This is a genomic window from Brenneria uluponensis (assembly GCF_032395385.1).
GTDB lineage: Bacteria > Pseudomonadota > Gammaproteobacteria > Enterobacterales > Enterobacteriaceae > Prodigiosinella > Prodigiosinella aquatilis.
Window position 1 is genome coordinate 170,504 of record NZ_CP135917.1, and the last position, 57,671, is coordinate 228,174.

40 protein-coding genes, 4 tRNA genes, 3 rRNA genes, 1 pseudogene and 1 riboswitch (2 of these 49 running past the window's edge) are annotated in these 57,671 nt (G+C 49.9%); of the genes and pseudogenes, 35 read left to right on the plus strand and 13 right to left on the minus strand.

Going from position 1 to position 57,671, the window contains the following annotated elements:
* Nucleotides 1–40, minus strand: the start of a protein-coding gene (gene priA, locus RS889_RS00860; protein ID WP_315711186.1) for a primosomal protein N'. Its footprint begins 2,156 nt before the window's first position; only the first 40 of its 2,196 coding nucleotides appear in the window; the start codon lies at nt 38–40; the stop codon falls past the left edge of the window.
* 263 nt (nt 41–303) lie between these two features.
* On the opposite strand from priA, the gene rpmE reads away from it, so the two are divergent.
* Nucleotides 304–519: a 50S ribosomal protein L31 gene (gene rpmE, locus RS889_RS00865; protein WP_021013561.1), complete on the plus strand. Its 216-nt coding sequence runs from the start codon at nt 304–306 to the stop codon at nt 517–519.
* 89 nt (nt 520–608) lie between these two features.
* Here rpmE and metJ read toward each other — a convergent pair whose 3' ends face one another.
* A complete protein-coding gene (metJ, locus tag RS889_RS00870; protein ID WP_021013560.1) occupies nt 609–926 on the minus strand; it encodes a met regulon transcriptional regulator MetJ in 318 nt (105 codons plus the stop codon).
* Nucleotides 927–1,112: 186 nt separating this feature from the next.
* Here metJ and metB point away from each other — a divergent pair, with 186 nt between their 5' ends.
* From metB to metF, 3 genes are all read left to right on the plus strand, one after another.
* Nucleotides 1,113–2,273, plus strand: coding sequence for a cystathionine gamma-synthase (gene metB, locus RS889_RS00875; RefSeq protein WP_315709025.1), 1,161 nt, complete (start codon nt 1,113–1,115; stop codon nt 2,271–2,273).
* 2 nt (nt 2,274–2,275) lie between these two features.
* A complete protein-coding gene (locus RS889_RS00880; RefSeq protein ID WP_315709026.1) occupies nt 2,276–4,711 on the plus strand; it encodes a bifunctional aspartate kinase/homoserine dehydrogenase II in 2,436 nt (811 codons plus the stop codon).
* Nucleotides 4,712–4,984: 273 nt separating this feature from the next.
* A complete protein-coding gene (metF, locus tag RS889_RS00885) occupies nt 4,985–5,878 on the plus strand; it encodes a methylenetetrahydrofolate reductase (protein ID WP_315709027.1) in 894 nt (297 codons plus the stop codon).
* Nucleotides 5,879–5,988: 110 nt separating this feature from the next.
* Here the strand turns inward: metF and RS889_RS00890 are convergent.
* Nucleotides 5,989–6,688: pseudogene (locus tag RS889_RS00890) on the minus strand (redoxin family protein).
* 160 nt (nt 6,689–6,848) lie between these two features.
* Between RS889_RS00890 and oxyR the strand changes: the two are divergent.
* Complete coding sequence (oxyR, locus tag RS889_RS00895; RefSeq protein ID WP_290180926.1) at nt 6,849–7,766, plus strand: DNA-binding transcriptional regulator OxyR; 918 nt, start codon at nt 6,849–6,851, stop codon at nt 7,764–7,766.
* Here the strand turns inward: oxyR and sthA are convergent.
* Complete coding sequence (gene sthA, locus RS889_RS00900) at nt 7,749–9,158, minus strand: Si-specific NAD(P)(+) transhydrogenase (RefSeq protein WP_021013555.1); 1,410 nt, start codon at nt 9,156–9,158, stop codon at nt 7,749–7,751. The genes oxyR and sthA overlap by 18 nt on opposite strands.
* Before the next feature lie 196 nt (nt 9,159–9,354).
* Between sthA and fabR the strand changes: the two genes are divergently transcribed.
* Together fabR and RS889_RS00910 are read left to right on the plus strand one after the other, a co-directional pair.
* Nucleotides 9,355–9,984, plus strand: coding sequence for an HTH-type transcriptional repressor FabR (gene fabR, locus RS889_RS00905; protein ID WP_037380411.1), 630 nt, complete (start codon nt 9,355–9,357; stop codon nt 9,982–9,984).
* A gap of 24 nt (nt 9,985–10,008) precedes the next feature.
* Nucleotides 10,009–10,380 (plus strand): YijD family membrane protein, encoded by a 372-nt coding sequence (locus tag RS889_RS00910; RefSeq protein WP_315709028.1) that lies wholly within the window; start codon nt 10,009–10,011, stop codon nt 10,378–10,380.
* Nucleotides 10,381–10,441: 61 nt separating this feature from the next.
* Here RS889_RS00910 and trmA read toward each other — a convergent pair whose 3' ends face one another.
* Nucleotides 10,442–11,545, minus strand: a complete 1,104-nt coding sequence (gene trmA, locus RS889_RS00915) for a tRNA (uridine(54)-C5)-methyltransferase TrmA (protein ID WP_315709029.1) — start codon at nt 11,543–11,545, stop codon at nt 10,442–10,444.
* 137 nt (nt 11,546–11,682) lie between these two features.
* Nucleotides 11,683–11,879, plus strand: a riboswitch (cobalamin riboswitch).
* 69 nt (nt 11,880–11,948) lie between these two features.
* On the opposite strand from trmA, the gene btuB reads away from it, so the two are divergent.
* The 13 genes from btuB (at nt 11,949) to yjfF (ending at nt 25,607) form a co-directional block, all read left to right on the plus strand.
* The gene (btuB, locus tag RS889_RS00920) at nt 11,949–13,820 is read left to right on the plus strand and encodes a TonB-dependent vitamin B12 receptor BtuB (protein WP_315709030.1); all 1,872 of its coding nucleotides are present in this window, start codon (nt 11,949–11,951) and stop codon (nt 13,818–13,820) included.
* A complete protein-coding gene (gene murI, locus RS889_RS00925; protein ID WP_021013550.1) occupies nt 13,765–14,625 on the plus strand; it encodes a glutamate racemase in 861 nt (286 codons plus the stop codon). Before btuB ends, murI begins: the two co-directional genes overlap by 56 nt.
* Nucleotides 14,626–14,994: 369 nt before the next feature.
* A 16S ribosomal RNA gene (locus RS889_RS00930) occupies nt 14,995–16,537 on the plus strand.
* 69 nt (nt 16,538–16,606) lie between these two features.
* Nucleotides 16,607–16,683 (plus strand) — tRNA-Ile (locus RS889_RS00935).
* A 100-nt stretch (nt 16,684–16,783) separates the two neighbouring features.
* Nucleotides 16,784–16,859, plus strand: a tRNA-Ala gene (locus RS889_RS00940).
* Nucleotides 16,860–17,059: 200 nt separating this feature from the next.
* Nucleotides 17,060–20,150, plus strand: a 23S ribosomal RNA gene (locus tag RS889_RS00945).
* A 108-nt stretch (nt 20,151–20,258) separates the two neighbouring features.
* A 5S ribosomal RNA gene (gene rrf / locus RS889_RS00950) occupies nt 20,259–20,374 on the plus strand.
* Together the 16S, 23S and 5S rRNA genes with 4 tRNA genes alongside form the textbook arrangement of a ribosomal RNA operon.
* 121 nt (nt 20,375–20,495) lie before the next feature.
* Nucleotides 20,496–20,572 (plus strand) — tRNA-Asp (locus RS889_RS00955).
* A gap of 8 nt (nt 20,573–20,580) precedes the next feature.
* Nucleotides 20,581–20,656: transfer RNA gene (locus tag RS889_RS00960), tRNA-Trp, on the plus strand.
* A 430-nt stretch (nt 20,657–21,086) separates the two neighbouring features.
* Nucleotides 21,087–22,043: a galactofuranose ABC transporter, galactofuranose-binding protein YtfQ gene (gene ytfQ, locus RS889_RS00965; protein WP_021013549.1), complete on the plus strand. Its 957-nt coding sequence runs from the start codon at nt 21,087–21,089 to the stop codon at nt 22,041–22,043.
* An 84-nt stretch (nt 22,044–22,127) separates the two neighbouring features.
* A complete protein-coding gene (locus RS889_RS00970; RefSeq protein ID WP_315709031.1) occupies nt 22,128–23,642 on the plus strand; it encodes a sugar ABC transporter ATP-binding protein in 1,515 nt (504 codons plus the stop codon).
* The gene (ytfT, locus tag RS889_RS00975; RefSeq protein WP_021013547.1) at nt 23,635–24,645 is read left to right on the plus strand and encodes a galactofuranose ABC transporter, ATP-binding protein YtfT; all 1,011 of its coding nucleotides are present in this window, start codon (nt 23,635–23,637) and stop codon (nt 24,643–24,645) included. The genes RS889_RS00970 and ytfT overlap by 8 nt, the downstream gene beginning before the upstream one ends.
* Nucleotides 24,645–25,607 carry a galactofuranose ABC transporter, permease protein YjfF gene (yjfF, locus tag RS889_RS00980; RefSeq protein WP_315709032.1) on the plus strand — a complete coding sequence of 321 codons (963 nt, stop codon included), beginning with the start codon at nt 24,645–24,647 and terminating at the stop codon, nt 25,605–25,607. The genes ytfT and yjfF overlap by 1 nt, the downstream gene beginning before the upstream one ends.
* Nucleotides 25,608–25,626: 19 nt before the next feature.
* On the opposite strand, the gene hdfR is transcribed toward yjfF, so the two are convergent.
* Complete coding sequence (gene hdfR / locus RS889_RS00985; protein WP_021013545.1) at nt 25,627–26,454, minus strand: HTH-type transcriptional regulator HdfR; 828 nt, start codon at nt 26,452–26,454, stop codon at nt 25,627–25,629.
* Between the two features lie 120 nt (nt 26,455–26,574).
* Here hdfR and RS889_RS00990 point away from each other — a divergent pair, with 120 nt between their 5' ends.
* Nucleotides 26,575–26,913 carry a MaoP family protein gene (locus tag RS889_RS00990; protein WP_021013544.1) on the plus strand — a complete coding sequence of 113 codons (339 nt, stop codon included), beginning with the start codon at nt 26,575–26,577 and terminating at the stop codon, nt 26,911–26,913.
* Between the two features lie 61 nt (nt 26,914–26,974).
* On the opposite strand, the gene RS889_RS00995 is transcribed toward RS889_RS00990, so the two are convergent.
* Nucleotides 26,975–28,501 (minus strand): YifB family Mg chelatase-like AAA ATPase, encoded by a 1,527-nt coding sequence (locus RS889_RS00995; protein WP_021013543.1) that lies wholly within the window; start codon nt 28,499–28,501, stop codon nt 26,975–26,977.
* A 352-nt stretch (nt 28,502–28,853) separates the two neighbouring features.
* Here RS889_RS00995 and RS889_RS01000 point away from each other — a divergent pair, with 352 nt between their 5' ends.
* From RS889_RS01000 to RS889_RS01035, 8 genes are all read left to right on the plus strand, one after another.
* Nucleotides 28,854–30,077, plus strand: a complete 1,224-nt coding sequence (locus RS889_RS01000) for an MFS transporter (RefSeq protein ID WP_021013542.1) — start codon at nt 28,854–28,856, stop codon at nt 30,075–30,077.
* A gap of 132 nt (nt 30,078–30,209) precedes the next feature.
* Nucleotides 30,210–30,308: an ilv operon leader peptide gene (ilvL, locus tag RS889_RS01005; RefSeq protein ID WP_071790830.1), complete on the plus strand. Its 99-nt coding sequence runs from the start codon at nt 30,210–30,212 to the stop codon at nt 30,306–30,308.
* A gap of 139 nt (nt 30,309–30,447) precedes the next feature.
* On the plus strand, nt 30,448–32,115 hold the full coding sequence (gene ilvG / locus RS889_RS01010) for an acetolactate synthase 2 catalytic subunit (protein ID WP_315709033.1): 1,668 nt from the start codon (nt 30,448–30,450) through the stop codon (nt 32,113–32,115).
* The gene (ilvM, locus tag RS889_RS01015; protein WP_021013540.1) at nt 32,112–32,369 is read left to right on the plus strand and encodes an acetolactate synthase 2 small subunit; all 258 of its coding nucleotides are present in this window, start codon (nt 32,112–32,114) and stop codon (nt 32,367–32,369) included. Before ilvG ends, ilvM begins: the two co-directional genes overlap by 4 nt.
* Nucleotides 32,370–32,393: 24 nt before the next feature.
* Nucleotides 32,394–33,320 (plus strand): branched-chain amino acid transaminase, encoded by a 927-nt coding sequence (locus RS889_RS01020; protein WP_021013539.1) that lies wholly within the window; start codon nt 32,394–32,396, stop codon nt 33,318–33,320.
* Nucleotides 33,321–33,394: 74 nt separating this feature from the next.
* Entirely contained in the window at nt 33,395–35,245 is a 1,851-nt protein-coding gene (ilvD, locus tag RS889_RS01025) for a dihydroxy-acid dehydratase (protein WP_315709034.1), read from the plus strand.
* A gap of 3 nt (nt 35,246–35,248) precedes the next feature.
* Entirely contained in the window at nt 35,249–36,793 is a 1,545-nt protein-coding gene (gene ilvA, locus RS889_RS01030) for a threonine ammonia-lyase, biosynthetic (RefSeq protein ID WP_021013537.1), read from the plus strand.
* Nucleotides 36,794–36,895: 102 nt separating this feature from the next.
* Nucleotides 36,896–37,636, plus strand: a complete 741-nt coding sequence (locus RS889_RS01035) for a DUF2461 domain-containing protein (protein WP_315710865.1) — start codon at nt 36,896–36,898, stop codon at nt 37,634–37,636.
* Nucleotides 37,637–37,741: 105 nt separating this feature from the next.
* Here RS889_RS01035 and ilvY read toward each other — a convergent pair whose 3' ends face one another.
* Entirely contained in the window at nt 37,742–38,629 is an 888-nt protein-coding gene (gene ilvY / locus RS889_RS01040) for an HTH-type transcriptional activator IlvY (RefSeq protein WP_021013535.1), read from the minus strand.
* 166 nt (nt 38,630–38,795) lie between these two features.
* On the opposite strand from ilvY, the gene ilvC reads away from it, so the two are divergent.
* Complete coding sequence (gene ilvC, locus RS889_RS01045; RefSeq protein WP_021013534.1) at nt 38,796–40,274, plus strand: ketol-acid reductoisomerase; 1,479 nt, start codon at nt 38,796–38,798, stop codon at nt 40,272–40,274.
* Nucleotides 40,275–40,872: 598 nt separating this feature from the next.
* Nucleotides 40,873–42,183 carry a group II intron reverse transcriptase/maturase gene (gene ltrA, locus RS889_RS01050; protein ID WP_315709035.1) on the plus strand — a complete coding sequence of 437 codons (1,311 nt, stop codon included), beginning with the start codon at nt 40,873–40,875 and terminating at the stop codon, nt 42,181–42,183.
* A gap of 92 nt (nt 42,184–42,275) precedes the next feature.
* Here the strand turns inward: ltrA and putP are convergent, their stop codons facing one another.
* The gene (gene putP, locus RS889_RS01055) at nt 42,276–43,760 is read right to left on the minus strand and encodes a sodium/proline symporter PutP (RefSeq protein ID WP_315709036.1); all 1,485 of its coding nucleotides are present in this window, start codon (nt 43,758–43,760) and stop codon (nt 42,276–42,278) included.
* A gap of 463 nt (nt 43,761–44,223) precedes the next feature.
* On the opposite strand from putP, the gene putA reads away from it, so the two are divergent.
* Complete coding sequence (gene putA / locus RS889_RS01060; protein ID WP_315710866.1) at nt 44,224–48,198, plus strand: trifunctional transcriptional regulator/proline dehydrogenase/L-glutamate gamma-semialdehyde dehydrogenase; 3,975 nt, start codon at nt 44,224–44,226, stop codon at nt 48,196–48,198.
* A gap of 55 nt (nt 48,199–48,253) precedes the next feature.
* Here the strand turns inward: putA and ppiC are convergent, their stop codons facing one another.
* Nucleotides 48,254–48,535 carry a peptidylprolyl isomerase PpiC gene (gene ppiC / locus RS889_RS01065; RefSeq protein ID WP_037380398.1) on the minus strand — a complete coding sequence of 94 codons (282 nt, stop codon included), beginning with the start codon at nt 48,533–48,535 and terminating at the stop codon, nt 48,254–48,256.
* Between the two features lie 158 nt (nt 48,536–48,693).
* Here ppiC and rep point away from each other — a divergent pair, with 158 nt between their 5' ends.
* Entirely contained in the window at nt 48,694–50,724 is a 2,031-nt protein-coding gene (rep, locus tag RS889_RS01070) for a DNA helicase Rep (RefSeq protein WP_315709037.1), read from the plus strand.
* Nucleotides 50,725–50,813: 89 nt separating this feature from the next.
* Here rep and RS889_RS01075 read toward each other — a convergent pair whose 3' ends face one another.
* From RS889_RS01075 to rhlB, 3 genes are all read right to left on the minus strand, one after another.
* A complete protein-coding gene (locus RS889_RS01075; RefSeq protein ID WP_315709038.1) occupies nt 50,814–52,601 on the minus strand; it encodes a glycosyl hydrolase family 28 protein in 1,788 nt (595 codons plus the stop codon).
* Between the two features lie 517 nt (nt 52,602–53,118).
* A complete protein-coding gene (gene gppA / locus RS889_RS01080; RefSeq protein ID WP_315709039.1) occupies nt 53,119–54,615 on the minus strand; it encodes a guanosine-5'-triphosphate,3'-diphosphate diphosphatase in 1,497 nt (498 codons plus the stop codon).
* A 7-nt stretch (nt 54,616–54,622) separates the two neighbouring features.
* On the minus strand, nt 54,623–55,915 hold the full coding sequence (gene rhlB, locus RS889_RS01085; protein WP_021013526.1) for an ATP-dependent RNA helicase RhlB: 1,293 nt from the start codon (nt 55,913–55,915) through the stop codon (nt 54,623–54,625).
* Nucleotides 55,916–56,034: 119 nt separating this feature from the next.
* On the opposite strand from rhlB, the gene trxA reads away from it, so the two are divergent.
* Both trxA and rho read left to right on the plus strand, forming a co-directional pair.
* Nucleotides 56,035–56,361 (plus strand): thioredoxin TrxA, encoded by a 327-nt coding sequence (gene trxA, locus RS889_RS01090; RefSeq protein ID WP_021013525.1) that lies wholly within the window; start codon nt 56,035–56,037, stop codon nt 56,359–56,361.
* 422 nt (nt 56,362–56,783) lie between these two features.
* A protein-coding gene (gene rho / locus RS889_RS01095) for a transcription termination factor Rho (RefSeq protein WP_037380347.1) crosses the window boundary here: on the plus strand, nt 56,784–57,671 show its 5' portion. Its footprint extends 372 nt past the window's final position; the window shows 888 of its 1,260 coding nt (coding positions 1–888); it begins with the start codon at nt 56,784–56,786; its stop codon lies beyond the right edge, outside the window.

Below are 57,671 nucleotides of genomic sequence, written 5' to 3' on the forward strand. Positions count from 1 at the left end.
GTGCCAGCGGCACGGGCAGGGCGACCTGAACGACAGGCATGACAACTCCGTCTGGGTAATAAGCGTTGTTATTCTTCATGCTGTGCGGTTCCTGTTTCAGGATAGGCGCAGCACGCAAGAAATGTTCTGGCAGTAGTGTACATGGTGTGAATGATTCTGTGTCGATGTGATTGCATCAGCTGACTAATTTCTGTATGATTCGCCGCCTTTATACCTCGTGGTATAATGATATTTTACTCAACTTCGTGTGGTGTCTGGCGGAATAGGGCTGGATAGCGACACGGCCTTAAACAGAGGTTTCCCATGAAACAAGGTATTCACCCGAATTATGCTGAAGTTACCGCTACCTGCTCTTGCGGTAATGTTATCAAAGTCCGTTCTACAGCGGGTCATGATCTGAATCTGGACGTATGTGGCGAATGCCATCCGTTCTATACCGGCAAACAACGCGTGGTTGATACCGGTGGTCGTGTTGAGCGTTTCAACAAACGTTTCAGCGTACCGGGCGCCAAAAAATAAGCTTCACCGGTTAGACAACGTTCAGCTGGACGAAAATAAAGGCATCCTTGGATGCCTTTATTGTTGTTGAATCCCACATCAATAGATGATCAGTACTCCCAGGTATCGGGGTTGATCCCCATTTCGCGCATGATTATTTTGGCTGCTTCCGGAATTTCATCACTGCGCTCTTTACGCAGATCTTCATCATTCGGTAAGGGTTGGCCGGTAAAAGCATGCAGAAACGCTTCACAGAGTAACTCGCTGTTAGTCGCGTGACGCAGGTTGTTTACCTGACGACGCGTTCGCTCGTCAGTTAGTATTTTCAATACTTTCAATGGGATAGAAACTGTGATTTTTTTTACTTGCTCACTTTTCTTACCGTGTTCAGCGTATGGGCTTACGTATTCGCCATTCCACTCAGCCATGGGATACCTTAAAAATTGATCGTGGTGAAGACAGATACTGTCGCGTAATACCATAATTCTAGCGATTATTATAGGGATGCTCAATCTATACGCAAAGAAGTTTAGAAGTCTAGATGTATTGACGTCTATAATGTCTGCGTTTACTCTTGATATTCTTCACTCAGTCTTCAGTCAGGAAAAGCACCAATGACGCGTAAACAGGCTACTATCACAGTTCGTAGTGGGTTAAATAATGACGAGCAGTTTGGTTGTGTCGTTCCTCCCATTCACCTTTCCAGCACTTACAATTTTACCGGTTTTAATCAGCCTCGAGCGCATGACTACTCTCGTCGGGGGAACCCAACGCGTGATGTTGTGCAGCGGGCGTTGGCAGAACTGGAAGGGGGGGCCGGTTCTGTGATGACGAACACCGGTATGTCGGCGATTTTTCTGGTCTGTACGGTATTTTTACGCCCCGGCGACCTGCTGGTGGCTCCTCATGATTGTTATGGCGGTAGTTACCGGCTGTTTGAAAGTCTAAGCAAGCGGGGTGTATTCCGCGTGAAATTTGTCGATCAGGGTGATGATTCGGCGCTGAAGTCTGCTTTGGCCGAAAAACCGAAGCTGGTGCTGGTGGAGAGCCCCAGTAATCCACTGCTGCGTGTGGTGGATATTGCGGCCATTTGTCAGTCGGCGCGCAAAGCGGGCGCTGTCAGTGTAGTGGATAACACCTTCCTCAGTCCGGTGTTGCAAAATCCACTGCAATTGGGTGCCGATCTGGTGATTCATTCTTGTACCAAGTATTTGAACGGGCACTCTGACGTTGTTGCTGGAGCGGTGATTGCCAAGGACCCTGAAGTGGCTACCGAACTGGCGTGGTGGGCGAATAATATCGGTGTTACCGGTGCGGCGTTTGATAGTTACCTGCTATTGCGCGGTTTGCGCACGTTGTCGCCGCGTATGGCCGCAGCCCAGAAAAATGCGCAACAAATTGTGGCGTATTTGCAGGATCAACCGCTAGTGAAAAAGCTGTATTATCCCTCTCTGCCGCAACACCCTGGACACGACATCGCCTGCCGTCAACAGTCCGGCTTTGGCGCGATGTTAAGTTTTGAACTGGATGGTGATGAAGACGCTTTGCGTCGTTTCCTCTCATCGTTGGAGTTGTTTACGTTGGCGGAATCGTTGGGGGGTGTTGAAAGCCTGATTTCTCATGCAGCTACCATGACTCACGCGGGCATGTCTCCAGAGGCGCGTGCCGCTGCCGGGATATCAGACACACTGCTGCGCATTTCGGTAGGTATTGAAGACGGTGATGATTTGGTTGCCGATCTGGAACAGGCGTTTCAAGCTGTAACCACGAGGTAAAAATGAGTGCTTTAGGGATAGCGGGGGCCGTCACTGGGCGGCAACTGCATAAATTTGGCGGTAGTAGTCTCGCTGATGTGAAATGTTATCAGCGTGTCGCCGGTATTATGGCGGAGTACAGCCGTCCCGGTGATTTGATGGTGGTTTCCGCTGCGGGTAGCACCACTAATCAGCTGATTAGCTGGTTGAAGTTTAGTCAGGTCGACCGTATTTCCGCCCACCAGATTCAGCAGGTATTACGCCGTTATCAGAGCGATTTGATTACCGGGTTATTACCGGCGGAGAGTGCAGATCTATTGACGGCGGAGTTTATTCACGATCTGGAACGTTTGGCTGCACTGTTGGATGGAAAGATCACCGATGCGGTGTATGCCGAAGTGGTTGGACATGGTGAAATCTGGTCAGCGCGTCTGATGTCAGCTGTACTCAATCAGAAAGAGATGTCTGCTTCCTGGCTGGACGCGCGCCAATTCCTGCGAGCAGAGCGTGCGGCTCAGCCTCAGGTGGATGAAGGTCAATCCTGGCCACTGCTACAGCAGCTATTGGCACAACATGCTGATCAGCGTTTGGTTGTCACTGGTTTTATCTGCCGGAATAAAGCTGAGGAAACGGTACTATTGGGCCGTAATGGCAGTGATTATTCTGCGACCCAGATTGGTGCATTGGCTGGTGTTGAGCGTGTCACTATCTGGAGTGATGTTGCCGGGGTATACAGTGCTGATCCGCGCAAAGTGAAAGATGCCTGCCTGCTGCCGCTACTGCGGCTGGATGAGGCCAGTGAATTGGCGCGACTGGCGGCACCAGTGCTGCATACCCGCACATTACAGCCGGTTTCGGGTAGTGATATTGATCTGCAGTTGCGTTGCAGCTATCAACCGGAGCAAGGGTCTACCCGCATTGAGCGAGTGCTGGCTTCCGGTACAGGTGCCAAAATCGTTACCAGCCATGATGACGTGTGCCTGATTGAAGTGAAAATCCCGGAAGAACACGATTTTCAACGGGTGCAAAAAGACGTGGAGCAATTGCTGAAACGGGCGCAGATAAAACCTCTGGCGACAGGTGTGCATCAGGATCGTAGCTTGCTACAGCTTTGTTATACCTCTGAAGTGGTGGAGAGTGCCTGGCAGACATTGGAGCAGGCCGCATTGCCGGTACAGCTTGGCTTGCGTGAAGGCTTGGCATTGGTGGCGATGGTTGGTGCTGGTGTCGGTAAGAATCCGCTGCACAGCCACCGTTTCTATCAGCAGTTAAAAGATCAACCGATCGAGTTTATCTGGCAGGCTGAGGATGATATCAGTCTGGTCGCCGTGTTGCGTGTCGGTCCGACGGAACATGTGGTGCGTGGCCTGCATCATTCTTTGTTCCGGGCTGAAAAGCGTATCGGGCTAGTGCTGTTTGGTAAGGGGAATATTGGTTCCCGTTGGCTTGAACTGTTTTCCCGCGAGCAAAGCCTCATTTCGGCTCGTACCGGATTTGAATTTATTCTGGCCGGCGTGGTGGACAGTACCCGTAGCCTGCTGAATTATGATGGACTGGATGCCAGTCGTGTGCTGGCTTTTTTTGACGAGGATGCAAAGGAACACGACGGCGAGGATCTGTTCCTGTGGATGCGTGCACACCCGTATGATGACCTGGTAGTGCTGGATGTCACAGCCAGTCCGGCGGTTGCTGATCTCTATCTGGATTTTGCCAGTTATGGTTTCCACGTTATCAGCGCCAACAAACTGGCGGGCGCTTCCGGTGGTGATAATTATCGTCAAATCCGGGATGCGTTTGCCAAAACTGGCCGTTACTGGTTGTATAACGCCACGGTAGGCGCTGGTTTGCCCGTAAACTATGCAGTACGGGATTTACGCGAAAGTGGCGACAGTATCCTGGCTATCAGTGGTATTTTTTCCGGCACCTTATCCTGGTTGTTTTTGCAATTTGATGGCACGGTGCCATTTACCGAACTGGTGGATCAAGCCTGGCAGCAGGGATTAACGGAACCGGATCCCCGGGTTGATCTTTCTGGTCAGGATGTCATGCGTAAGCTGGTGATTCTGGCGCGTGAAGCGGGATACGAAATCGAACCAACACAGGTCCGCGTTGAGTCTCTAGTGCCTGCAGGATGTGAAAACAGCTCGGTCGACCAGTTTTTTGAGGACGGTGAGTCGCTGAATCAACAGATGGAACAGCGACTGGAAGCGGCAAATGAAATGGGACTGGTGCTGCGTTATGTGGCCCGTTTTGACGCCCATGGCAAAGCCCGTGTCGGGGTGGAAGCCGTCAGACCGGATCATCCATTGGCAGCACTGCTGCCGTGTGATAACGTTTTTGCCATTGAAAGCCGCTGGTATCGTGATAATCCGTTGGTCATTCGTGGGCCGGGAGCCGGACGGGATGTTACCGCAGGGGCTATCCAGTCTGATTTAAATCGTTTAGCCCAGTTGTTGTAATACGCTTTTACGATCCCCTTATTATCGATAGCCGCTATATACACTTTGTCATCAAACGCCAAGCCTGAAACTGAATGCTTCAGGCTTTTTTGTTGCCGTCTATACTGACCGTAGTCAGTTGAATATTTTTCAAGATGCATGAATAAACATCAGCTCTCAACGCAATGAAAAGCGTTGACTCTTTATACGGATTCGGTCATTTTCTATATGGACGTCTAAACGTATAGACGTTTGTATAATAGAACAATGACAACGGCTAATTGAGGTAAGGATATGAGTTTTTTCCACGCGAACCAGCGGGAAGCGCTGAATCAGAGTCTGGCAGAGTTGCAGGGACATATTAACGTTTCCTTTGAATTTTTCCCGCCGCGCACCAGCGAGATGGAAGAAACCCTATGGAGCTCTATTGATCGTCTGAGTAGCCTGAAACCCAAATTTGTCTCAGTGACCTACGGTGCCAATTCTGGTGAACGTGACCGTACTCATAGCATCATCAAGGCGATTAAAGAACGTACCGGGCTGGATTCGGCACCACACCTTACCTGTGTTGATGCCACTCATGATGAGTTAAAGGCCATTGCTAGGGATTACTGGCAGAGCGGCATTCGCCATATTGTGGCGTTACGTGGTGATTTACCTCCGGGTAGCGGTAAGCCCGATATGTATGCCGCCGATTTGGTTACATTGTTGAAAGAGGTGGGCGATTTTGATATTTCGGTCGCGGCATATCCAGAAGTTCATCCGGAAGCGAAAAGCGCCCAGGCTGATCTGATCAATCTGAAGCATAAGGTTGATGCTGGTGCCAGCCGGGCCATCACACAGTTCTTCTTTGATGTGGAGAGCTATTTACGCTTTCGTGACCGCTGTGTTTCCACCGGGATTGATGTGGAGATTGTTCCGGGCATACTACCCGTTTCCAACTTTAAACAACTGCAACGCTTTGCAACCATGACAAACGTTCGTGTGCCAAACTGGATGACGGCAATGTTTGAAGGGCTCGATAACGATCCAGAAACCCGCAAAATGGTAGGGGCATCCATCGCTATGGATATGGTAAAAATCCTCAGCCGTGAAGGGGTGAAGGATTTTCACTTCTATACCCTGAATCGTGCTGAACTGAGTTATGCCATTTGCCATACCTTGGGCGTTAGACCGGCTACGGTATGATTTTCAAGCATTAATGGTGGGTTGAACCGGCCATGGTAATTTCCGGCTAGATAGCTGCGATATCAACATGCAGTTCTTTCATTTTTTCTTTCTCCCTGTATCTGATTGCGTCAAAAAAGGCGGGACAAGACCCGCCAAAGCTCGTTGGTTTTTTTATAAGAATAACCAGCTGTCAGAAGCGCTTCGAGATCATCGCTGCCACCGATATGGCGACTACTAATGAAGACCTGGGAAACCGTATTCCGTCCGGATACTGTACGCAGGCTGGCCGTAACGGCATCTTTACCCAGAATAATCTCTTCATACTGGATGCCGTGATCCTGTAGCAGTTGTTTTATTTTGGTACAAAGCGGGCAACACGGTTTGGTAAACAAAGAAACAGATTTATGAACTTTAAAGTCTGGAGCCCGCTACTTCAGCATGGAGTAACCCCAGGAGTGTGGGCCGAATCTCAACTCGGTTTTCTCCACCAGCATGTTCATGACGTTAGTGAACTCGCATTACCGTCTGGAATAAAGCGAATACTCTCTGCGTTCTGGTCTGCTTTCTAGGTATTCATCACGAAAGTATCATTTACGAAAAAGCACAAAATGTTATCTACGCCAAATTGTTTGAACATGATAACTAACTCATTATAGCGTGGCAGATGGCTGGAGGAGCAGGTCGGTATAAAAACCCCCTGGCAATGAAAAAACTATAACGGTTTTATTGTTAAACAATTCATCAGTAGTGACGTCAATCTATTGATCGTCTCTGACGAGTGTGAACAGTAGCCTGTGGGATTTCTTTGCCTTCTTGACTGACAAACATATTTAAGCCTACTTAGTGGTAAAATTATATTTTTCTTAATGAATAAGCAGAGAGATATGTTTCGCTGAGAGACTTTATTCTTTTTTGTGTTGATAGGGATAATCGTTCATTGCTATTCTATCTATCGTTGCTGGCTATCGTGGTTATGGAGAATTAGTGTATGAATATTCGGGACTTAGAGTATCTAGTGGCATTGGCCGAGCATCGTCATTTTCGTCGAGCAGCGGATTCCTGTCACGTTAGCCAACCCACACTGAGTGGGCAAATTCGTAAGCTGGAAGACGAGCTGGGCGTGATGCTGCTGGAAAGGACCAGCCGCAAGGTACTGTTTACTCAGGCGGGGTTACTGCTGGTGGAACAGGCCAGAACGGTGCTGCGTGAGGTTAAGGTACTGAAAGAGATGGCCAGCCAACAAGGGGAGAGTATGTCAGGGCCATTGCATATCGGTTTGATCCCTACGGTTGGACCGTATTTGTTACCGCAAATTATTCCCATGTTGCATCAGCTTTTTCCGAAGTTGGAAATGTACCTACACGAAGCACAGACCCATCAGTTGCTAGCCCAGTTGGACAGCGGCAAGCTGGACTGTGCCATTTTGGCGATGGTGAAAGAAACAGAAGCGTTTATCGAAGTGCCACTGTTTGATGAACCTATGAAGCTGGCCATTTATCAGGATCATGCGTGGGCTAACCGTGAGCGCGTGGCAATGTCCGATTTGGCAGGAGAGAAATTGCTGATGCTGGAAGATGGTCATTGTCTGCGCGACCAGGCGATGGGATTCTGCTTCCAGGCCGGCGCAGATGAAGATACTCATTTTCGGGCCACCAGTCTGGAAACCCTGCGTAACATGGTCGCTGCTGGTAGTGGTATTACACTCCTGCCGTCACTGGCGGTACCCGCAGAACGGATACGCGATGGTGTGTGCTATCTGCCCTGCTACAAGCCAGAACCGAAGCGCACCATCGCGTTGGTTTACCGCCCGGGTTCACCATTGCGTAGCCGGTATGAGCAACTGGCTGATGCCATTCGTGAACATATGCAACAGCATATGGAGCGTTTGTTAAAACAGGCGGTTTAACCCATTCAGAGCCGCTACCCGGAAGGCTTCGGCCATCGTCGGGTAGTTGAAGGTCGTATTGACGAAGTACTCGATAGTATTACCTTCACCTTTCTGTTCCATGATGGCCTGACCGATGTGAATAATCTCGGCAGCCCGTTCACCAAAGCAGTGGATACCCAGAATCTGTTTGGTTTCGCGATGGAACAGAATTTTCAGACTCCCAACATTCATGCCGACAATCTGCGCCCGAGCTAGATGTTTGAATTGCGCCCGGCCCACTTCATAAGGCACTTTCAGTGCCGTCAGCTCTTGCTCGGTTTTACCTACAGAACTGATTTCAGGAATGGTGTAGATCCCGGTGGGGATATCTTCAATCAGATGAGCGCTGGCATCACCTTTGGTAATGGCCTGCGCGGCAATGCGACCTTGATCGTAGGCTGCTGAAGCCAGACTCGGGTAGCCAATGACATCACCTACAGCGTAGATGTGCGCTTGTGCTGTCTGATACATGCTGTTGACTTTAAGCTGCCCACGATTGTCGGTTTCCAGTCCTATATTTTCCAGCCCCAGATTCTCGGTGTTGCCAGTACGACCGTTAGCATACAGCAGACAATCAGCCTTCATTTTCTTACCGGATTTCAGATGGACGATAACACCATCGTCCAAACCTTCAATTCGCTCAAATTCTTCGTTATGACGAATCACTACGCCATTGTTCCAGAAGTGATAGGACAGCGCATCGGACATCTCCTGATCAAGAAATGCCAGCAGGCGATCGCGGGTGTTAATTAAATCCACTTTTACATTCAGACCGCGGAAAATGGAGGCATATTCACAACCAATCACTCCGGCACCATAAATAATGACGTGCTGAGGTTCATAATCCAGTTGCAGGATAGAGTCACTGTCATAAATATGTGGGTGAGTGAAATCGACCTCCGCCGGATGATAAGGCCGGGAGCCAGGGGCGATAATGATATTGTCTGCCGTCAGCGTATCGTGCGTGTCATCCGGATAGTTGACGACGATAGTGTGGGCATCAATGAAACGTGCTTCTCCAGAAAACAAATCACAGTGGTTCCGTTCGTAGAAGCCTTGACGCATACGGGTTTGCTGCCCAATGACACTGTCGGCATGGCGTAGGATGTCGGAAAAAGAGGAACTGATGACACGAGAGTTATCGCTGTAAAGCGGATTTTGGTTGAACTCTATAATACGGCTGACAGCGTGACGTAGGGCTTTGGAGGGAATGGTACCCCAGTGGGTACAACCGCCGCCGACACTATAGTGTTTTTCGATCACGGCGACTTTAGCGCCTTGTTTGGCTAACCCCATCGCGGCCCCTTCACCTCCGGGGCCAGATCCAATCACTATGGCATCGTAATTGTGTTGTTGCTGTTGTATGGACATGGTAGGACACACCTATTTTAATACAAATTACTAACGCGATTGTAACATCCTCTGCAAAATAACCCAATCATCCCTTTAATTCGTAGGGGAACTTATTGTTGCACTTTTAACATAGTCATTTTGGCTCAGTATGTAGTTAATAAAGTTTGCTATAGTGATTCTCTGGACAAGGAGAACAGATAATTTGGGCACGATAATGGGTATCAGAGCGCAGCAAAAAGAACGGACGCGTCGTTCCCTTATAGAGGCAGCGTTTAGCCAACTAAGTGCTGAACGTAGTTTTGCCAGTCTGAGTTTACGTGAAGTTGCTCGTGAAGCCGGGATAGCACCAACTTCTTTTTATCGCCATTTTCGTGACGTAGACGAACTGGGGCTGACCATGGTCGACGAAAGTGGACTTATGTTACGCCAACTGATGCGACAGGCACGTCAGCGGATTGCCAAAGGTGGTAGCGTCATCAAAACGTCCGTTTCCACGTTTATGGAATTTATTGGCAATAATCCTAATGCTTTTAGACTGTTGTTGAGGGAAAGATCAGGAACATCGGCCGCTTTTCGTGCTGCGGTCGCCAGAGAAATTCAACATTTTATTGCTGAACTGGCCGATTATCTCGAAGTCGAAAATCGTATCCCGCGCAGTTTTGCCGAAGCACAGGCAGAAGCGATGGTGATCATTGTTTTCAGCGCGGGTGCAGAGGCGTTGGATGTGAGTACGGAACAACGTCGTCAACTGGAAGAGCGGTTGGTGTTGCAGTTACGTATGATTTCAAAAGGTGCGTGTTACTGGTACAGAAGAGAAGCCGGTAAAGGGTTTGTTTCATCTTGAGGCTTTGTGACTTGGGGGAAAATCATGGCAGAGCAGGTGAGTAAAGAGAACGGTACATTAGTGTTGGCACTGGTTGCAGGTTTGTCAGTAAATGGCGCATTTGCTGCGTTATTTAGTTCGGTAGTGCCTTTTTCCATTTTCCCGCCAATAGCATTGGTTTTGTCTGTTTATTGTTTGCATCAACACTATATGCGTCATGTTATGCCGCAAGGTATTCCATTGCTCGCCGCAGGTTGTTTTTTGCTTGGCTTATTGCTCTACAGTGCGATTCTCCGCGCGGAATATCCACAGATCGGTTCCAATTTTGTACCGTCGATTCTCTGTGTTGTATTGGCATTGTGGTTGGTTGCTAAATTGCGTGCACGTAAGGCTGCCACCAAGGTCAATATGCTTTAGATAATATCTCCGAATACGTGAGCGAAAAACCAGGGGACCAACTCCCTGGTTGCTAGCGGTTTTATTTGCGTTTTTCCAGCAACACACCACATTCCATATGATGTGTATAAGGGAACTGATCAAACAGTGCCAATCGACTTATCTGATGGGTTTGGTTTAGGGTTTCAAGATTGGCACACAGTGTGTCTGGATTGCAGGAGATATAAAGAATACGTGGATACTCCTGTACCAGTCGTACTGTGTCATCATCCAAGCCACTGCGTGGTGGATCAACAAATATCGTTTCACAACGATAGCTGGAAAGATCGATACCCTGCAGACGATTAAACTGGCGGACACCTCGCATTGCCTGGGTAAATTCTTCCGCTGCCATACGGATAATCTGCACATTATCAATCTGGTTGGCGGCAATACTGTATTGAGCCGCGGCCACCGATGGTTTAGCGATTTCCGTTGCCAATACGCGTTCAAAATGACGAGCTAGTGCCAGTGAAAAGTTACCATTGCCGCAGTACAGCTCCAGTAAATCCCCCTTAGATCCTTCCGTGACTGACAGCGCCCATTCCAGCATTTGAATGTTCATCACCGCATTGGGCTGGGTAAAGCTATTTTCCACCTGTCGATAAATCATCTGTTTACCGGCAACTGGCAGGCACTCGTCTATATAATCGCGATCAAGACAGATTTTCGTCTTGGTCGCTCGTCCTATGAGTTGTAAAGCGAAACCTTGCGCACGCAGATAGTCCCGTAAGGCCGAGGCCTGTTGTTGCCACTCGTCATCCAGCACTTTGTGATATAGCAGTGACACCACGATTTCACCACTCAATGTGGAAAGATAATCGACCTGGAACAACTTACGGCGCAGTACCGGTTGCGGACGTAATGCCGCCAGCAACACCGGCATCAGTCGGTTGATCAGTTCACTGGCCGCCGGAAATTGCTCCACCCTGATTCTCTGTTTGGTTTGCTGATCAAACATGATGTGGTAAAGGTCGTCTCCTTCATGCCAGATGCGAAATTCTGCACGCATCCGGTAATGGCTGACCGGCGAGCGGAAAACGACAGGCTCTGGCGCACTGAAAGGTGCCATTATCGCTTTAATTCGCCCAATTTTTTCTTCAAGCTGGGCATCATATTGATCGATTGGCAGGATTTCTGGCGTCATGGTTATCTCGTCTGAAAAACGGTTAGTGCGGTGACATTACTGGCGGCGATTGTAGGGAATCTTGATGGGATGTCCAGCATTGTCATGCGTATTTCCTATTCATTGAATGGAAGTCTAGACTTCCATTCGACCCGATCGTAGCATGAGCGTCCGGCCTTGCTCTATAAGTTAAAAGGGAATCCAGTGTAAATCTGGAGCTGACGCGCAGCGGTAAGGGGAAATTGGGGGCAATAGCATTTTGCAGACACTGTCGTATTACGATGGGAAGTCATTGTCTCTATGTTGGCAACAACAGTACTCAAGTCCGAAGACCTGCCGGTATACGTCGCAATGTTCATGATCATCGCGTGCTATCGATTATGGTAATGCGGCATCCTCCAATACTGTTTGGATGCTTTATAGAATGTTTGATAAAAAATTTACGCTGCTGGCAGGACTTTGCGCCACAGCTTTCTCTGGGTGGGCGCAAGGGAACAATAGTACACAGCAAGACAGTAGCGATACGTTGGTGGTTACCGCAAACCGTTTTTCCCAACCTGTTTCCTCTGTGCTGGCGTCGACAACCATTGTCACTAAAGAAGAGATTGACCGCTGGCAAGCCAAAAGTCTGATTGACGTGATGCGGCGTCTTCCGGGCGTTGATGTAGCCCAAAATGGCGGGTTGGGACAGTCGAGTTCGTTGTTTATTCGTGGGACTGAATCACGCCATGTGTTGGTGCTGATTGATGGTATTCGTCTTAATCAAGCCGGTGTTACCGGTTCTTCCGATATCAGCCAGATTCCTATTTCATTGGTTCAGAAAATTGAATACATCCGTGGGCCGCGTTCGGCTGTCTATGGATCCGATGCTATCGGTGGTGTAGTTAACATTATTACTGTTCGTAAAAAGAAGGGATCAACCCTTTCTGCTGGCATGGGATCCCATGGTTATCAAACTTATGATGCTTCCACACAACAACAACTGGGTGACAGCACGCTGGCAACGCTGGCGGGTAATTATACTTATACCAAAGGGTTTGATGTCGTAGCGAATTTGCCTGATGGTTTTGGTGACCCAGCCCAAACCGATCGTGATGGATTCATGAGTAAATCGCTGTATGGCGCGCTTGAGCATCAGTTTAGCGATATCATCAGTGGTTTTGTTCGTGGTTACGAATTTGATAATCGTACTGATTACGATGGTACATTAAGTTCCACCCGCTTAGGTGCATTGCCAGATACCCGTCAGTTATACAACCAGTCCTGGGATACAGGTCTGCGCTACCATCAAGGTATGTGGTCTTCCCAGTTGATCACCAGTTATAGCCATAGTAAAGATTACAACTACGACCCGCGTTATGGCCGCTATGATATCTCCGCGACGCTGGATGATATTCAGCAATACAACGTTCAATGGGGAAATACGTTACAGGTTGGTCAGGGTAATATCAGTGCAGGGTTGGATTGGCAGAAACAGACAACTGAACCTGGAACCAATTTTTTGACTCAAGGATATGCACTGCGCAATACCGGTATTTACACTACTGCGCAGCAACTGTTTGGGCCGATCACCCTTGAAGGTGCCGTTCGTAGTGATAACAGTTCTCAGTTTGGTCAGCATACGACCTGGCAAAGCAGTGCGGCATGGGAATTCATTTCTGGATATCGACTGCTGGCTTCCTATGGTACGGCTTATAAGGCCCCTAATCTTGGTCAGCTTTACAGTTCATACGGCAACAGCAGTTTGAAACCGGAAGAGAGCGATCAGTGGGAAGGTGGTGTCGAAGGACTTACCGGTCCGGTTAATTGGCGGGTTTCAGCCTACCGAAACGATATAGATAACCTCATTGAGTTCGACAATTCCAGTCTTCGTTACTTCAACGTTGGTGAAGCGCGCATCAAGGGTATCGAAAGTACAGCATCCTTCGAGACTGGATTTTTCAGTCACACAATATCTTATGACTATGTTGATCCGCGAAATGTGCGAACAAATGAAGTACTTTTGAGACGTGCCAAGCAGCAGTTCAAGTATGAACTAGACTGGCAACTGTATAGTTTTGACTGGGCGGTAACTTATCATTACCTGGGGGAACGTTTTGATAATGATTTCAACCTATCTGAAAAAATAAAGATGGGAGGTGTCAGTTTATGGGACATTGCCGTTTCATATCCGATAACCTCTCAGCTTACGGTTCGTGGTAGAATTGCCAATCTGTTTGATAAAAATTATGAGACGGCATATGGCTACCGAACCGCAGGGCGAGAATATTATCTCACCGGAAGCTATACCTTCTGAGTTACCCGCTGCCCGCCCTTCCATTTTGATTTTTGATTCAGGGGTGGGCGGTTTATCCGTTTATGACGAAATCCGAAATTTACTGCCGGATTTACATTATATCTATGCATTTGATAATGAGGCTTTCCCTTATGGTGAAAAGCCGGAACAATTCATTATTGAACGAGTGTTGGCAATTGTTGGAGCTGTACAGAGGCATCACTCTTTATCGTTGGTGGTCATCGCCTGTAATACTGCGAGTACTATTTCGCTTCCCGCTCTGAGAACGCGTTTTCCTTTTCCCGTTGTCGGTGTAGTTCCGGCGGTAAAACCTGCAGCAAAACTCACGCGAAATGGTGTTGTAGGATTATTGGCAACACGCGCTACAGTTCAGCGACCTTATACTTATGAACTGATTTCTCGCTTTGCCAATGACTGCAAAATTCTTTTATTGGGGTCAGCAGAATTAGTGGAATGCGGAGAGGCGAAGCTACGGGGTGACGTTATTTCGGCAGAAGTGCTGCAAAAAATTCTCAAGCCGTGGCTCAAGTTACCGGAACCACCTGATACTGTCGTTTTAGGATGTACACATTTTCCTTTATTGACAGATGAACTTCAACGAGCGTTACCGGATGGTACCCGGCTGGTTGATTCTGGCTCTGCCATTGCGAGAAGAACAGCATGGCTGATCGATCATTTGGATACGCCAGTTTTATCAAGAGAAACAAATTTAGCCTATTGTCTCACTATTACTCCCAAAGTGGCTGCTTTATGGCCAGTGCTACGTCGTTATGGCTTTCACTCGTTGGAAAAACTATCACTTTAGTGAATTGGTGGGTAAATATTGAGCGGTTGAATTTATTTTTGTATTTAGTGCTTGTCAGAGGAAAAGAACTCCCTATAATGCGCCTCCACTGACACGGCAACAGCGATGATGTTGTGGTGGTTTCAGTAAGAATTAGAGTTTGTATTACTTGACTTTCTAGCGGAAACGCATAGTATATGCGGCCCGCGACCACGAAAAGGTGGTCCTGCTCTTTAACAATATAATCAGACAATCTGTGTGGGCACTCACAGGACCCTATCGTAATCAATACGAAAAGACTTGAAGAGTGACTGACAGTAAATTCATTACGAATAAACAGTTATAAATTCTTTGAGCATCGCTTCTTCGGAAGCATATCAAACAAATCTTAAATTGAAGAGTTTGATCATGGCTCAGATTGAACGCTGGCGGCAGGCCTAACACATGCAAGTCGAGCGGCAGCGGGGGGAAGCTTGCTTCCCCGCCGGCGAGCGGCGGACGGGTGAGTAATGTCTGGGGATCTGCCTGATGGAGGGGGATAACTACTGGAAACGGTAGCTAATACCGCATGACGTCGCAAGACCAAAGTGGGGGACCTTCGGGCCTCACGCCATTGGATGAACCCAGATGGGATTAGCTGGTAGGTGAGGTAATGGCTCACCTAGGCGACGATCTCTAGCTGGTCTGAGAGGATGACCAGCCACACTGGAACTGAGACACGGTCCAGACTCCTACGGGAGGCAGCAGTGGGGAATATTGCACAATGGGGGAAACCCTGATGCAGCCATGCCGCGTGTATGAAGAAGGCCTTCGGGTTGTAAAGTACTTTCAGCGGGGAGGAAGGGGAGCGCTTTAATAGAGTGTTTCATTGACGTTACCCGCAGAAGAAGCACCGGCTAACTCCGTGCCAGCAGCCGCGGTAATACGGAGGGTGCAAGCGTTAATCGGAATGACTGGGCGTAAAGCGCACGCAGGCGGTCTGTTAAGTTGGATGTGAAATCCCCGGGCTTAACCTGGGAACTGCATTCAAAACTGACAGACTAGAGTCTCGTAGAGGGGGGTAGAATTCCAGGTGTAGCGGTGAAATGCGTAGAGATCTGGAGGAATACCGGTGGCGAAGGCGGCCCCCTGGACGAAGACTGACGCTCAGGTGCGAAAGCGTGGGGAGCAAACAGGATTAGATACCCTGGTAGTCCACGCTGTAAACGATGTCGACTTGAAGGTTGTGGCCTTGAGCCGTGGCTTTCGGAGCTAACGCGTTAAGTCGACCGCCTGGGGAGTACGGCCGCAAGGTTAAAACTCAAATGAATTGACGGGGGCCCGCACAAGCGGTGGAGCATGTGGTTTAATTCGATGCAACGCGAAGAACCTTACCTACTCTTGACATCCTCAGAAGAGACTGGAGACAGACTTGTGCCTTCGGGAACTGAGAGACAGGTGCTGCATGGCTGTCGTCAGCTCGTGTTGTGAAATGTTGGGTTAAGTCCCGCAACGAGCGCAACCCTTATCCTTTGTTGCCAGCGCGTAATGGCGGGAACTCAAGGGAGACTGCCGGTGATAAACCGGAGGAAGGTGGGGATGACGTCAAGTCATCATGGCCCTTACGAGTAGGGCTACACACGTGCTACAATGGCGCATACAAAGAGAAGCGAACTCGCGAGGGCAAGCGGACCTCATAAAGTGCGTCGTAGTCCGGATTGGAGTCTGCAACTCGACTCCATGAAGTCGGAATCGCTAGTAATCGTAGATCAGAATGCTACGGTGAATACGTTCCCGGGCCTTGTACACACCGCCCGTCACACCATGGGAGTGGGTTGCAAAAGAAGTAGGTAGCTTAACCTTCGGGAGGGCGCTTACCACTTTGTGATTCATGACTGGGGTGAAGTCGTAACAAGGTAACCGTAGGGGAACCTGCGGTTGGATCACCTCCTTACCAAAGATAGCCGTTGTGTGAAGTGCTCACACAGATTGTCTGATGAAGTACGAGCAGAAATACCTTTATAGGCTTGTAGCTCAGGTGGTTAGAGCGCACCCCTGATAAGGGTGAGGTCGGTGGTTCAAGTCCACTCAGGCCTACCAATTTCTTTCCATGCTGTGTTGTGTTTTTGCCACGGGCGAGAGTCTGTGTCGAGAATGACGCCTTGCCTGACGGAAATTTGTGTAAAGGTTTTCATGCGATGGGGCTATAGCTCAGCTGGGAGAGCGCCTGCTTTGCACGCAGGAGGTCTGCGGTTCGATCCCGCATAGCTCCACCATACAAAAAAAGACTTCAGAGTATATTGGCAACAGTATGCTGTGAAGTATTTTGCTCTTTAACAATCTGGAACAAGCTGAAAATTGAAACGATACAGCGAAACCTGCCCTGATGGCGGGAGTTGGCTGTATCAGAGTCTCTCAAATAATCGCAGCGCGAGGTGGTCTTGCTCTTTATGAAAAAGACACCTTCGGGTTGTGAGGTTAAGCGACTAAGCGTACACGGTGGATGCCTAGGCAGTCAGAGGCGATGAAGGGCGTGCTAATCTGCGAAAAGCGTCGGCAAGGTGATATGAACCGTTATACCCGACGATACCCGAATGGGGAAACCCAGTGTGTTTCGACACACTATCATGTCATGAATCCATAGTGACATGAGGCGAACCGGGGGAACTGAAACATCTCAGTACCCCGAGGAAAAGAAATCAACCGAGATTCCCCCAGTAGCGGCGAGCGAACGGGGAAGAGCCCAGAACCAGAATCAGTTTGTGTATCAGTGGAAGCGTCTGGAAAGTCGCACGGTACAGGGTGATAGTCCCGTACACAAAGATGCGCTTGCTGTGAGTTCGACGAGTAGGGCGGGACACGAGATATCCTGTCTGAAGATGGGGGGACCATCCTCCAAGGCTAAATACTCCTGACTGACCGATAGTGAACCAGTACCGTGAGGGAAAGGCGAAAAGAACCCCGGCGAGGGGAGTGAAACAGAACCTGAAACCGTGTACGTACAAGCAGTGGGAGCCCCACCACCAAAGCATTCTCTGGTGATGAAGGCACCGCAACAGCAGCATCGCGGTGGCGGCGCGTCTTTTGCGACGCCCAACACACAAGACAAGCGGTGAGTGCTTTGGGGTGGGGTGACTGCGTACCTTTTGTATAATGGGTCAGCGACTTATATTTTGTAGCAAGGTTAACCGAATAGGGGAGCCGCAGGGAAACCGAGTCTTAACTGGGCGTCAAGTTGCAAGGTATAGACCCGAAACCCGGTGATCTAGCCATGGGCAGGTTGAAGGTTGGGTAACACTAACTGGAGGACCGAACCGACTAATGTTGAAAAATTAGCGGATGACTTGTGGCTGGGGGTGAAAGGCCAATCAAACCGGGAGATAGCTGGTTCTCCCCGAAAGCTATTTAGGTAGCGCCTCGTGAAGTCATCTTCGGGGGTAGAGCACTGTTTCGACTAGGGGGCCATCCCGGCTTACCAACTCGATGCAAACTACGAATACCGAAGAATGTTATCACGGGAGACACACGGCGGGTGCTAACGTCCGTCGTGAAGAGGGAAACAACCCAGACCGCCAGCTAAGGTCCCAAAGTCATGGTTAAGTGGGAAACGATGTGGGAAGGCCCAGACAGCCAGGATGTTGGCTTAGAAGCAGCCATCATTTAAAGAAAGCGTAATAGCTCACTGGTCGAGTCGGCCTGCGCGGAAGATGTAACGGGGCTAAACCATGCACCGAAGCTGCGGCAGCGGACATATCACTTAAGACAATTATGCGAAAACCGATTGACGGAGCGCCGCGACGTCAAAGCGTTCATTACGTCGAGTTGACTTAAGGATATGTCCGTTGGGTAGGGGAGCGTTCTGTAAGCCGTTGAAGGTGGTCTGTGAGGATTGCTGGAGGTATCAGAAGTGCGAATGCTGACATAAGTAACGATAATGCGGGTGAAAAACCCGCACGCCGGAAGACCAAGGGTTCCTGTCCAACGTTAATCGGGGCAGGGTGAGTCGACCCCTAAGGCGAGGCCGAAAGGCGTAGTCGATGGGAAACAGGTTAATATTCCTGTACTGGGTGTTACTGCGAAGGGGGGACGGAGAAGGCTATGTTGGCCGGGCGACGGTTGTCCCGGTTTAAGCGTGTAGGTGGGTGCTCCAGGCAAATCCGGAGCGCTGTCAACGCCGAGGCGTGATGACGAGGCACTACGGTGTCGAAGTGACAAATGCCACGCTTCCAGGAAAAGCCCCTAAGCTCCAGGTAACATCGAATCGTACCCCAAACCGACACAGGTGGTCAGGTAGAGAATACTCAGGCGCTTGAGAGAACTCGGGTGAAGGAACTAGGCAAAATGGTGCCGTAACTTCGGGAGAAGGCACGCTGTGCGAGGTGAAGTCCCTTGCGGATGGAGCGTTGCGCAGTCGCAGATACCAGCTGGCTGCAACTGTTTACTAAAAACACAGCACTGTGCAAACACGAAAGTGGACGTATACGGTGTGACGCCTGCCCGGTGCCGGAAGGTTAATTGATGGGGTAAGCCGCAAGGCGAAGCTCTTGATCGAAGCCCCGGTAAACGGCGGCCGTAACTATAACGGTCCTAAGGTAGCGAAATTCCTTGTCGGGTAAGTTCCGACCTGCACGAATGGCGTAATGATGGCCAGGCTGTCTCCACCCGAGACTCAGTGAAATTGAACTCGCTGTGAAGATGCAGTGTACCCGCGGCAAGACGGAAAGACCCCGTGAACCTTTACTATAGCTTGACACTGAACCTTGAGCCTTGATGTGTAGGATAGGTGGGAGGCTTTGAAGCGTGGACGCCAGTCTGCGTGGAGCCAACCTTGAAATACCACCCTTTAATGTTTGATGTTCTAACGTGGGCCCGTGAACCGGGTTGCGGACAGTGTCTGGTGGGTAGTTTGACTGGGGCGGTCTCCTCCCAAAGAGTAACGGAGGAGTACGAAGGTTAGCTAATCCTGGTCGGACATCAGGAGGTTAGTGCAAAGGCATAAGCTAGCTTGACTGCGAGAGTGACGGCTCGAGCAGGTGCGAAAGCAGGTCTTAGTGATCCGGTGGTTCTGAATGGAAGGGCCATCGCTCAACGGATAAAAGGTACTCCGGGGATAACAGGCTGATACCGCCCAAGAGTTCATATCGACGGCGGTGTTTGGCACCTCGATGTCGGCTCATCACATCCTGGGGCTGAAGTAGGTCCCAAGGGTATGGCTGTTCGCCATTTAAAGTGGTACGCGAGCTGGGTTTAGAACGTCGTGAGACAGTTCGGTCCCTATCTGCCGTGGGCGTTGGAAGATTGAGGGGGGTTGCTCCTAGTACGAGAGGACCGGAGTGAACGCACCACTGGTGTACGGGTTGTGATGCCAATTGCATTGCCCGGTAGCTACGTGCGGAAGAGATAACCGCTGAAAGCATCTAAGCGGGAAACTTGCCCCGAGATGAGTCTTCCCTGGGCCTTAAAGGCCCCTGAAGGGACGTTTAAGACGAAGACGTTGATAGGCTGGGTGTGTAAGCGCAGTGATGCGTTGAGCTGACCAGTACTAATGACCCGAGAGGCTTAACCTTACAACACCGAAGGTGTTTTGGAAGAGAGACGATATATTTTCAGTGATGTTCCGAGATTGGTTCTGATGGTTACACGGAAGTGTGACGGTCGGGATGAAACAGAATTTGCCTGGCGGCGATAGCGCGGTGGTCCCACCTGACCCCATGCCGAACTCAGCAGTGAAACGCCGTAGCGCCGATGGTAGTGTGGGGTCTCCCCATGTGAGAGTAGGGAACTGCCAGGCATCAAATACGTGCTAACAGAGATATCTGATAGCCAACAGAATTACGGAAGTAGTTCTGAGCACGGAAAGTGAGCCCTGATAAGGGGTAAGTATCAGGATGATACAACGTAGCAGAATCGGTGGAGCGGTAGTTCAGTTGGTTAGAATACCTGCCTGTCACGCAGGGGGTCGCGGGTTCGAGTCCCGTCCGTTCCGCCACCCTATTTAGGGGCGTAGTTCAATTGGTAGAGCACCGGTCTCCAAAACCGGGTGTTGGGAGTTCGAGTCTCTCCGCCCCTGCCAAGAAATGACCCTTCACATTATTGTGAAGGGTTTTTTTCGTTTATAATTTTATGTCTCAGCTTGCATTGCATCGAATATGATATCAATTTCATAATTGTTGCTCCTCTAATTATTTAATTATCCCTTATAACTGAATATTGTTATAACCAACTGGTTCTGATGATGTTTCTATCTACAGACCTTTTTAGCTGTAATTATGCACAAAATCATCGTAATGTCAGGTTGTGAGCTTGCTCATCCATACTTCTTAATAATTCGACTACAACTATTTTATGCTCGGAACTGGTAACGATCGTTATGATCGTCACAAGGGCTGTGTTTGCTTACTCGAAATATTGTTGATATCAGTAGCGCTGTGGCAATTACGCTATGGCTCTACACTGTACCTGCGATCTTAAGTAGCTGTAAGACTACACAGAAGGAGTGAAATATGTTCAGGCGTTTATTGGTAGCAATGACTGTAAGTACCGTATTATGTGGTGTGGCACAGGCGCAATCTTTAACGGTAGGTTTCTCTCAAATCGGCTCGGAGTCAGGGTGGCGTTCAGCGGAAACGAAAGTCTCTAAACAGGAAGCAGAAAAACGGAATATCACCTTAAAAATTGCTGATGCTCAACAAAAACAGGAAAATCAGATTAAAGCGGTCCGCTCCTTCATTGCTCAGGGAGTTGATGCCATTTTTATTGCACCTGTAGTAGCAACAGGCTGGGCACCTGTATTACAAGAGGCTAAAGAAGCCAAGATCCCTGTATTTTTGTTGGATAGAACGATAGACGTGAATGATCCATCACTTTATACAGCAGCTATTGCCTCTGATAGCGTTTATGAGGGGAAAGTGGCAGGTGACTGGTTAGTAAAAACAATGGCTGGCAAACCTTGTAACGTTGTTGAGTTACAGGGAACTGTTGGGTCAAGTGTTGCAATAAACCGCAAGAAAGGATTTGCAGAAGCTATCGCTGCGGCCCCACAAGTAAAAATTATCCGCTCTCAGTCTGGCGATTTTACCCGTAGTAAAGGTAAAGAAGTTATGGAAAGTTTTATTAAAGCAGAACAGAACGGTAAAAATATTTGTGCGGTATATGCACATAACGACGATATGGCTATCGGTGCAATTCAAGCTATTAAAGAAGCGGGCTTGAAGCCGGGTTCGCAAATTAAGGTTGTTTCTATTGATGGTGTTCCTGATATTTTCAAAGCCATGATGAATGGTGATGCGAATGCGACAGTAGAATTAACGCCTAATATGGCAGGGCCAGCTTTTGATGCATTTTTGGCTTTGAAGAAGGAAGGTAAACAACCCAAGAAATTTATTCAGACGGAATCACGTCTCTTATTACCTGATACAGCAAAACAGGAATACGAATCTAAAAAGAACCTGGGATATTAATTATCAGCAATGGTGGGGTAGCCCACCATTGCTATTATTATCCATCACTTTCTTACCTTATGACGCAGCGAAATAGGCGAGGCAATGGAAACGGCTCGATTATTAGATGTTCGTGGTATCAGTGTTGAGTTTCCTGGTGTGAAAGCATTGGAAAATGTCGATTTCACACTGGACAGAGGCGAGATCGTCGCTCTACTGGGAGAAAATGGTGCTGGGAAATCGACGCTGATCAAGGCGTTGACAGGTGTTTATCATCGTTCGACAGGCGAGGTTTTGCTGGAAGGTGTTGCCATTGACCCGGTGAATACTGCACATGCTCAATCTATGGGTATTGGTACCGTCTATCAGGAAGTTAATTTACTTCCCAATATGTCGGTGGCTGCGAATTTGTTTATCGGTAGAGAGCCAACCAAATATGGCATTGTTGATCAAAAACAGGTTATTCACCTCGCTGAAAATTTATTAAGTATTTATGGTTTAGACATTGATGTCAGTCAGCCACTGGGAAAATATTCTATTGCCATTCAACAAATCGTTTCAATTGCTCGAGCTATCGATCTTTCCGCAAAAGTATTAATTCTTGATGAACCGACAGCAAGTTTGGATGCAAAAGAAGTTGATATGCTGCTGGAAATATTGCGTAAACTTCGTAGCCAAGGTGTTGGAATGATTTTTGTCACCCACTTTCTGGATCAGGTTTATCGCATCAGCGACCGTATTACTGTATTGCGTAACGGTAAATTGGTGGGAACTCGTCTGACTGATGAATTACCTCGTATTGAGTTAGTCCAGATGATGTTGGGACATACTTTTGATGAGTCTACGCTTAAGCGTGGAGAGCATAATTTAGTGACGGGCGAGCCGGTGGCGGAATTTAATAATTATGGTCGCCATGGTGTTATTAATAATTTCGATTTGGCGATATGCCCAGGTGAAATTGTTGGATTAGCCGGGTTGCTCGGTTCTGGACGGACAGAAACTGCACAGCTTATTTTTGGCATTATTACACCAGATAGCGGTCAGGCGAAAATTAATGGGCAACCTGTTCGTATTACGACTCCCCGTAAAGCTGGTCAGTTAGGATTAGGTTATTGTCCGGAGGATCGAAAGACCGATGGCATCATCGGTGCTGCTACGGTACGGGAAAATATCATTCTGGCGCTGCAGGCTCAGCGTGGTTGGTTAAAACCCATATCATTACGTGAACAGACCCGGATTGCGGAAAAATTCATTGAGCTGTTGGGCATTCGTACTCCAGGAACGGAGCAGGAAATTCAATACCTTTCTGGTGGTAATCAGCAAAAGGTGTTGTTGTCTCGCTGGCTAGCGACAGAACCTCGTTTTCTTATCCTTGATGAACCTACTCGTGGGATTGATGTAGGGGCTCATGCTGAAATTATCCGTTTGATAGAAAAATTATGTGAACAGGGGATGGCTCTGCTGGTGATTTCTTCAGAGTTGGAAGAACTGACGGGTTATGCTGATCGCATTGTGGTGCTGCGGGATCGCCAACATGTGGCACATCTTGATCATGAAGATGTTTCTGTTGCCGCCATCATGCAGGCGATAGCGGCACAAGCAGGAGTTGCTGATGGCTGATAATAAAATTATCCCTGCCCAAAAACGTAGGTTGACCTTCTCTAAGGGTGTGCCGCAACTGATGGCATTAGTAGCAATTTTGCTGATTGATAGCCTGGTTGCACCTAATTTCTTTTCACTGCACGTTCAAGACGGACGTCTGTTTGGCAGTCTGATTGACATTCTGAACCGTGGTGCACCTGTAGCGCTTCTGGCGCTTGGTATGGCACTGGTTATTGCTACCGGGGGGATTGACTTGTCTGTTGGTGCTGTAATGGCGATAGCTGGGGCTACGGCTGCCACACTAACGGATGCCGGTCAACCTCTATCCGTTGTATTGATGACGACGTTGATGGTTGGAGCATTATGTGGTCTGTGGAACGGATTTTTAGTCGCTGTATTACAGATTCAGCCCATTGTCGCGACGCTGATGCTTATGGTGGCCGGACGAGGTATTGCCCAGTTAATCACTAAGGGGCAAATCATCACTTTTGACAACCCGGCTTTTGCCTGGCTTGGCAGCGGTGCACTGTTCTATCTGCCGATGCCGGTGATTATTACTGCCCTGATGTTACTGGTGATGTGGTTACTGGCGCGAAAAACAGCACTGGGGCTATTCATTGAAGCGGCTGGTATCAATCTGCGTTCTGCCCGTAATTCTGGGGTAAATACTGGTCTGATACTGATCGTAGTGTATATGATTTGTGGTGTCTGTGCAGCGGCAGCCGGCATTATTGTTACTGCCGATATTCGTGGTGCGGATGCCAATAATGCGGGGCTGTGGCTGGAGCTGGATGCCATTCTGGCAGTAGTTATCGGCGGAGGCTCGTTGTTGGGTGGTCGTTTTAACTTGCTGCTGTCAGTGGTAGGCGCGTTGATTATTCAGAGTATGAATACCGGCATCCTGCTGTCTGGCTATCAACCGGAATTCAATCTGGTATTAAAAGCGTTGGTAGTGTTGGCAGTACTGGTAATGCAGTCGCCCCGTTTCTCATTTCGCCGTCTGTTAAGGAGACAAGGATAATGTTGAAACGAAATCTTCCTTTGTTGATAACGATTGTGGTTTTTATCCTTGGTTACATGTTTTGCCTGAGTCAGTTCCCGGGATTTGCATCGACCAGGGTATTCTGCGATCTGCTCACTGATAATGCCTTTCTTGGCATTGTGGCGGTGGGAATGACGTTTGTCATCCTGTCTGGCGGCATAGATCTTTCGGTGGGCTCGGTGATTGCCTTTACGGGTGTATTACTGGCAAAACTGATTGGCAGTTATGGTTTTGATCCTCTGTTTGCTATTGCCATCGTGTTAGTGATGGGGGCACTGTTTGGGGCCTTCATGGGCTGGATCATTGATACGTTAAAACTGCCGGCATTTATCATCACATTGGCTGGCATGTTCTTTGTCCGTGGCATGAGCTTTATTGTGTCGGAAGAATCGTTACCCATTAATCATCCTATCTACGCTTATCTGGCTAGCCTTGCCTGGCGTGTCCCTGGTGGCGGTCGGTTTACTTTTCTGGCCTTGATTATGTTGATAACAGTAGCATTGGGCATGATATTGGCACACCGTACTCGATTTGGTAACCGGGTCTATGCTATTGGTGGCAATAGTTATTCTGCCGAATTGATGGGGGTTCCGGTCCGTCATACCACTATTCAGATTTATATGTTGTCCAGTACGCTGGCAGTGCTTTCCGGTATCATTTTTTCGCTTTATACCTCTGCCGGTTATGCCTTGGCTGCCAGTGGTGTTGAGCTGGATGCGATTGCCGCTGTCGTCATCGGCGGAACCTTGTTGACTGGCGGAGTGGGGACGGTATTGGGCACGCTGTTTGGTGTTCTGATTCAAGGCTTGATTCAGTCCTATATTACCTTTGATGGTATGCTGAGCTCATGGTGGACCAAGATAGTCATTGGCATTCTGCTGTTTGCATTTATTGGTTTGCAAAAAGTGTTAAGCACGTTTTGGCAAGTCAGGCGTGCTTAATCAGAACCGCCCGTTAGCGCTAGGTAGTGATATCAATGGGGGTTTTTAAGAGCTGGCGTATTAACGCTTGTTGATCGCTGTTCTGTAGCCATACAGCATAAAAAGGGCGAGTGATGGCAGAGGTATCACCCACTGTATGTAACTCTGGATATTCCTGTGACCAGTGACTGGGCAGAAATGAGCACCCACCGATAGTGGATAGTAACTGACGGGTAAGGTGTGCTGATGTGGTTGTGAGGGTGGGGATCTGGTCGCTGAGTAAAAGCCGGCTTTCCTGTTGGTGAAAATCAGCTCCCCATTCCAGCTTGATGTAAGGCAACTCTTCTTTGGTTTCATTCCCTTTGACAGTAAACAACGAGAGCGAAAAATTGCCCAGTATCTGGCTGGCCAATTCCTCCATCTTGGGCGGTTCGGTGGTGATAAGCAGGTCCAGTTGACGTTCATGCAATTGTTTAACTAATGAGTGGCGAAGCGCTATACGTGCCTCCAACTGCAATAGTGGGCGCTGTTGATAGAGTGCTACTAACCATGGTGTTAGATAGGCCTCCCATAATGAGGCAGTCGCGCCGATTGATAATTGACTATGCTGCTGTGAACGGGCCACTTCTTTCTTAGCCAGTTGCCAGGTACCAATCAGGCTTTCGGCATAGGGCAGCAACCTCTCTCCTGCTGGTGTGAGTCGTATATTATTGCGATGGCGAGTGAACAAATTAGCACCAAGTTGGGTTTCAAGTTGGCGGATACGAAAACTGATTGCAGACTGCGTCAGATAGAGTGATTCTGCCGCTCGACCAAAATGTCTTGTCCGGCTAACTTCCAGGAAGGTTTTTAGTAATTCGGTGTCCATGCCTTTCTCCAAAAAAAATTTGTCGTGATGATTTAAATGTTTTGTTTTACAGAAAGTCAAGCCTATCTAATACTCCGCGCCATAAACGGCATGACCATATGAGAATTAGGAGCGTGTAAGATGGCAGAAAGCTTCTCAACAACCAGTCGTTTTTTTGATAACAAGTTTTATCCTCGAGGTTTTTCCCGGCATGGTGACTTTACGATAAAGGAAGCGCAACTGCTGGAGAAGTATGGTCACGCTCTTAACGAGCTTGATCTGGGTAAACGTCAGCCAGCGACGGAAGATGAGGTGAAATTTGTTGCGGTTTGCCGTGATGAACGTCAACCTGAAACTGAAATGGAAAAAATCTGGATGAAATATACGAATCGTATTCGTCGTCCAAAACGTTTCCATACGCTGTCTGGTGGTAAGCCTCAGATGGATGCGGTTGAAGAATATACTGAAAGCGATGATTGATGACCGTGGGGCGTAAGCCCCATTTCCATTTCTTCCCCCATAAGGCCCAGGGTGACATTTGTCATGCCAGACTTTTATGTAGCTGAATTAGTAACCTGTCCATACACCGATAGCTGAGTGCTTCAGCAAGGTGCCTACGCTCTATTTTTTCCGTGTCACTGAGATCGGCAATGGTACGGGCTACTTTCAGTATTCGGTGCCAGGCGCGGACTGAAAGTCCAAGTTTACTCATCACTTCTTCCAGATAAGCGGCGTCAACATCTGTTAAGCGACAGTGTTTTTCGATGTCAACTGGTTTCAGCAACGCATTGATCTTGCCGGTACGCTTTAATTGACGTTGTTGTGCCGACAGTACCCGCTCCTTGACTGTTGCGCTGCTTTCTCCGTTATTGGTTTGCTGGCGCAAAACGCCCGGTGGTAATAACGGCACTTCAATTGAAAGATCAAAACGATCCAAAAACGGGCCGGAGAGCCGGTTTAGATAGCGTAAAATCTGCTGGGCTGGCATGCGGTTATGAATGCCTTGATAATGCCCTGAGGGGCTGGGATTCATGGCGGCGATCAATTGGAACCGTGCCGGATAGCAAACTTTGGCTCGGGTGCGGGAGATGATAATTTCTCCTGATTCCAGCGGTTCACGTAGTGAATCCAGCACCCGGCGTTCAAATTCCGGTAATTCATCCAGAAACAGTACACCATTGTGTGCCAGTGATATTTCTCCCGGTTTAGGGAGTGCTCCCCCACCGACCAACGCCGTTATGGAGGCGGTATGATGAGGCGCTCGAAACGGTCTGGCGCGCCACTGAGACAATGTGGCATTAATATTGAGTAAACTGTTAATCGCAGCGCTTTCCAAAGCTTCGTCATCGGATAATGGTGGCATAAGCCCAGGCAGACGACTGGCGAGCATAGTCTTTCCGGTACCAGGTGGGCCCAGCAGCAACAGGTTATGCCCCCCAGCGGCGGCAATTTCCAGCGCTCGTTTGGCTTGTTCCTGCCCAATAATGTCTTTTAAATCGGCGGCGTGTGTTTCAGTGTGTTCTTCAGGTGGCATATTACCACCGGGGGATAATACATCTTCACCGTGTAGAAAGGCACAAACCTGTAGCAAGTGATTAGCCAGTAACGTCTCTCCTTGCGGGATCAGCGCCATTTCCAGTTTGTTATCTTCTGGGAGCATCAAACATCGACCTGCTTTTTGTGCTTCCAGTGCGGCGGGAATTGCGCCATTGACGCCGCGCAAGGTACCCGACAATCCCAATTCACCCAGAAATTCATATTTAGCCAACTGTTCTCCCGGGATTTGTTCAGAGGCTGCCAGAATAGCCAATGCGATAGGCAGATCGTAGCGGCCTCCTTCTTTCGGCAGGTCAGCGGGTGCAAGATTGACGGTGATACGTTTTGCCGGAAAGGCGAAACCACAATTGAGCAGTGCGCTGCGGACCCGATCCCTAGCCTCTTTTACGGTGGTTTCAGGCAGTCCCACTAATGTCAGGGCTGGTAAACCATTGCTGATGTGTACTTCGATAGAAACCTCGGGGGCCTGCATCCCTAGTGTTGCCCGTGTATATGTCACTGCCAGCGTCATGTTCTGCTCCTTCCTTTGACAGATATGATCATGCCTGTTCGGCCCATCCTCGGCACGGCGAGGTTTGCAGATATGCGAAACCCCTCGATGGAATAATTCCCTTTCTCAGCGGAAATTCAAAGAATTGCGTACTCCATCGCAGCGTTGTTAATACTGATTAACAACTGCAATTAATTTGCAACACATTCGATGGGGGATATCAGTTGCGATATTAAAACTGAAGGTGTATTTAACAATTATTTAAAATAATGTCCGCAATTTAAAAACATTACCTCATCGACTGCGGCGTCCTCCTGCCGTACAGCCTGTTTTCTGCCAACTTCGTACTCTACGATACGATAGGGAAATATCTATGTTTGGTTGGACTCCCCCGCAACGCAATACCGCGATTGCCAGTTTTCTGAGCTGGTCATTGGACGCGTTCGATTTTTTTATCCTGGTTTTCTTGCTTAGCGATATTGCTCACGCCTATCAGGTTGGTATGGAACAGGTGACGCTGGCTATATTGTTGACATTGGCTGTCAGGCCATTGGGGGCGTTGATTATTGGACGTCTGGCGGAGAAGTTTGGTCGTAAGCCGATTCTGATGCTTAACATTGTGCTGTTTTCTGTATTTGAGCTGTTGTCTGCCGTTGCTCCCTCACTGATGATATTCCTGCTGTTACGAGTTCTTTATGGCGTGGCGATGGGCGGGATCTGGGGTGTGGCTTCCTCACTGACAATGGAGACGATTCCTGATAAATCTCGGGGATTAATGTCCGGTATTTTTCAGGCGGGATATCCATTTGGTTATTTGTTGGCGGCGGTCGTCTATGGGACGCTGTTCGATGTGGTTGGTTGGCGTGGTATGTTCGTGATTGGTGCGGTACCTATCTTGTTATTGCCCTTCATTTACTTCTGCGTGGAAGAGTCCCCGGTCTGGCTGGCGGCCAGAGCGCGTAAGGAGAGTACCGCCTTACTGCCGGTATTGAAATCTCACTGGAAACTCTGTTTCTACCTGGTATTGCTGATGGCAGCATTTAATTTTTTCAGTCACGGCACACAGGATCTTTATCCAGCATTTTTGAAAATTCAGCATGGTTTTGATGCTAAAACCATCAGTATTATCGCTATTAGCTACAATATTGCTTCGATCATGGGGGGCGTCTTTTTTGGTACGCTATCGGAGCGTATCGGTCGTAAAAAAGCCATTATAACTGCGTCGCTGCTGGCATTACCGATTATTCCTCTCTGGGCATTTTCTCAGGGAGCCTGGATGTTGGGATTAGGCGCTTTCCTGATGCAGTTTATGGTTCAGGGGGCCTGGGGGGTTATCCCTACTTTCCTCAATGAACTGGTACCGAGCAATACCCGTGCGGTATTGCCCGGTTTTGTGTATCAACTGGGAAATTTGATTGCTTCCGTTAATGCCACGCTGCAGGCAATGATCGCTGAAACGCACAACCATAATTATGCACTGGCTATGGCGGCTATTGCCGGGGTGGTGGCTATCTTGATAGCTGTGCTGACGGCATTTGCCGGGAATGGGTCACTGCAGGAAAAAGGAAAGACCGGTTCAATGAATGTTAGTGTATGAATAGTAATAACTTTTACGTCTAATTATGCAAAACGGACAGAATACCTGCGAAAAAAAATGGTTGTCATACTATGACTTACTGTGGTAACTCTGTAGGTATTCGTTCGACAATAGATCAATGAACAACCTGAAATGAAAGCGTTCTCCCTAGTGATTAGCCTACTCGTGATTAGTGTGGTGGTGATTATTATCCCACCGTGCGGGGCTGCACTTGGACGAAGAATGGCTTAAAAATCAAGGCCGAATTCAAGAAAACCCCCGCACCGAAAGGTCGGGGGTTTTTTTATGCGGTCAGAAACCTAAACAAGGGAGCAGCTATGTTCAGCAGAATAAAGTCCTGTTATTCCCAAAAGACGTCGGGGAAATAACTATGAATGGGGCTCAGTGGGTGGTGCAAGCGTTGCGGGCACAGGGAGTGGATACGGTCTTCGGTTATCCTGGTGGCGCGATTATGCCAGTTTACGATGCACTGTATGATGGCGGCGTAGAACATGTGCTATGTCGCCATGAACAGGGTGCTGCCATGGCTGCGATTGGTTATGCCAGATCCACTGGGAAAGTTGGCGTTTGTATCGCCACATCCGGGCCGGGGGCGACTAACCTGATTACAGGACTGGCTGATGCCCTGCTGGATTCTATTCCTATCGTGGCTATCACCGGTCAGGTTGGTTCGGCATTGATAGGCACTGATGCTTTTCAGGAAATCGATGTTTTAGGGTTGTCGTTGGCCTGTACCAAACACAGTTTTCTGGTGGACTCGGTAGAGTCTTTACCGGAAGTTATGGCAGAGGCTTTTGCGGTAGCTAACAGTGGTCGTCCCGGCCCGGTATTGATTGATATCCCGAAAGACATTCAATTGGCGGAAGGTGAATTTAGCCCGTATTTCATATCGGTTGGCGAGCCGTCATCTTTCCCTGCACAGGCGGTTTCCCAAGCGTTTGACATGCTGACCCAGGCGAAAAAACCGGTGTTGTATGTGGGTGGCGGTGTGGGCATGGCCAGGGCCGTACCCGCGCTACGTGACTTTATTGCCACGACCCAGATGCCATCCGTGGTCACGCTGAAGGGACTGGGTGCGGTAGATCATTCACACCCTTACTATCTGGGTATGATTGGTATGCACGGTACCAAAGCGGCCAATCTGATGGTGCAACAGTGCGATCTGCTGGTAGCGATAGGTGTGCGTTTTGATGACCGTGTGACTGGCAAATTGAGCGCCTTCGCGCCTCATGCCAACGTGATTCATATGGATATCGACCCGGCAGAGCTGAATAAGTTGCGTCAGGCGCATGTTGCGTTGCAGGGGGACCTGAACTGTTTGTTGCCAGCCTTGCAGCAGCCGTTGCAGATTGATGAGTGGCGACAGCAGGCCATGATGATGAAAACGGAATATCCGTGGCGTTATGATCATCCGGGCCAGGCCATCTACGCTCCGGCACTGCTGAAAACCTTGTCTGAACGTATGGCACCGGAAACGGTGATCACGACCGATGTCGGGCAGCACCAGATGTGGTCGGCTCAGCATATGCAATTTACCCGTCCTGAAAATTTCATTACTTCCAGCGGGCTGGGCACGATGGGATTTGGTGTTCCTGCTGCGGTGGGCGCCCAGGTGGCGCGTCCGGATGATATGGTAATCTGCATTTCCGGTGATGGTTCGTTCATGATGAATGTGCAGGAGCTGGGTACCATCAAGCGAAAACGATTACCATTGAAAATCGTCCTGCTGGATAACCAGCGTTTAGGGATGGTTCGACAGTGGCAGCAACTGTTTTTTGATGAACGCTATAGTGAAACCAACCTCTCCGATAATCCTGATTTCCTGACGCTGGCAAGTGCCTTTGATATCCCAGGCCAGCGTATCACCCGCAAAGACCAGATAGATGCCGCGCTTGACGCCTTGTTGAACAGTGATGGACCATACTTGCTGCATGTTTCCATTGATGAGTATGAGAACGTCTGGCCTCTGGTGCCGCCTGGTGCCGGTAATGAAACGATGTTGGATAAAACAAAATCATGTCTGGAGAAAAACCAATGACACACCATCAGCTTTCAATTCAGGCCCGCTTTCGCCCCGAAATTCTGGAGCGTGTACTGCGGATTGCTCGTCATCGCGGCTTCCAGGTTTACGCCATGAATATGACGCAGGCTAACAGTTGCGATCACATTAATATTGAACTGACCGTTGCCAGTCAGAGATCAGTAGATTTATTGTCAACACAATTAAGTAAACTGCTGGATATTGCCTGTGTCGATATTCAGCCGATTTCATCACAACAAATTCGTGCCTGAGGGGCATCAAGAAGGAAAACAAGAATGACTAAAAAAGCTGACTATATCTGGTTCAACGGTGAAATGGTTCCCTGGGCTGAGGCCAAGGTTCATGTGATGTCTCATGCGCTGCATTACGGTACGTCGGTATTTGAAGGTGTCCGCTGCTACGATTCTCATCGTGGCCCGGTGGTGTTCCGTCACCGCGAGCATATGCAACGTCTGCATGATTCGGCCAAAATTTACCGCATGCCGTTGGCGCAAAGTGTGGATGAATTGATGGAAGCCTGTCGCGAAACGTTGCGCAGGAATAATCTGTCCAGTGCTTATATCCGTCCGCTGGTGTTTGTCGGTGATGTGGGGATGGGCGTGAATCCGCCGGAAGGCTATAAGACAGATGTGATTATTGCCGCATTTCCGTGGGGCGCTTATCTGGGTGAAGAAGCGCTTGATCAAGGGATTGACGCGATGGTGTCCTCCTGGAATCGCGCTGCTGCCAATACCATTCCGACGGCCGCTAAAGCTGGAGGCAACTATTTGTCCTCGTTGCTAGTGGGGAGTGAAGCCCGTCGTCATGGCTATCAGGAAGGGATTGCGCTGGATGTTCATGGCTATGTGTCTGAAGGTGCTGGTGAAAACCTGTTTGAAGTGAAAGATAATGTCCTTTTCACACCACCATTTACCTCTTCGGCGCTACCGGGGATTACCCGCGATGCGATTATCAAACTGGCGAAAGGTCTGGGTTTTGAAATCCGCGAACAGGTATTGTCTCGTGAATCGTTATATCTGGCTGATGAAGTGTTCATGTCCGGTACGGCGGCGGAAATTACCCCGGTACGTAGCGTGGATGGCATTCAGGTTGGTATCGGCAAATGCGGTCCGGTGACCAAGAAACTACAGCAGGCATTCTTTGGCCTGTTTACCGGCGAAACCGAAGATAAATGGGGCTGGCTTGATCCAGTAAATCGTTAATTAATCAACTTATTATTTTTCTCTGGTGATGCGTTCCGTCACCGGTTATCTGTTTAAACTGGAGTAACAAGAGTATGCCTAAGTACCGTTCAGCCACTACTACGCATGGTCGCAATATGGCTGGAGCGCGAGCCTTGTGGCGCGCTACAGGGATGACCGACGCTGATTTTGACAAGCCCATTATTGCGGTTGTGAACTCGTTCACTCAATTTGTCCCCGGGCACGTACATTTACGTGATCTGGGAAAGTTGGTCGCTGAGCAGATAGACGCAGCAGGCGGTGTCGCCAAAGAGTTCAACACCATTGCAGTGGATGACGGTATCGCCATGGGGCATGGTGGCATGCTCTATTCTCTGCCTTCTCGCGAGCTGATCGCCGATTCCGTGGAGTATATGGTGAACGCCCACTGCGCTGACGCTATGGTCTGTATCTCCAACTGTGACAAAATCACGCCGGGGATGTTGATGGCAGCACTGCGCCTCAATATTCCGGTCATTTTTGTTTCCGGCGGCCCAATGGAGGCCGGGAAAACCAAACTCTCAGATCAGATCATCAAGCTCGACCTGATTGACGCCATGATTCAGGGTGCCAATCCGAAAGTCAGCGATGAAGACAGTGCGCAGATTGAACGTTCGGCCTGTCCGACCTGCGGCTCCTGCTCCGGTATGTTTACCGCCAATTCTATGAACTGTCTGACGGAAGCTCTGGGCTTGTCACTGCCAGGCAATGGTTCACTACTGGCAACGCATGCGGATCGTAAGCAGCTGTTTATCAATGCGGGCTCACGTATTGTTGGCCTGGCCAAACGCTATTATGAGCAGGATGACGACAGCGTATTGCCGCGCAACATCGCCAACAAAGCCGCCTTTGAAAACGCCATGACGCTGGATATCGCCATGGGGGGTTCTACCAATACCGTTCTGCATCTGCTGGCTGCCGCACAGGAGGGCGAGGTGGATTTCAGCATGTCGGATATCGACCGCCTGTCCCGTCAGGTGCCGCACTTGTGTAAAGTAGCTCCCAGCATCCAGAAATATCATATGGAAGACGTCCATCGCGCGGGTGGCGTGATCGGTATTTTGGGCGAGTTGGATCGTGCAGGTTTGCTCAACCGTAATGTGAAAAATGTACTGGGCCTGACACTGCCGGAAACGCTGGCGAAATATGACGTTATGCTGACCCAGGATGCCGAAGTGAAGAAAATGTTTACTGCCGGTCCAGCGGGTATTCGTACCACCAAGGCGTTCTCGCAGGATTGTCGCTGGGATTCACTGGATACTGACCGTCAAGAAGGATGTATCCGTTCGCGTGAATTCGCCTACAGTCAGGATGGCGGTCTGGCGATACTGTACGGCAACATCGCTGAAGATGGCTGTATTGTGAAAACCGCCGGTGTTGATAAAGGTAATCTGGTGTTCCACGGTCCAGCCAAAGTGTATGAAAGTCAGGATGATGCGGTAGAAGCGATTCTGGGCAATAAAGTGGTTGCCGGTGATGTGGTGGTTATTCGTTATGAAGGGCCGAAAGGGGGGCCGGGTATGCAGGAAATGCTATACCCCACCAGCTTCCTGAAATCCATGGGATTGGGAAAGGCCTGCGCACTGATCACCGATGGCCGTTTTTCTGGCGGTACGTCCGGCTTGTCCATCGGCCATGCCTCTCCGGAGGCCGCGAGTGGCGGCGTCATCGCGCTGGTGCAAGAGGGTGACATGATTGCCATTGATATTCCGAACCGCAGTATTGTGCTGCAAGTATCTGACAGTGAGTTGGCAACACGCCGTGAGGCCGAACTGGCCCGTGGTGATGCCGCCTGGACACCGAAAAGTCGTGACCGTCAGGTATCTTTCGCACTGCGTGCATACGCCAGCCTGGCGACTAGCGCCGATAAAGGTGCTGTCCGCGATAAAAGTAAGCTGGGAGGCTAACTCATGGCTGTCTCACAACCGCTTCCTGCCGAGCCCTGTTGCGCTGAATATTTGCGGGCGATCTTGCGCGCGCCGGTATATGAGGTCGCACAGGTTACGCCGCTGGAGAAAATGGACAAACTCTCTGCCCGGCTGGGAAATATCATTCTGGTGAAACGAGAAGATCGTCAGGCTGTACACAGCTTTAAGCTGCGTGGCGCCTACGCGATGATGGCCGGGCTGAGTGATGAACAGAAATCCCATGGTGTGATCACCGCATCGGCAGGCAATCATGCACAGGGCGTGGCGCTTTCCGCCAATCGTCTGGGTATCAAAGCGCTGATTGTGATGCCGGTTGCTACGGCGGATATCAAAGTGGATGCCGTGCGCGGTTTTGGTGGGGAGGTGTTGTTGCACGGTGATAACTTTGATGAGGCGAAAGCCAGGGCCATTGAGTTGTCACAGCAGCAGAAAATGACTTTTGTGCCGCCATTTGATCATCCGGCAGTAATTGCCGGGCAGGGTACGCTGGCGATGGAACTGCTACAGCAGGACGCGCATCTCGATCGGGTATTTGTTCCGGTTGGTGGTGGTGGTCTGGCTGCTGGGGTTGCTGTGCTGATCAAACAGTTGATGCCGCAGATCAAGGTTATTGGCGTCGAGGCGGAAGATTCCGCCTGCCTGCGCGCAGCGTTGGATGCTGGTCGCCCGGTAGATTTGCCGCGTGTCGGCTTATTTGCCGAAGGTGTGGCGGTAAAACGTGTCGGCGATGAAACGTTCCGGTTGTGCCGTGAGTACCTGGATGATGTCATCACTGTTGACAGTGATGCCATCTGTGCGGCGGTTAAGGACTTGTTCGAGGATGTTCGCGCGGTAGCTGAGCCTTCCGGGGCATTGGCGCTAGCGGGCATGAAAAAATATATCCAGCAGCACCATATTCAGGGTGAACGGCTGGCGCATGTCCTTTCCGGCGCCAACGTGAATTTTCATGGACTGCGTTATGTTTCCGAACGCTGTGAACTGGGTGAGCAGCGTGAAGCACTGATGGCGGTCACCATTCCCGAGCAGAAAGGCAGTTTCCTCAAATTCTGCCAACTGCTGGGAGGGCGCTCTGTCACCGAGTTTAATTATCGCTATGCGGATGCGGATAACGCCTGCATTTTTGTGGGTGTACGTCTGACCCGCGGTAATGTTGAGCGTCAGGAAATCATTGCTGAGCTGTCGGCAGATGGCTACCAGGTAGTGGATCTTTCCGATGATGAAATGGCCAAGTTGCATGTGCGTTATATGGTCGGTGGTCGGCCTTCCAAACCGTTGCGGGAAAGATTGTACAGTTTTGAGTTTCCGGAATCGCCCGGAGCCTTGCTGAAATTCCTCAATACGCTGGGAACGTACTGGAATATTTCGTTGTTCCATTATCGCAGTCACGGTATGGACTTTGGCCGCGTACTGGCTGCCTTTGAGCTGACGGAACGCGATCCGGAGTTTGAGCAACATCTACAGGCACTGGGCTACGAATGTCATGATGAGACGCAGAATCCGGCATTCCGCTTTTTTCTGAAAGGGTGATGATTGCTGTTGCAATGTGCTGCGTCCGGTGGAGTTTATCCGCCGGGCGCGCTATCGTTTAGCGTGTTCTTTTACTCCTCCCGGTTTATGGATGATGACATCATGACGATACGCTTTGGCGGTTTTTCTCCGCAGGGGTTGATCTTTCTGCAACAGGTACGGCAGAAAAACAGCAAGGAATGGTTTGAGGAACATCGTTCGCTCTATGAGGAGACGCTGCTGACGCCGTTCCGTGCGCTGGTGGAATCACTGAGCATTACCATGCTACAGATTGACGATCATTTTGAAACTCGCCCGACGATAGGTAAAACCCTGTCCCGTATTCATCGCGATACCCGTTTTTCTCATGATAAATCCCGTTATCGAGACCGGATGTGGCTGACCTTTAAGCGTACCCAGAAAGACTGGACGGATGCGCCGGTCTATTTCTTTGAGATCACGCCGGACAGTTGGCGCTATGGTTTGGGTTACTACAGCGCCAGCCGTACCACCATGGAGTTGTTTCGCCAGACATTACGGGATAATCCGCAGGGATTTTTGGATATAGCGGCCTGTTTGGGTGATGAGTTTGTGCTGGAAGGGGAAAGCTATAAACGCCCGTTGATTAAAGATCAGCCCGTTGAGCTGGCCTACTGGTATAACCGTAAGTCGTTTGCCGCCATGGTAACACGACAGGATATGGAGCTTCTTTTTGACGGAGATCTGGCATCGGTGCTGGCAAGGGGATTTACCCGGCTGGAGCCGCTGTATCATTATCTGATGAAAATTGAAATCATGAAGAAGGCGGCTGAACCAGCAAATGTCAGCCCCGCCTTTCTGGATGACAAATGGTTCAGTCGTTGAGATTACTTGGTTTTAGCCATCAGATAATTAAATAGATAACTTTCGCCTTAGCTGACGGCCTAAAAATGGCCAACGACAAAAGTAGCATGATAAACGATAGTTCCATTATTTTTTCTGTAAGGTTTCCCAGAAGGCGGCAATAAGTGGTTCGCTCAGCCGTTTTTTCTGTACGCAAACGCCCAGTTCAAACGGTTCCATTGCCTGTCCTGGTAATACCGACACTCGATTACGTACCGGCTCCGGACTATTTTCAAGTACGACATCAGGGATTAGCGCAATACCGCACCCTAATGCGACCATCGACACCATTGCCTCATGGCCTGATACTGTGGCGTAGATTGGTGGGTTGGCAATATGCTGGCGGCGAAACCAGACATCGATCCGTTTTCTCACTGGCCCATGCTCTGGCAGGATAAACGGAATCTGTGACCAGTCTGGTTCAGGTTGGCGCGCCTGTGTCTGTACCGCGCAAGGTAGTGCCGGAATAATCAATACCAGTGGAATCTTGCCGATAGGCATGAATTCTACGCTGGCAGGCAGCGTTTCCGGATGACCGGCAATACCGAGGTCGGCTTCGTTTGACTGTACTTTTTCCACCGCATCGGCAGCATCACCGGTGGTGAGTTTTATTTCCACCAGTGGATGTGCGGCTCGAAAATGGTCAAGAATGGGCGGTAGATGGCTGTAGGCGGCGGTTACTGAACAAAACAGCCGCAGTTCTCCACTCAGTGACTGGCCGCGTTGGCCCAGCACCAACTGTAATTGTTGATACTGTAACAGTGTTTGCTGAGCGAAGGTTTTCAGGTGTTCACCGGCATCGGTGAGCTGAACGGTACGGTTATCCCGCAGAAACAGCGACTGGCCGATGTCCTCTTCCAATCGCTGAATTTGCCGCGATAGTGTCGATGGGCTGATGTGCATCGCCTTGGCGGTACGACCAAAATGGTGACTTTCCACCAGATGCAGAAACAATTTGAGATCTCGTAAGTCCATGCGATGTCAGCCTCATTTTTACGTTGCATATCTTGCAATATCACGTTGTTAATATATCAATTTAAGCAACACGTTTCCTGTCATATGATGGGATACTCTGGGCGCTGTGAAAACGGCTAACCTTACTGAACATTAGCAAATAACACACGATATGGAGCACCACCACATGGCTAATTATTTCAACACATTGAACCTGCGTCAGCAGCTGGCTCAATTGGGTAAATGTCGTTTTATGGGCCGCGACGAATTCGCCGATGAAGCCAGCTATCTGAAAGGTAAAAAAGTGGTGATCGTCGGCTGTGGCGCTCAGGGTCTGAATCAGGGCCTGAACATGCGCGATTCCGGGCTGGATATTGCGTATGCCTTGCGTCGGGAGGCGATTGCCGAGAAGCGCGCATCGTGGCGTAAAGCCACCGAAAACGGTTTTAAAGTCGGTACTTATGAAGAACTGATCCCGCAGGCAGATCTGGTGGTTAACCTGACGCCGGACAAACAGCACACTTCCGTTGTGCAGGCCGTGCAGCCGTTGATGAAGCAAGGTGCTGCATTGGGTTACTCCCATGGTTTCAATATCGTTGAAGTGGGTGAACAAGTGCGCAAAGACATCACTGTGGTGATGGTGGCACCGAAATGCCCGGGTACGGAAGTACGTGAAGAATACAAACGTGGTTTTGGTGTGCCGACCCTGATTGCGGTGCATCCGGAAAACGATCCGAAAGGTGAAGGTATGGCGATTGCCAAAGCCTGGGCCGCAGCAACCGGTGGTCACCGTGCCGGCGTGCTGGAGTCCTCTTTCGTGGCGGAAGTAAAATCCGACCTGATGGGTGAGCAGACTATTCTGTGCGGCATGTTGCAGGCGGGTTCGTTGTTGAGTTTCGACAAGCTGGTGGCTGATGGTGTTAACGCGACTTATGCGGAAAAACTGGTCCAGTTCGGTTGGGAAACCATTACCGAGGCGTTGAAACAAGGCGGGATTACCCTGATGATGGATCGTCTGTCGAATCCGGCCAAGCTGCGAGCCTTCGCGTTGTCTGAGCAACTGAAAACCATCATGGAGCCGTTATTCCAGAAGCATATGGACGATATCATTTCTGGCGCATTTTCCAGTGGTATGATGGCGGACTGGGCAAATGATGATGTTAAATTGCTGACCTGGCGCGAAGAAACCGGTAAAACCGCTTTTGAAAATGCGGCACAGTACGAAGGTAAAATTGCCGAGCAGGAATATTTCGATCATGGCGTATTGATGATTGCAATGGCCAAGGCCGGGGTAGAACTGGCATTTGAAACGATGGTGAGTGCCGGCATTATTGAAGAATCCGCTTATTATGAATCACTGCATGAACTGCCGTTGATTGCCAACACCATTGCCCGTAAGCGTTTGTATGAAATGAACGTAGTGATTTCCGATACGGCAGAATACGGCAACTACCTGTTTGCCAACGCGGCCGTACCATTGCTGAAAGAGAAATTCATGGGCTCTCTGCAACCGGGTGATATCGGTAGATCAGTGGCTGCGACGAATGTAGATAACGCCCAGTTGCGTGATGTGAATGAAGCTATCCGCAATCATCCAATCGAAACCATCGGTAAGAAGCTGCGTGGCTACATGACTGATATGAAACGCGTCGCTGTTGCAGGTTAATTCATTACGTTATTCCGAATAGCATAGCAAAAAGGGCACAACGCAGGTTGTGCCCTTTTTTTATTGGTGCGCCGGGCACGGCGCGTTGCGCGTGAGCGCAACTGGTTTGGCTATGGTGGTCAAACCGGTGACTTGGAGGTGAAAGTCCTCTACACACCCGGCAAGGGGGAAGTGTTAGCCGAACGGCAAGGGTGCTCATCGCGAGGTGGGATCTGAAGGAAGCTGAAGGCAAAATGCTGGCCTGACGAACAGGAAGCAGATTAGGCGGCACAGCGGGGTAAGACGGCCAATATCGTCAAAGCCCAATACTTGCACGGAACGCTGTGACGTAAATCTGACAGGCATAAGCAGGAAGGTCGCGCGAATTACCCCGGGAGATCTGTTGTTCTGCCATCGTGCTACCGATATCGTGAGGTGTTGGGAGGGAACAACAGAAGTCAGCCGAGGCCGTAGTAGTGATGCAAAACCGGCACCATGAAGGGCTGAACATTGATAACCGTGATTAGGACGCCTTATCTCGATGGACGTTGATGATGCACAAGTGCGGGCAACCGCAGCCCGGACAGAAGGAGGCGAGCGGAGCTCGTGCAGGTATGTTGTGGGTGCTGAAACGTACACGGCGAAAGGTGAGCAAACGAAAACGGAAGTGCCGCTGAGTATGGAAGCGGTGATAACCCGAAGCAACTTGATGCTGGCCTACCAGCGAGTCGTGGAGAACAAAGGCGCGGCAGGGGTAGATAACCTGAGCGTTGGTGAACTCAAAGGCTGGCTGAAGCAACATTGGGCAAGCGTCAGAGAGGCTTTATTGCAAGGGAACCATGTCCCGCAGGCGATACGCCAGGTAGAAATCCCCAAGCCAGATGGAGGGGTACGGATACTGGGTATTCCGACGGTAGTGGACAGACTGATCCAGCAAGCTATCCAACAACATCTCACGCCTTATTATGAGCCCGAGTTCTCAGACTCCAGCTACGGCTTCCGACCGGGCCGGAATGCGGGACAGGCAGTGGAACAAGCCCAATCCTATATGCAAGGTGGTCGACGGTGGGTGGTCGATCTGGATCTGGAAAAGTTCTTTGACAGGGTTAACCATGACATCCTGATGGCGCGGTTGAGCTGGAAAATCAAAGACACACGGTTGCTCAAGCTGATCAGGCGGTATCTGGAAGCGGACAGGGCCGCGGGGAGTGAAATAACGAGGCGACGGGAAGGCATGCCGCAAGGTAGCCCGCTCTCGCCGTTGTTATCGAACATTTTACTGACGGACCTTGATCGTGAACTGGAGCGGCGAGGCCACAAGTTTTGCCGGTATGCGGACGACGGTAATATCTATGTATGCAGTCGTCAGGCAGGCGAACACGCGATGAAAGAGATAAGCCACTATCTGGAAAATAAACTCAGGTTAAAGGTAAACGCTCATAAAAGCGCGGTGGACAGGCCGTGGAAAAGGAAGTTCCTGGGGTACAGTGTCACCCAGCACAAAATAACGAAGTTGAAGATCTCGAAGAGCAGTCTCTCGCGGTTGAAGGATAAAATCCGCAGGCTTACGACGGGGAACAGTTCTCAATCGGTAAAGACAGTGCTCAGAGAGCTTAACCCAGTGTTGCGGGGCTGGATGAACTACTTTGGACTAACGGAAGTAAAAGGATGCCTGGAAGAGCTGGATGGCTGGATACGACGGAAACTTCGCTGCCTGATATGGAGAAACAGTAAAAGGTCGTATGCCCGAGCAAGAATGCTAATGAGAAGAGGGTTAACAGAGGAGAAAGCGTGGATATCAGCGAGCAATCAACGGGGTCCGTGGTGGAACTCGGGTGCGAGCCACATGAACCATGCGTTCCCGAAGAAGTGGTTCTCAGAAGCGGGATTATTATCACTGCTGGAACTTCAGCGGCAGTTCCAGCGTTAACAATGAACCGCCGTATACGGAACCGTACGTACGGTGGTGTGAGAGGACGGCGGGAGCAATCCCGCCTCCTACTCGATTTTATTGAGAGTTGATTAGTGGGCTCTGAATTCTGCCTCTGCTGTATGGAATCGTTCGGTAATATCAGTCGATGGAGCCAGCCCCATCAGGCTGACCAGGAAAATAGCCACGGAGCTGAAAAGGAAGCCGGGAATGATTTCATACAGGCCCAGCCAGTCGTACTGTTTCCAGAGGATCACCGTAGCCGCGCCGATCAACATGCCGGCCAGCGCGCCATTGCGGGTCATCCGCGGCCAAATCAGGGAAATCAGAATGACAGGTCCAAATGCCGCACCAAAGCCAGCCCAGGCATAGCTCACCAGTCCCAGCACCCTATTCTCCGGGTTGGTTGCCAGCATAATGGCGACTACCGCAACCAGTAGCACCATCGAACGGCCTACCCATACCAACTCTTTCTGGCTGGCGTTTTTACGCAGAAATGGTTTGTATAAATCTTCCGTAATTGCGCTGGAACATACCAGTAATTGGCAGCTCAGGGTGCTCATCACTGCTGCCAGAATGGCCGCCAGAAGGATGCCAGCTATCCACGGGTTAAACAATAACATAGCCAGATCGATAAATACCCGTTCACTGTTTTGGGAAACGTTACCTGCTTGTCCGGGGTTCTCAGCGAAATAGGCAATACCGAAGAAACCGACGGTGACCGCACCCACCAGACACAGGATCATCCAGGTCATGCTGATACGGCGGGCTTGGTGGATGGTATGGTGTGAGTCAGCGGCCATAAAACGGGCCAGAATGTGGGGTTGACCGAAGTAACCCAAGCCCCAACCCATCAACGAGATGATGGCTACGGTGTTTAATCCTTTGAACATATCTATATTGGATATGCTTTTGGCTTCGATCATCGCCAGCGATGTATCAATACCGCCAACGGACAGAATGACCATCACGGGCGTCAGAATTAGCGCAAAAATCATCAGGCTGGCTTGAATCGTGTCTGTCCAGCTCACGGCCAGATAACCACCAATGAAAGTGTAGGCAATCGTCGCTATCGCACCTAGCCATAGCGCGGTACCGTAACTCATGCCAAAAGTGCTTTCAAACAGGCGGGCGCCCGCCACAATACCAGAGGCGCAGTAAACAGTGAAAAAAATCAGAATTACCAGTGCTGAGATCACTCGCAGTAGTTTGCTTTTGTCTTCAAAACGATGGGTAAAGTAGTCGGGCAATGTCAGCGAGTTATGGTTAATCTCGGTATGTACGCGTAAGCGTCCGGCAACCCACTTCCAGTTCAGGTAGGCACCGATGGTTAGGCCGATGGCGATCCAGCTTTCTGATATGCCGGAAAGAAAAACGGCTCCCGGTAAACCCATCAGCAGCCAGCCACTCATGTCGGAAGCGCCGGCAGACAGCGCTGTCACCAGACTCCCCATACGACGGCCACCCAAAATATAGTCACCGAAGTTGCTGGTTGCCCGGTATGCGATGAATCCAATCAGAACCATCCCGAAGATATACACCAGAAAGGTCACCAGCATCGGTGTGCTTATCGTCATTTATCTCTCCATTGTCATTATTATTTATTCGCACGCCCTATGCGCTTGCGATTGGCTATTCCGTTACTCTGTCCGGAACGGGGGCAGATTCGAAAGGGGATTGGTTGCAATAAGTTGTACCTCCTGTCGGGGCTGAACGATTTTTATCCTAATTGAGATGCATTGACGTTAACAATACATTTAACATATGGATTACATAAATTTCACGCGGCGTCACATTTATCTGTCAGGTTGCACCATAAAATTACAGGAAACATGCCAGGATTATGAAAAAAATCCGACAATCTACGGTGTTACAGCTAATTCCATCATCGGTTATGCATATCAGTGTCAGCAAAAACCAGCCAGATTAACAGGTTGATAAAATGAGCAAGATTGTTTTATTAACAAGGTTGCACAAAGTTGCAACATGTATGATAGTGACAATCTTTCCAACATCTATTTCTTCACCACAGGAGTGGATATGGGTTCTACCACGATGGGCGTGAAACTCGATGAGTCAACGCGTGATCGACTTAAAGCGGCGGCACAGCGTATTGATCGCACGCCGCACTGGCTTATTAAGCAGGCCATTTTTACCTATCTCGAACGCCTCGAAAGCGGCGCTGACATGCCCGAAATCCCGTTACTAGCCCTGTCCAGTCATGCTGAAACGCAAGAGATTATGCCGAAATCTCAGGAAGAAGAAACCCATCCGCCATTTTTGGATTTTGCCGAACAGGTCTTACCTCAATCGGTAGCTCGCGCTGCTATTACTTCCGTGTACCGTCGGCCTGAAGGTGAAATGGTGTCGATGTTACTGGAACAGGCGAGATTAACTGCTGATCTCGCGCAATCTACGTATCAAATGGCGTATCGGATTGCCGAAAAATTACGGACACAAAAACGTACGAACGGGCGTTCTGGTATGATCCAGAGTCTGCTACAGGAATTCTCCCTTTCTTCGCAAGAAGGTGTGGCGTTGATGTGTTTGGCGGAAGCGCTGCTGCGAATTCCCGATAAGCCAACCCGTGACGCTCTGATCCGCGACAAAATCAGTACCGGTAACTGGCAGTCTCATGTGGGGCACAGTTCGTCACTGTTCGTGAATGCAGCTACCTGGGGATTACTGTTCACCGGCAAGCTGGTGGCAACACATAATGAAACCAGATTATCCGGCTCTCTGAATCGGATTATCAGTAAAAGCGGTGAACCACTGGTTCGCAAAGGCGTTGATATGGCCATGCGACTGATGGGTGAGCAGTTCGTGACGGGTGAAACCATCGCCGAAGCGTTGGCGAACGCCAGAAAATTGGAAGCGCAAGGTTTCCGCTATTCTTACGATATGCTCGGTGAAGCCGCTCTGACGGCGGAAGACGCTGAGGCGTATCTGTTGTCCTATCAGCAGGCGATTCATGCGATTGGTAAAGCTTCCAATGGGCGCGGGATTTATGAAGGGCCCGGCATTTCCATCAAACTGTCTGCTCTGCATCCTCGTTACTGCCGGGCGCAGCATGAGCGAGTGATGGAGGAGTTGTATCCTCGACTGCTATCGTTAACGTTGCTGGCTCGTCAGTACGACATCGGCATTAATATTGACGCGGAAGAGGCAGACCGGCTGGAAATATCCCTCGATTTGCTGGAGCGCCTCTGTTTTGAACCTCAACTCGCCGGTTGGAATGGCATCGGTTTTGTGATTCAGGCTTATCAGAAACGCTGTCCGTTGGTGATTGATGCGCTGGTGGATCTGGCGCAACGCAGCCGCCGCCGTCTGATGGTCCGTCTGGTCAAAGGCGCCTACTGGGACAGTGAAATCAAACTCGCCCAGATGGACGGTCTGGAAGGCTATCCGGTTTATACCCGTAAGGTGTATACCGATGTTTCCTATCTGGCTTGCGCCCGTAAACTGCTTGCTGTACCGAATCTGATTTATCCACAGTTTGCGACGCATAATGCGCACACATTGAGTGCCATTTATCATCTGGCGGGTAATAACTACTATCCAGGGCAGTATGAGTTCCAGTGCCTGCATGGCATGGGGGAACCGCTGTATGAGCAGGTGGTAGGTAAGGTTGCCGATGGCAAGCTGAATCGACCATGCAGAATTTACGCGCCAGTAGGGACGCATGAAACCTTGTTGGCGTATCTGGTGCGACGTCTGTTGGAGAATGGCGCTAATACCTCATTTGTGAACCGTATCGCGGACAATACACTGCCGTTGGAAAGATTGGTCGCCGATCCGGTCAGCGAGGTTGACGCGTTGGCGGTGAAGGAAGGTGGCGTCGGCGTTCCACATCCGCGCATTCCGTTGCCCCGCTCGCTTTATGGTGATCAACGTATCAACTCCAGTGGACTGGACCTTTCCAATGAGCATCGTCTTGCATCGCTGTCCAGTGCCTTACTGACCAGCGCTACTCAGTTATGGCATGCCGATCCTGTGATTGACGGTGAAATCGAAACCGGAGAGGCGCAGGCGGTATTGAATCCGGCGGAACCTCGAGACATTGTGGGCTATGTGCGGGAGGCGCAGGATGTGGAAATTGAACGAGCGCTGAGCGCTGCTGTTAATGCCGGGGCTATCTGGTTTGCCACCCCGGCCGTTGAGCGTGCCGCGATTCTGGCGCGTGCCGCTGATATTATGGAGAGTCAGCTCCAGCATTTGTTGGGATTACTGGTACGTGAAGCTGGTAAAACCTTTGCCAATGCGATTGCCGAAGTGCGTGAAGCGGTGGACTTCCTGCGTTATTACGCCGGGCAGGTAAAAACTGACTTTGCTAATGATACCCACCGTCCATTGGGGCCGGTAGTGTGCATCAGCCCATGGAACTTCCCCCTGGCAATCTTTACCGGACAGGTGTCTGCCGCGCTGGCGGCAGGTAACAGTGTGCTGGCAAAACCGGCGGAGCAAACACCGCTGATTGCGGCACAAGCAGTACGAATACTGCTGGAGGCGGGTATCCCGACTGGCGTCCTGCAACTGCTTCCGGGGGCGGGAGAGGCGGTTGGTGCGGCGTTGGTCAACGACAGCCGGGTACGTGGTGTGATGTTTACCGGTTCAACCGAAGTGGCGGCAATCCTACAGCGCAGCCTGGCTGGCCGTCTTGACCCACAGGGAAGGCCAACACCGTTGATTGCTGAAACCGGCGGACTGAATGCGATGATTGTTGACTCTTCCGCGTTGACGGAGCAGGTAGTAACCGATGTCATCGCCTCTGCATTTGATAGTGCCGGGCAACGTTGTTCCGCGCTCAGGATCCTGTGTGTGCAGGAGGATGTGGCGGAACACACGTTACAGATGCTGCGTGGCGCAATGGCGCAATGCCGGATGGGTAACACGGAACGCCTGTCGACTGACATTGGGCCGTTGATTGACGCGGACGCGAAACAGGGTATTGAGCGCCATATTCAGGCGATGCGCGCCAAGGGGCGTAAAGTCTTTCAGGCGGTGTACTCCCACTCCCAGGATGAACATGAATGGGCCCGAGGACATTTTATCCCACCGACGCTGATTGAACTGGACAGTTTTGATGAGCTGAAAAAAGAAGTGTTTGGTCCGGTTTTGCATGTTGTACGTTATCAACGCCAGGATCTGGACCAGCTTATCAACCAGATAAATGCGGCCGGTTACGGCCTGACGTTGGGGTTGCATACCCGTATTGATGAAACTATTGCTCGGGTAACGGCCACAGCAAAAGTCGGTAATCTCTACGTTAACCGCAATATGGTGGGCGCGGTGGTTGGTGTACAACCGTTTGGTGGCGAGGGACTTTCCGGCACGGGACCAAAGGCCGGGGGGCCGCTGTATCTATACCGGCTGCTGTCACAACGCCCTGATGACGCGGTGATGCAAGGACTGATGCGACAGGATAGCGAACAACCGATTGACGCCACTCACCGAGACGCCTTATTAACAGCACATCAGGTGCTGGAAGCCTGGACGATAGCGGAAAATTATCGTCATTTGGCGCAGTGTTGTCAGCGTTATGCCGCATTGGGATTGGGCGGAACCGTGCGGTTGTTGTCCGGGCCGACGGGCGAACGTAATACTTATGCGTTGCAGCCCCGTGAGCGGGTGCTGTGTCTGGCAGATAATGATGACGATGTACTGTTGCAACTGGCCGCCGTACTGGCGGTGGGAAGCCAGGTTCTGTGGCGCGACACACCATCATTGCGCGAACTGTATCGCCGTTTACCCGTGATAGTGCAGGAACGTATTCAACAGAGTGTTGACTGGCAGTCTGGAGATATTGCCTTCGACGCCGTGATCTATCACGGCGATGCGGATCAATTGCGGGTATTGGGCGAACAGATTGCCCAGCGGGAAGGGGCAATTGTTTCGGTGCAGGGGCTGGCCCAGGGTGAAACCAACATTCTGCTGGAACGGCTTGTGTATGAACGCGCCTTGAGTGTGAATACAGCGGCAGCGGGTGGGAATGCCAGCCTGATGACGATTGGATAACACGGGTTTATCGGCTGTCTTCCTGGTAACAGGGGCGACAGCCGGTTATTCCCCTTTAATTCCGATACAACACTTTGATGATGTGATAGCCGAACTGGGTTTTTACCGGGCCGAATGGTTTGAGTAGTTCACCGGAAAATACAGCTTTATCAAATGCCGGAACCATGTCGCCTTGGCGGAATTCGCCCAGATCACCGCCGTTACGTTTGGACGGGCAGGTTGAGAATTTCTGTGCCATCTGCTGAAAATCTGCTCCTTTTTCCAACTGATCCAGAATGTCGTTTGCCTGTTGTTCCGTATCGACCAGAATATGCAACGCTGCTGCTGTATGTGCCATGTTGAGTACCTTTTGATAGAAAAACTGGCGCGCAATGTAACATTGCACGGTCATAAAATGGAAATGCGGAGCGCATTACAACACCAGAATCAGCCGAACAAGACTGCCCTGACTTTTGCTACAATCGCCTTTCGTTTGATCAGTGAGCAAGATGAACCATGCGTTTAAACCCCAGCCAACAACATGCTGTTGAATTCGTTACCGGCCCTTGCTTGGTGCTGGCCGGGGCGGGTTCTGGCAAAACGCGCGTTATTACTCAAAAGATAGCGCATTTGATACGGGTGTGTGGCTATCAAGCGCGACATATCGCTGCCGTGACCTTTACCAACAAAGCGGCTCGGGAAATGAAAGCGCGTGTCGCGCAGACATTGGGACGCAAAGAAGCCCGTGGTCTGATGATTTCCACATTCCATACACTGGGGCTGGAAATCATCAAACGGGAATACAGTGCGCTGGAAATGAAGTCCAATTTTTCGTTATTTGACGATCAGGACCAGATGGCGTTGCTGAAAGAGCTGACGGAAACCTGGCTGGAGAATGATAAAACGCTGTTACAGCAGTTGATTTCCACCATTTCCAACTGGAAAAACGATCTTGTTGACCCTGTTCTGGCGATGGCGCGGGCCAGTTCCGAGCGGGATAAGCTATTTGCCCATTGCTACCGGTTGTATACCGATCATCTGCGCGCCTGCAACGTCCTGGATTTTGACGACCTGATCCTGCTACCTACCTTGTTGTTCAAGCGTAATGAAGACGTCCGTGAGCGTTGGCAGAACCGCCTGCGTTACCTGTTGGTGGATGAGTATCAGGACACCAACACCAGCCAGTATGAGCTGGTGAAATTGCTGGTGGGAAGCCGGGCGCGGTTTACCGTGGTGGGGGATGATGACCAGTCGATTTACTCATGGCGCGGGGCGCGGCCACAGAATCTGGTGTTGTTACAGACGGATTTTCCACAATTACAGGTTATCAAGCTGGAGCAGAATTACCGTTCATCCGGTCGTATTCTGAAAGCGGCAAATATTCTTATCGCCAATAATCCTCATGTGTTTGATAAACGACTGTATTCCGAGCTGGGCTACGGCAGCGAACTGAAAATCATCACGGCCAATAACGAGGATCATGAAGCAGAGCGGGTCGTTGGGGAGTTGATTGCCCATCATTTTATCAACAAAACCCAGTACGGCGATTATGCGGTTTTGTATCGCGGCAACCATCAGTCACGTCTATTCGAGAAGATGCTGATGCAAAACCGCATTCCTTACAAGATTTCCGGTGGAACGTCCTTTTTCTCTCGTCCGGAAATCAAGGATTTGCTGGCCTATCTGCGAGTATTGACCAATCCGGATGATGACAGCGCCTTTTTACGCATTGTAAATACGCCGAAGCGGGAAATAGGGCCGGCGACGCTGCAAAAGTTGGGGGAGTGGGCGAATCAGCGTAATCGCAGTCTGTTCAGCGCCAGCTTTGATTTCGGGTTGAGCCAAGTGTTGACCGGTCGTGGTTTGGAATCGCTACAGCGTTTTACCCAGTGGATGGCGGAGATCGCCCGTTTGGCAGAACAAGAGCCCGTAATGGCAGTGCGTGACCTGATTCATGGCCTGGGTTACGAGAGCTGGTTGCATGAAACGTCTCCTAGCCCGAAAGCCGCTGAAATGCGCATGAAAAACATTAACCAATTATTTAGCTGGATGACGGAAATGCTGAAAGGCGACGATCTGGATGAGCCGATGACGTTAACTCAGGTTGTCACCCGTTTTACGTTACGGGATATGATGGAACGCGCTGAAAATGAGGAAGACTTGGATCAGGTTCAGTTGATGACATTACATGCGTCAAAAGGATTGGAGTTCCCTTATGTGTTTTTGGTCGGTATGGAAGAAGGATTGTTACCACATCAGACCAGTATCGATGAAGACAATGTGGATGAGGAGCGGCGCCTCGCTTATGTCGGTATCACCCGTGCTCAACGGGAACTGACATTTACCTTGTGTCGGGAACGTCGTCAGTACGGCGAGCTGGTTCGTCCGGATCCAAGTCGTTTCCTACTGGAACTTCCACAGGATGATGTTATCTGGGAAACGGAACGCAAAGTGGTAAGCCCGCAGGAGAGGATGCAGAAAGGGCAGAATCATCTGGAAAATTTACGAGCACAGTTGGCGAAAGCCAGGGAAAAAAGCGGATCCTGACGGGCATGTGCATCCATAAATATCCCTCCTGGACGTGAAACCGGGCAGCACTAACTGCCACCCGGGTTTTTTCTTGCGACGAAGCACTATCAGTGTGTAACGATTTTGCCGTCTACGCTGACATTTTTCACCGTTCCGAACTTCCACGGTGTGCTGCCGCTCAACAGGTTGGTGAAGACCAGACGATTGAAGTGGCTGTCTTTAAGATCACTAATGGACGTCGGCATCACTTTGTCCAGTTTCATATCACTGAAATTCAACTGGCTGTGCCAAACGCCGTGTTTACTGTCACCAGCAATTTCAATGGCTGGCTTGTTACCGGTGGAGTTCTGAACCGTCACGTTTTTCACCGTGAAATTGTAGAAATGTGCCGGTGTGGCCGCTGGTTCATAGTCAATGGTGCCATTTGTGTCACTGTAATTCAGCGTCACTATCACAGCCTGTTTGGAGAGGTTTTTCATGGCGTTATTGCGGAATGTCACGTTACGGGCACCGCCGCCGATGGCTGTGGCGCTTTTCGCACGCAAACCAATATCTGTCATATTCATGATATTGTTTTCCGCCAGAATATCTTCAATCCAGGCGCCAGTATGGCTCCCCATCACCACCGCACCATGCCCATGACGGAAGTAGTTGTTGAATATCCAGGCATGTTGGGTCGGTTCTTGATGTTGCGCTTTTGCTCCCATACCCGCCGCGAAGTTGACGCTGTCGTCCCCGGTATCAAACACGCTGTTAAACACCATCATGTTCTGACTATTGCCAAATTCGATACCGTCGCCGTTGTTAATGTTGTATGTCTGGTGTGTGACGCCATTGACCACTACGTTACGATTTTCCATGAACATGATGCCGTGGAACGCCGGGTTGCGGATGGTAATACCTGACAAATAGACGTTTTCTACGCCTCTTAGGGTTATCAGGCTGGAACGATACTGGCTATACGCGATTTTGGCGCTGATACCGCTTTCTATCGCTCTCTTCACTTGATTCATGGCCAGAATACCGTCCTGTTCGACGGTGATGTTGTTGCCTTTCATATACTGCGGCAACATATTCCCTGCTTCATCTTTGATTTCCCCGGGGGTGGCGAATTTCCAGCCATTTCCGTCAATTACGCCCTGACCGACAATTCTGATGTTTTTGAAGGTGCCGGGTTTGGCGCTGTCCTTGTCAATTGCGTTGATCAGTGATGCCGGACGTTTCTGAGATGAATAACTGTAAAGCTGGTAGGCGTCAGGGTAGTCGGATGGGTTATCCGAGCCTAACAGTGTGGCTCCGGCCATCAGATTTAGCGTCATATCGCTTTTCAGCCACAGTGCGCCAGTTTTAAATACCCCAGCGGGAACATCAAGCCGGCAGCCAGGCGGGCAGGCATTAATGGCTTTCTGGATAGCCGTAGTATTGATGGTTTTCCCGTCTGCTTTTGCACCATATTGGGTGATATTAACTATCGGCGGAACAGTGGTCGTCTTGGCGATGACTACGTTACTATCGTTTGATGTAGAGCCATTATTATAGACAGCTCGAACGGTAAACCGGTATTGGGTGTCAGCCTTCAGACCCTCAATCTTTGCGTTTTGTATTACAATTTTATGATGAAAATGGGTTTTATCGTTGGCGTAAAATGCATTGATATAGGGTTTGGCGGGAGAGTGCTTATCGCTATTCTGGCTGGCCAGCCCAATCAATCGGCCATTCTGGTAAATTTGGTAGTCGACAATAGCCGATGTATCTTCGGGTGCATCCCAAACCAGTACGATACTGTGGTCGTCATAAGCTAGAGTGGGTACCTGCAGTTGTTGTGGCGCTTGCGGGGAGGGAACGGCCGCGAATGACGTTGTAGCCATGATGGTTGTCGCTAACAGAAGCGACATGACGGATATCCTGCAAGTTCCAGGAAGGGAGAAAAGATGCTTGTTCATCCTCGTTCGTTCCTTATCATTAATCAGCTAAAGCAGTTTTTTGCATCCGGTTATTTTTATATATCCAATAGATCTTAAATTACGGAAAGATGGCAAGCAGAAACATCTCGATGAGTTGACTCAGGTAAGTGATTCGGGTGAGTAAACGTAGCCAACGCATCTGCAACTTGAAATATGACGGATATAAAACATGATTTCACGTTAATAAGAATAATGTTTTGTAAAATACATCTACTGCTTTTACTCTTACTCGGTGCGGGATCACAAATCGGTGTGTATAAATCAGAAAAGCGGTAATGATTCTTGAGAATGTTGATAAACCAGAATCATGATAATGAGCGGCGATGTGGTGTGACCGCACCAGAAATAGTGCGGTGTGGGCTTATGGGGAAATCTTTATCGGTCCGAATATTATCACCGAGTGTTATCAGCAATCAGCAGAGATCACATATCGCTACCTGTGGTTATCTCAGGCGGGATTTTCTTCCACGATCAACGTCCAGTGGACATAGCTTTGCCATAACCGTTCCTGCTCCAATGTTTCTGCCCGCAACGGGTGTTGGGATAGCCATCCTGCCGGTAGGATAACCCGCAGTGCCTCTCCTTCCACTCGCAGACTGACGTGCGGTAATGTATCGTCACGGCGCCGACTGGCGAAAATAATTGCCAGTCGTAACAGACGGCAAAGCCGTTGTGCCTGCAACACTGGCAATGCATTCTGTTGGGTTAACGGTATGGGATCCAGTGGGTTACTTTGATTATTCAGTAAAGTAGCCAGTAACTTCTTTTGGGCCGGGGTGAAGCCGGGCAAATCACTATGGCTAACCAGATAAGCGGCGTGTTGCGGTGCCTGGCGAAAGTCGATACTAAGTCCAATTTCATGCACCAGGCAGGCGCTTTGCAGTAACTCCCGACATCGATTATCCAACTGCCAGTCAAGAGCCACCTGTTGTGCGAAACTATCTGCCAGCAGACTGACGCGCTTAGCCTGTTCGGCGTCCAGCAAATAACGGCGTTGCAGATTATGCAAGGTCCGGTGGCGAATGTCCTGATCGATGGGGAAATGCAGCATACCGTAGACGAGTCCTTCGCGCAGTGCACCTCCGGCCAGCGTCATGGTGCTGATCTCTAGTTCCTGAAAAATGGCCAACAAGATGGAAAGACCGCTGGGGAAAACCAGGGCGCGTTCCAGCGTCAGCCCTTCAATTTCCAGTTCTTCAAGTTTGTTGCATTGAATAGCGCGTTGTTTCAACTGCTGGAGCTTGTCCAGGGTAATGTACTCATCCATACCCTGGGCCACCATGATTTCCTGTAGCGCCTGAACCGTGCCTGAAGCGCCGACACAGATTTGCCAGCCTTGTTGTCGTAAGACATCTTTTATCGGATGCAGCATCACTCTTGCTGCCTGTTCGGCATGTGCAAAATTATCTGAACCGAGATTACGATCGCCGAAGTAGCGTTCAAGCCAGGTAACGCAACCCATCGGCAGACTGAATAGCTGAGTGGTGCGAGAACCCGTGCCGGTCGCCAGTTCGGTACTACCACCGCCGATATCAACAACCAGCCGCTGTTCCGGCCCGCCAGTCGTATGGGCAACACCTTGATAAATCAGCCTGGCTTCTTCTTCGCCACTGATAACCTGAATAGGTAGTCCCAGGATATGTCGGGCCTGCTGCAAAAACTCGTCAGCGTTGACGGCAAGCCTTAAGGTCGCTGTAGCCACTACCCGCACCTGTTCGGGCGGAATATCCTGCAGGCGTTCTGAGAACAGTTTCAAACATGCCCAGCCACGTTGCATTGCTTCCAGTGATAGGCAGTTTTGTGCGTCCAGTCCTGTTGCCAGCCTAACTTTACGTTTAATGCGAGACATTGTCTGCACACTGCCAGCGACTTCACGCACCACCAACATGTGAAAGCTGTTGGAACCTAAATCAATAGCCGCATAAAGCGAAGAAGAACTTGGCATCGGCGAATCAGCTCGCTCGTTTACGGTTGTTACGTGGTGCTCCGGCTCCGCTACGACGCGGTGAATTGTGCCGACGAGGGCCGCTATTGGAACGCGGACGAGTCAGCCGCTTCGGTGCGGGTAAGTCGGTCAATAATGCATCACTGTCATACTTGCTGACAGGAATATGGTGTCCAATATAGCTTTCAATAGCAGTAAGATTCAGTGCGTATTCTTCGCAAGCCAGGCTTATTGAGTAACCACTGGCACCAGCGCGACCTGTACGACCAATGCGGTGGACATAGTCTTCACAGTCATCCGGCAGATCATAGTTGAATACGTGGGTAACGGCGGGGATATGCAGGCCACGGGCAGCAACATCGGTGGCGACCAGAATATCCAAATTGCCATGGGTGAAATCATCCAGGATACGCAGTCGTTTTTTCTGTGCCACATCTCCGGTTAGCAACCCGACGCGATGCCCGTCGGCAGCGAGGTGACCCCAGATGTCTTCACAACGGTGTTTGGTATTGGAAAAAATAATACAGCGATCAGGCCACTCTTCCTCAATCAGTGTCTGTAACAACCGCATTTTTTCTTCGTTAGAAGGATAAAATAGCTCTTCTGTAATGCGATAACCGGTTTTTTGCTCCGGTTCGATTTCTATGTATTCCGCATTGTTCATCTGCTCAAACGCTAATTCGCGCACGCGATAGGATAGCGTGGCGGAGAACAGCATGTTTAAACGCTGATTTACGGGTGGCATCCGGCGGAACAGCCAGCGGATATCTTTGATGAAGCCCAGATCGTACATACGATCAGCCTCATCCAGTACGATAACCTGAATCGCGCCCAGGCTGATATGGTTCTGCTTGGCATAATCGATCAGGCGGCCCGTAGTGCCGACCAGGATATCTACCCCGTTTTCTAGCACTTTCAGTTGTTTGTCATAACCATCGCCACCATAGGCCAGGCCTAATTTCAATCCGGTAATGCGCGCAAGTGCTTCCGCATCGGAATGGATTTGTACCGCCAGTTCACGTGTGGGGGCCATAATCAAAGCCCGTGGCTGGTTGGTCTGACGTTCAGCTGAGGCGGGGTGAGAAAGCAGATAATGGAAAGTAGACGCTAAAAAAGCCAGCGTCTTGCCCGTACCGGTTTGCGCTTGTCCCGCTACATCACGCCCTGACAAGGTCAATGGCAGAGCCAAAGCCTGGATGGGTGTGCAGTTATGAAACCCTTTACTTTCAAGTGCTTCGATAACCATCGGGTGCAGTGCGAAGTCGGAAAACTTCTGTTCAGTTAAGTATGTTTTGCTCATAGTGTGGTAGAATATCAGTTAACTATTGCTTTACGAAAGCGTATCCAGTGAAATAAAGTCAACCTCATGGTTGGTTAATGCTACACCAACTAGGTAGACATAATCCTGCGGAGTAAAACATGAGTGATAAAATTGTTCACCTGACTGATGGTAGTTTCGATACGGAAGTATTGCAGGCTGAGGGCGTAACACTGGTTGATTTCTGGGCTGAGTGGTGTGGTCCTTGTAAAATGATTGCCCCTATACTGAATGAAATTGCTGAAGAGTACGCGGGTAAATTAACGGTCACTAAACTGAACATTGATGAAAATCCAGCTACTGCGCCGAAATATGGCATTCGTGGTATTCCCACCTTACTGTTGTTCAAGAACGGTGAAGTGGCAGCAACAAAAGTAGGGGCTTTGTCTAAAGGCCAGTTAAAAGAGTTCCTGAACGCTAATTTGTAATTTGTTATATCCGCAATACCCTGGGCGGCAGTGGACAGTAAGAATTTCTCATATTGACCGCTGGACGCCCACCGGGAAGCGTGCTAGATTCATCAATACTGCATATCGTACTTACCTATGTTTGAGCCTCTAGGCTTAAACCTGAGAGTTAAAATCTAAAGCATTATTCTGTGTCAAAATCGGAAAGTCATTGATTAACGAATGTCTGTTTATCCGATTTGGGCAATCTAACAGTTTTAAATTAATTGGTTTTAAGGTGTCTTCGATCTCTTGCCGTGTGTATGTGCAAAGTCCGCGTGACTTCAGCTCGAAAAGATGCTGGCATTCGGCGATTGAAGGCTGTTTATAGAGGCACGGATGATCCTGCCATACCATTCACATTAATAGTTCGAGATTTACCCCGAGTTAAAGAACCCACCATTATGAATCTTACCGAATTAAAGAATACGCCAGTTTCTGAGTTAATTACTCTCGGCGAAAATATGGGGCTGGAAAACCTGGCTCGTATGCGTAAACAGGATATTATTTTCGCCATACTTAAGCAGCATGCCAAAAGTGGTGAAGATATTTTTGGTGACGGTGTGCTGGAAATATTGCAGGATGGTTTCGGTTTCCTCCGCTCTGCTGACAGCTCCTACCTCGCCGGTCCTGATGATATCTATGTTTCTCCCAGTCAAATCCGCCGGTTCAACCTTCGTACTGGTGATACTATCTCTGGTAAAATTCGCCCGCCGAAAGAGGGCGAACGTTATTTTGCCTTGTTGAAAGTTAACGAAGTTAACTATGACAAACCTGAAAATGCGCGCAGTAAGATTCTGTTTGAGAACCTGACTCCGCTGCATGCTAATTCGCGCCTGCGTATGGAACGTGGTAACGGTTCTACTGAAGATTTGACTGCCCGTGTGCTGGATCTGGCTGCGCCGATTGGCCGTGGTCAGCGTGGACTGATTGTGGCTCCGCCGAAAGCCGGGAAGACCATGTTGTTGCAGAATATTGCGCAGAATATTGCGTATAACCATCCTGATTGCGTGCTGATGGTGTTGCTGATTGACGAACGTCCGGAAGAAGTCACAGAGATGCAGCGTTTGGTTAAAGGAGAGGTGATAGCTTCTACCTTTGATGAACCGGCTTCCCGCCATGTGCAAGTTGCAGAGATGGTGATCGAGAAAGCCAAGCGTCTTGTCGAGCACAAAAAAGATGTCATTATTCTGCTGGACTCCATTACTCGTCTGGCGCGCGCCTATAACACCGTCGTACCATCGTCGGGTAAAGTATTAACCGGCGGTGTGGATGCTAACGCTTTACATCGC

Coding starts and splice junctions, on each gene's coding strand:
- ilvD (WP_315709034.1), top strand. CDS start 33,395: ATGCCTAAGTACCGTTCAGCCACTACTACGCATGGTCGCAATATGGCT.
- rpmE (WP_021013561.1), top strand. CDS start 304: ATGAAACAAGGTATTCACCCGAATTATGCTGAAGTTACCGCTACCTGC.
- RS889_RS00970 (WP_315709031.1), top strand. CDS start 22,128: ATGGAAACGGCTCGATTATTAGATGTTCGTGGTATCAGTGTTGAGTTT.
- RS889_RS01075 (WP_315709038.1), bottom strand. CDS start 52,601: ATGTCGCTTCTGTTAGCGACAACCATCATGGCTACAACGTCATTCGCG.
- ilvC (WP_021013534.1), top strand. CDS start 38,796: ATGGCTAATTATTTCAACACATTGAACCTGCGTCAGCAGCTGGCTCAA.
- ilvL (WP_071790830.1), top strand. CDS start 30,210: ATGAAAGCGTTCTCCCTAGTGATTAGCCTACTCGTGATTAGTGTGGTG.
- RS889_RS00990 (WP_021013544.1), top strand. CDS start 26,575: ATGGCAGAAAGCTTCTCAACAACCAGTCGTTTTTTTGATAACAAGTTT.
- murI (WP_021013550.1), top strand. CDS start 13,765: ATGGCTACCGAACCGCAGGGCGAGAATATTATCTCACCGGAAGCTATA.
- metJ (WP_021013560.1), bottom strand. CDS start 926: ATGGCTGAGTGGAATGGCGAATACGTAAGCCCATACGCTGAACACGGT.
- rhlB (WP_021013526.1), bottom strand. CDS start 55,915: ATGAGCAAAACATACTTAACTGAACAGAAGTTTTCCGACTTCGCACTG.
- RS889_RS00995 (WP_021013543.1), bottom strand. CDS start 28,501: ATGACGCTGGCAGTGACATATACACGGGCAACACTAGGGATGCAGGCC.
- RS889_RS01035 (WP_315710865.1), top strand. CDS start 36,896: ATGACGATACGCTTTGGCGGTTTTTCTCCGCAGGGGTTGATCTTTCTG.
- ppiC (WP_037380398.1), bottom strand. CDS start 48,535: ATGGCACATACAGCAGCAGCGTTGCATATTCTGGTCGATACGGAACAA.
- metB (WP_315709025.1), top strand. CDS start 1,113: ATGACGCGTAAACAGGCTACTATCACAGTTCGTAGTGGGTTAAATAAT.
- trmA (WP_315709029.1), bottom strand. CDS start 11,545: ATGACGCCAGAAATCCTGCCAATCGATCAATATGATGCCCAGCTTGAA.
- RS889_RS01000 (WP_021013542.1), top strand. CDS start 28,854: ATGTTTGGTTGGACTCCCCCGCAACGCAATACCGCGATTGCCAGTTTT.
- putP (WP_315709036.1), bottom strand. CDS start 43,760: ATGACGATAAGCACACCGATGCTGGTGACCTTTCTGGTGTATATCTTC.
- RS889_RS00910 (WP_315709028.1), top strand. CDS start 10,009: ATGGCAGAGCAGGTGAGTAAAGAGAACGGTACATTAGTGTTGGCACTG.
- sthA (WP_021013555.1), bottom strand. CDS start 9,158: ATGTCCATACAACAGCAACAACACAATTACGATGCCATAGTGATTGGA.
- ytfQ (WP_021013549.1), top strand. CDS start 21,087: ATGTTCAGGCGTTTATTGGTAGCAATGACTGTAAGTACCGTATTATGT.
- oxyR (WP_290180926.1), top strand. CDS start 6,849: ATGAATATTCGGGACTTAGAGTATCTAGTGGCATTGGCCGAGCATCGT.
- ilvA (WP_021013537.1), top strand. CDS start 35,249: ATGGCTGTCTCACAACCGCTTCCTGCCGAGCCCTGTTGCGCTGAATAT.
- rep (WP_315709037.1), top strand. CDS start 48,694: ATGCGTTTAAACCCCAGCCAACAACATGCTGTTGAATTCGTTACCGGC.
- hdfR (WP_021013545.1), bottom strand. CDS start 26,454: ATGGACACCGAATTACTAAAAACCTTCCTGGAAGTTAGCCGGACAAGA.
- ilvM (WP_021013540.1), top strand. CDS start 32,112: ATGACACACCATCAGCTTTCAATTCAGGCCCGCTTTCGCCCCGAAATT.
- ilvG (WP_315709033.1), top strand. CDS start 30,448: ATGAATGGGGCTCAGTGGGTGGTGCAAGCGTTGCGGGCACAGGGAGTG.
- yjfF (WP_315709032.1), top strand. CDS start 24,645: ATGTTGAAACGAAATCTTCCTTTGTTGATAACGATTGTGGTTTTTATC.
- ytfT (WP_021013547.1), top strand. CDS start 23,635: ATGGCTGATAATAAAATTATCCCTGCCCAAAAACGTAGGTTGACCTTC.
- gppA (WP_315709039.1), bottom strand. CDS start 54,615: ATGCCAAGTTCTTCTTCGCTTTATGCGGCTATTGATTTAGGTTCCAAC.
- trxA (WP_021013525.1), top strand. CDS start 56,035: ATGAGTGATAAAATTGTTCACCTGACTGATGGTAGTTTCGATACGGAA.
- fabR (WP_037380411.1), top strand. CDS start 9,355: ATGGGTATCAGAGCGCAGCAAAAAGAACGGACGCGTCGTTCCCTTATA.
- ilvY (WP_021013535.1), bottom strand. CDS start 38,629: ATGGACTTACGAGATCTCAAATTGTTTCTGCATCTGGTGGAAAGTCAC.
- btuB (WP_315709030.1), top strand. CDS start 11,949: ATGTTTGATAAAAAATTTACGCTGCTGGCAGGACTTTGCGCCACAGCT.
- metF (WP_315709027.1), top strand. CDS start 4,985: ATGAGTTTTTTCCACGCGAACCAGCGGGAAGCGCTGAATCAGAGTCTG.
- RS889_RS01020 (WP_021013539.1), top strand. CDS start 32,394: ATGACTAAAAAAGCTGACTATATCTGGTTCAACGGTGAAATGGTTCCC.
- RS889_RS00880 (WP_315709026.1), top strand. CDS start 2,276: ATGAGTGCTTTAGGGATAGCGGGGGCCGTCACTGGGCGGCAACTGCAT.
- putA (WP_315710866.1), top strand. CDS start 44,224: ATGGGTTCTACCACGATGGGCGTGAAACTCGATGAGTCAACGCGTGAT.